A 57,671-nucleotide genomic window follows, 5' to 3' on the forward strand; every position below is an offset into this window, starting at 1 on the left:
GCTGTAATGTGCTGGCGCCTATCTGGAACGCAGTTGCATCGCGGCGAATATTGGTGTTCTGAAAAACCGGTGTGCCGGAAGGATATGCGCTCTGCGTGAAAATCTGTAAGGTATATGAAGTCAAGTCAACCGGGAATGCGGTCCATCGAAATGTCGGTTGTAACCCTGTCGTGCTACCGGTAGTCGGATCTATCAGAAGAAATTGCCCGCTGCTGCCTCCTATCATTCTTACCTGGCTTTGCGTACCCAGGCATCCGCCCCCCTGGCCGAATCCGCCTATGCCAAACGAGGCTACCAACATCAATAACATAAACCATACTAATTTATTATGCCTTACCATATATTCCTCCTCACTGTAATTATTATCGCTGACGCTAATTAAAGATTCTTTTTCTATCCCAAATAACCAATAAGTCAAGATAAATTATACTAAAAATTAATATTATCCTCCTGAGAGAGCACTCCCTTCTTTCCGGTTAATCATACCCCTATTTACGGGAAAAGTTGCATTTTATCAAGCACGAAATTATCCTTGACTTTCCATTAAATAATGCTATATTAATACCATGAAAGAGATGCCTCGCCAATATATAGAATCACGGATAAAATCACTGAGGCGAAAAGTGCGACTTTGGTTCCTGGTCGACGGACTGAGCCGCCTGATTATCTTTCTCTTGCTATATCTTGCCTTTACTTTCTGGGTTGATTACCTTATCCGCAACCTGCCCGCCCCGTTGCGGCTATGCTTCCTTGCCCTAACCGTTATTATAACCGTTTGGACATTGATAAATAAAACCATTATTCCTGTTATCCGGCTGAATAAAATGCCGAATGACGCCTTGATATTCCTGATAGAGAAACAATTCCCCGCCCTAAAGGAGCGCCTGATTAACCTCTGGCAGTTATCAGAAAAGACCATAGCGCCGCAATTGGCTCAAGAAGTAACGCCACTTTCCCGGTCATTTGATTTTACCAAAATCCTGTTCCCTCACCCGGCGCGCAAATTACTCTTAGGCGCCCTCGCATTATTACTGCTTTCTATTATAGCTGTCACTTTTTATCCGTCTGAATTAGGCATCTGGGGCAAACGTCTTCTGGGCGGCAACGTCAGCTGGCCCAAGCGCACACTTCTGGCCGTAAAGGTGGCGCCTGATTATACCATTGCCAAAGGCCAGAACCTCTCCGTTATTGCCTGGCCTGCCAAAGGGCCACGCCTGAGCGCTGCATATATAATGACTGAAACAGCCGGAATGCCCAATAGCAAATGGGAGCGCATGCTCCTGACCCAGGCCAAAGACCGAAAGGCGGAATTCGCTAGCGCGGTCACTGCGGTGTTCAGATACGACTTCTCAAAGGTGCAATCTCCATTTCGTTTTATGCTCAAAGGCGGCGACGACCAGACCGATTGGATTGAAATTAAGGTGCTCGACGCTCCCTCGTTGGAAAAAATCTCCGTCAGTTATGATTATCCTCATTATACCGGCATGGAAAACAAGACCGAAACCGGCGGCAATATCAAGGCGCCGGCCGGCACAAAAGCCACCATTAACGCCGTATCTAATACCCTATTGAAGTCCGCTTCATTATTGCTGGATTCCAACCCATTACCTCTGGCAGTGGACAACAATACTTCCATATCCACAACCATCACCGTAGCCAAAGACTCCAAATATTCGCTCAATTTTGTGGGAACCAACAGCCTCAAGAACCTTGATCCCATCGAATACTCCATAAAATCAATTCCGGACAGCCATCCGGCTATAAAAGTAGTCGAGCCGTCCAACGAGATTCAATATGTCACGCCGGACGCAGCCGTCCCCCTCAGGGCAATCGTCAACGATGATTACGGAATCTCCGACTCGCGTATTATCTATATCCGCAGCGATAGCGCATCAGCGCCTGAATCAGATAACTCCGGCGCCATTACAAATGCGTCCCAAACCTTTTACCGCTACGCCGGCCCTTTCTCAAATAAAATAGAATTATCCACCGCCTTGGACTTAAAACCCCTTAACCTCAGTGACGGCTTGTATCTAACCTTGAACTTTATCGCCACTGATAATTGCGAAGTCGCAACGGAGTCCCGATTATTTCGGGACGGATTGTCTTCACCGCAAACCACCACCTCTTCGGATTATTCCCTTATCATCATCAGCAAACCACAAATGGCCCAAAAAATAGAGGAAGCTATAATCCAGCTCAAGGACGACCTCAAGAAGACCGTCCAGATACAGGAAGCCGCCCGGCAGGCGCCGGACATCCAGCCGTCCCTGACCAACCAGCGCCGGGTCACCCAGGAACTCAATAACGCCTCGGCCATGCTGGCCAATATCCTCAAGGATATCAGTATAAACAAGCTCTTCTCGGCTGACACGACCGACAAGCTCGCTTCGGTCCAGGATACCCTTAGTAAACTGGCCAATGCCAAATCTCCGGCCGTCCAGCAATCGCTGGAAAAGGCATCGGCGACAAAAGACCCCGGGGACGACCAAATCGCCCGCGCCGAGGCCGAGCCAAAACAGGCGGAAATCGCCGACAACCTCAAAACCACACTCAACACACTGGAGCAATGGGAGGACTACCAGGAGGTGATCAATAACGTCCGCGACCTCCTGTCCGAAACCCGCAATCTCTCCGAACGGATAAAAAAGCCGCTCTCAGATGAACCGTCGTCCCGGGAGCTGGAAAAAGACCGACTTAATGAACAGGCCCAAAACCTCCGCAAGGAATCAGATAACCTCTCCAAAAAGATGGCCCGCGTGGCGGACAAGCTAAAGGACTCGCATCCCTATTACTCGGACAAACTCAAAACCGGACTGGAAAAACTTCAGGCCGATAATAACCTGAATAACAATCTCCTTTCACTGCTCTCCGATCTGGCCTCATCACTGGCCGGCCAGGCCATAAATGATGCGGGAAACATCCAAAACTCCTTCTCCGCCCTGCTTGATTTCCTGGAAGATCGGGTCAGCCCGGAAGAAATCCAGAAGAAACTGGCCGAGCTGAAGAAAATGATGGAGCAAGTCAGCGCATTAAAGAATGAAGAAGAGAAGCTCTTTAATGATACCGCCGGGGTATTGGACCCGACCGGCCGGATATCGGCCGTGGCCCAGGAACTAGATTCGCTCCTACTCGACCAGAAAGCACTGAAAGAGGTTACTGCCAAAGCCCTGGCCGAAACATCCGGCGAAAAACTGGACGACATACTCAAGAAACTGGCTGAGGAACAACAATCCTTAAAAGACCAGGCCAAAGCTATGGCTGACCGACTGACCCAGGCAAACTCACAACTCAAACCAGCCAACCCGGATGTCCAGGAAGCGGGTAAATCCCTGCAGGCATCATCGGATAAAATGTCCCAGGCCAACCAAGACATGGCCAAATCCGCCCAGCAGCCGACCGCCGAAAACAAGCAACAATCAACCGAAAAACAAAAAGACGCGCTCCAGGACCTGCGCCAAGCCAGGGAATCATTGAAGAAATTCCTTAACCGCCAGCTGGCTGAAGAGGAAAAACGTAAGCTGGAACGCCTGGCCAAGCGCCAGAAAGAGATAAAAGAGGCCACCGAAAAGGCCGCTAAAGAATCAGACAATGATTCCCGGGAAACACTCCAGGGCGCGGCCCAAAAGATGTCCCAGGCCCAGAATAACCTGTCCGGCTCCAAACCCCAGGACGCCCAGGAGGACGAACAGGCCGCCCTGGAAGAACTGGAACGGCTCTACGAAACGCTGGCCAATAAAATAGACGAACTGGAACAGCGCAAGAAACAGGACCAGCTCGAGAAACTGTCCACGATGCTTAAGAACATCCTTGACCCACAGGCCGATATTAATATCCGGACATCAGAAATACTTGATAAAGCCGAATTGAATCGCCAGGATGCCCTGGCCCTGAAGAAACTATCGACCGAGCAACTCCACCTGGCGGATAACGCCATGGAAATCAAGAAGAAACTTGATGCCGAAAAATCTACGGCCTACTCATATGAAACCAACAATATCCGCGACGAGATGCAAACCGTTGCCAAGTTGCTAGCCGGCCCGTCGCCTAAGGACGACTCAAACTATATCCGGGAAATCCAAGCCGACATCATTAAAAAAGGCCGGGAACTGCTGACTGGCCTTAAGACCGAAATGAACAACCGCAAACCACTCCAGGCCGAAGGACAGGGGATGGATGAGGAAGACAAACTGATTTCCGAACTGGCTGAATTGAAGATGACCAAAACCATACAGGAAGAGATCATCTCCCGGACCGAGGCGCTCAAAAAGGAACTGCTCAAAGACCCGGATAACCCGGACCCGGCCCTGAATGCCCTGTTACAGCGCCTGTCATCCGAACAGGGCCATCTGGCTGAAATGATTAAAGAGCTGACTAAACTAATCAAGGAGAAAAAAGCCCGGCACCAAAACCCGTAATACTCTCGCTGTGTCATTCCCGCGAAGGCGGGAATCTACTTAGATATTATGACAAAACTAATTTACTTTATATTTATTATCAGCGTCCTCTGCGCCTCAGCGATAAATCCGTTATACCCGGCCGATGACGAAAATATCGACGACCTCATAGACAACCTGGACAAAAAACTAAAGCCGGCGCCGGTGGAGGAAAAAACGGATATCATTGACACGCTTGCCAAGGTGGTCGACCTGATGGAATCAGCCGAGGACCGGCTTTCATCCGCCAGCAACTGGACGCCAAGCACCAAAACCGATACCGCGACGGCGGAGCCGCAGCGGAGTCCCGATAATCTCGGGGCCGAGAAAAGACAGCAGGAAGCGTTGGACGAACTCAACAAGCTCTTTGACCAGATCAAGAAACTCCAGTCCGAGGCCAGCCAGAACCTGAAAAAGGTCATTGACTCAGCCGTGATTATGGAACCCAAAGGCAGTAGTTCGGGCAAGAAACCCAAGCCTAAACCAAAGCCCAAGCCCCAGCCACAACCCAAGGACAAGTCCGACCAGGACCCGGCCCCGCGCGCCTATGATGCCAAGGCCGACCTGCCTGACCCCTATACCCCGCGCAAATCCGACGGCAAGAAATGGGGTAACCTACCCCCCAAACTGCGCGATGAAATCATCCAGTCCGCCCAGGAGGAATTCCTGCCCGAATACCAGGACCGGCTATCCCGCTATTACAAAATCCTGGCCGGCGAAGCCGATACGGAGTCCCGATAATTTCGGGGCGAAGAATAAATAAAATTCCACAGTAATTATCTTGACAAGGTGTTTTTTACGGGCTAATCTTATTCATAATAAAGGAGGAACGCCTAATGAAAAAGAATAATGACACCTCTAAAGAAAGGGAATCCATTCTCTCTTCAAAAGGCACCAGACGCGACTTCCTCAAGAAAGCCGGCAAGGTCACCTTGATATCACTCCTGCCGATTTTCACCTCGGTATTCACGCCGGGTTGCGGCCTGCTTTGCAAGGATTGCTGCACCTCCTGCACGGACAGTTGTACCGGTTGCACCGGCAGCTGCACCGGCTGCACCAGCAATTGCACCGGTTGCACCTACAGTTGCACGGGTTGCACATCCTGCACATCCTGCACTGGTTGCATCGGCTGCATCACCCTGAGATAATCAGGCCGGGCCGGACGCGGGAATATAATGAAACTTACAAAGTACCTGGTTAAGTTCGAGAGAAACAATTCGCTCCTGTTATTAAACAGCGCCACGGTCAGCCCCATCCTCATCGAAAAAGGCAAGAACTACATCCTCAATCTCCTCAAGGACGTCAACCGGATAAAAGACAAGGACATCCTGGACTTCCTGGCTTTCCACAGAATTATCGTGCCGGATGACGACCCGGAGGAGTACGGCATCAAGGCCGTCCATACCAGCTGTCCGCCCGAACGGCCGCATGGTCGGTCCGGCGTCACCCTCTACCTGCTCCTGTCCCAGGGCTGCAACCTGGGCTGCATCTATTGCTACAACGGCGAAGAAACCTACGGCACCTCCAAAAAACTTATGATGCCGGATGCGGTGGCCTTCAAGGGCATTGACCTGGTGGCCCAAACCGTGCCTAAGGACCAGGAATTCAGCGTGGTCTTCCTGGGCGGCGAACCGCTCCTCAACTGGTCACTAGCCAAAAAGGTCGTCCTGCACTGCGAGGACAAGGTCAGAAAGGCCAGGCCGGACCTGAAACTCCGCTACCACCTGACTAGCAACCTCTCAATGTTGCCTCCAGACCTGATTAAATGGGGCAAGAAATACCAGTTCACCTTCCTATGCGACATTGACGGCGACCGGAAAATCCACAACCTCACCCGGCCTTACAAAGACGGCCGCGGCTCGTATGACAAAATCACGGACAATATCCGAACGCTCACTAAAGGCGGCATCAAGGTCGGACTGCGCTCGACCGTCACAGTCCACAATATGAATGCCATCAAGCGCATCTCCCGACTCCACAAGAAAATCGGCGGCTCCAGCTCGGCCTTTGTGCCGGTCAATGCCATCACCTCGGATGAGGACATCCTGCCAAAGAAGTTACTGCCTAATCCAAACATCGTGGCTAAAGGGTTAAGGGACCTGGTCCGGAGCAACCTATGGGAAAAGGAAAATCTCTTTCCCTTCAACGAATATCTGGAACGCATCCGGCGCCGGGAACGCAACATGTGGTGCTGCGGCGCGCCCCTGGGCAATACCCCGGTCCTGGACGTCAACGGCGACATCTACGCCTGCCTCTACCTGGTCGGCATCAAGAAATACCGGCTGGGTAACATCTTCTCCAGGGAAAAATACCCGCGCCAGTCCGTGGTTAATATGATGATGGACGTCATCAATATCGACAACGCGCCTGAATGCCGGGCCTGCAAACTCCGGTATCTCTGCGGCGGCGGCTGCCCGGTCGGCCGGCTGATTGTCAAAGGCAACGCCAAGGCAGATAAGGACATCGTCAAATATACCAAAGACGTGGCCTGCAAGGCCAACCAGGCCATGATTGAAGAAGCCCTGTGGTATTACGCCAAGAAGATAAAAGAGAAACCGGCTAGGCTCAAAGCAGCTCCGAATAAAAGAACCCCTGCGCCTGTATCCTAAAACAATAGCTCCTGATTTCCTAGCCTCCTTATAAAAGTATTTCTTCCTGCCTTCGTGTCTTAGTGGCGAAATTATTTGACTTTCGCCCTACCCTTTCTATAATCCTAAGTTTCCGGTAATCGGTTTAATCGGCTGAATGCGCTTAATCCGCTTACGCAATTGACTTATGAAAAAATTAGCCCTGATTGCCTTAGGCGGTAACGCCCTCTTGAAACCCGGCCAAAAGGGCACCATCAGCGAACTGGAACACAACGCGGCCGAGACCTGCCGGTACCTGCTGCCCTTAATCAAGCACGACTGGCAGATAGTCCTGACCCACGGCAACGGACCCCAGGTCGGCTCCACCCTGATTCAGCACGAGGCGGCCAAGGACCTGGTTCCGGCCATGCCGCTCGATGTCTGCGTGTCCGAAACCCAGGGCTCGCTCGGTTACATCTTCCAGCAGGGCATACTGAACGAACTCCGCCGGAATAAAATCGAGCGCTACGTGGTCACCATGATTACCCAGGTGGTGGTAGACAGCAAGGACAAGGCCTTCAAGGAACCCACCAAACCCATCGGCCCGTTCTATACCAAGAACCAGGCCGAGGCGCTCAAAGCCGAAAAGAAATGGACCATGATTGAGGACAGTGGCCGGGGCTTCCGTCGGGTCGTGCCCTCGCCCACCCCGGTCAAGATTATCCAGCGCATCATGATAAAGGAACTGGCCCAGTCCGGCCATATCGTCATTGCCGTGGGCGGCGGCGGCATCCCCATCTACAAGAAAGCCGATAATGACTACGAAGGCATCGAGGCGGTGGTTGACAAGGACCTGGCCTCGAGCATCCTGGCCGCGGAAATCAAGGCCGGCATGTTCATTATTCTCACCACTGTCCCTAAGGTCTATATCAACTTCGGCAAAGCCAATCAGCAGGGCATTGTCCGGATGACCGTATCACAGGCAAAAAAGTATCTGGACGAGAACCAGTTCGGCACCGGCAGCATGAAACCCAAGGTGGAATCGGCCATCAATTATCTGGCCAAGATTGACGGCAAGGTCATCATCACCTCAGCCGAGAATTTAGCGGAAGCCATGGAAGGCCGCTCCGGCACGACCATTATATCTGATATAAAGAAGAAAGAGGATGAGGGTAACTTATTACTGGATTTTAATAAATAGAATTGCGTAAGCAGATTAAGCGGATATGACTGATTAAGCGGATGGAAAATCTGTTTACTTGCTGTTAGACTTTAGTCGTTACAGCAAGTTATCCCGATTTATCGGGGCCAATCCGCAAAATCAGCTTAATCCGTGTACAAATAATTATTATTAGAAAAGGAGTTTTTATGCCAAAGAAGTTATCCCTAAAAGGCCGGGACTTGTTAGCCATGAGCGACCTGTCCACCCCGGAAATCGAACTCATCCTCAAGACCGCCCGAACCATCAAGAAGAACCCCAAGAAATACTCATCCGCTCTGAAAGGCAAAAACCTGGGCATGATATTCCAAAAGCCCTCGACCCGAACCCGGGTCTCATTCGAGGTGGCCATGTATCAGTTGGGCGGCCAGGCCCTGAACCTGAGCGCCAACGAACTCCAGTTGAAGAGAGGCGAGACCGTAGCTGACACGGCCCGGGTCTTATCGCGCTTCCTGGACGCCATGACCGCCCGGGTCTATTCCCATAACGATGTCCTGGACCTGGCCAAATACGGCACCATCCCGGTCATCAACGCCCTGTCCGACTACGAACACCCCTGCCAGGCGCTGGCTGATGTCCTGACCATACTGGAACACCGCAGTGACCGCGACGGCGGACGCCGCAGTGGCCGCGGAAGCGAACATAAGACATCATTACAAGGCCTGAAAATCACCTACATCGGTGACGGCAACAATGTCGCCCATTCGCTGGTCCTGGCCGTGGTGCAATTAGGCGGCTATATCGAGGTAGCCACGCCCAAGGGTTACGAGATGCAGGATACGCTCATCAATCTGGCGCACCACGTCTCAGCCAAGACCGGCGGCAAACTGGTCATCTCCAAAAACGCCCAGGATACGGCGGACCAGGCTGATGTGATATATGCCGATGTCTGGACCAGCATGGGCCAGGAAGAGGAGCACAAAAAGCGCCTGGCCGATTTCCAGGGCTTCCAGATTAATTCCGAACTGCTGGCCCGGGCCAAAAAGGACTGCATCGTCATGCACTGCCTGCCGGCCCATCGGGGCGAGGAAATCACGGACGAGGTGGTGGACGGCAAGAACTCGGTGGTCTGGGACCAGGCCGAGAACCGGCTCCACGCCCAAAAAGCGCTGTTGTATCTGGTGCTGGGCAAATAACAGGATAGCCACAGAGACACAGAGAGCACGGAGAAAACAGGATTTATGGACTCTGTTACTAAATCTAAAATAATCATTGCAGGTATTGTTTGGGTTTTAGCCATAATCACCTGGTGGTATGCCATAAAGAAAATACCCTTTAGATTCCTGATACAGGATACAGCAATTGGCTTGGGTGTAATAATAGGCCTATTTGTTATGCTCGAGATTGTTTCACGCAAATACAAGTTAGGTGGCATAGAAATAATTAGTGAATGGCCGTCAATGTGGATCGGCTTTGTGTTATTTATATTAGCAGGCGGAGCTATTATAAGATATCGAAATTTCATTAGAACAAAAGAAACTATAAATACGGAAGAAAAGAAGTAATTCTTTGTGACCTTTGTGTCGGAGTTTACACTGAGCGCAGCGAATGTGTGGTGAATAATTATGTTGCTATTTGAACTAAGCTCGGCACTGCCGAGCGTGACCACGAGCACCTGCGGAGCGGAGTGAATCTAAGCGTTTATGTTATTATTTGAACCCCGTAAAGTCGGCCAATTAGAAGCCAAGCCCTGTCCCGATATATATCGGGACTGGTCGGGAGCACCCACTGGAGCGCACCGGGAGACACCGAAGCGAAGTAAAATAAACATTTATGTTACTCTTTGAACCCAGACGTGTTGGTAATCTTGAAACCAAGAACCGCCTGATGCGTTCGGCCACGGCCGAGCGGCTGGTGGACAAGTCAGGCGGCATAACAGACGGCCTAATCGCCTGCTACAAGCGCCTGGCTGAATCAGAGGTCGGCACCATCATCACCGGCTACACCTCGATTCATCCCCGGGGCCGGTCCGGCTGGCAGATGATGTCCATAGACCACGACGACTTTATCAAAGGCCTGCAACGGCTCACCAAGACCGTGCACGAATACGAGGCGCGCATCCTGGTCCAGCTCTGCCACAGCGGCCGCTATGCGCCTTCCATATTAATCAACGCCCGTCCGCTGGCCGTCTCGGTCAGCCCGGAGGATATGAAAGGCGACCTACCGCCATCGGAAGCCACGGACAAGGAAATCGAAGAGGTGATTAATGCCTTTGCCCAAAGCGCCTATCGGGCCCGGGAGGCCGGGTTTGACGGCGTCCAGATTCACGGAGCCCACGGTTATCTGGTCTCCCAGTTCCTGTCACCGGCTATGAACAAACGGACCGACCAATGGGGTGGAAATGTTGAAAATAGAGCCCGGTTCCTGAAAGAGGTCATCCAGCGCATCCGTCAAAAGGTCGGGACTGACTATCCAATCTGGCTAAAATTAAACTGTGAAGACTTCATTCCCAACGGCCTGACACTGGCTGACTCCATATCTACAATCCAAAATCTAAAATCCAACAATGCCCTACCCGATGCTATTGAAATCAGCGGCGGGTGCACCTTTCCCGAGGTCATCCGCAAGGATATCCTCTCGCCTGAAAAAGAGGCATACTTCTTACCTCAGGCCAAGCAATTCCGCAAGGAGTTTCCTAATCTACCGCTGATATTGGTCGGCGGCCTGCGCACCCGGGGCGTGATGGAAAAGGTATTGGGCGAGGAAAAGATGGATTTAGTATCAATGAGCCGACCGTTCATAAGGAATCCGGGATTCGCCCTGGAACTCAAAAAAGGCGGTAAACAATCCGATTGCATCTCCTGTAACCTGTGTCTGGGCGCCAAAAAAGAGCCGGTCCGATGCCGGGCCACGGACGAGGCCATTGCTAAGGTGTTGGGAAAATAGCATAGAGCAATTTCACTAAAACTATTAATACCTCTCGATGCATTGTATATAACCGAAAATCAAAAACGGACAAAAAATAGAATTTTGTGTAAAAACCCCGGCCTGAATGGACTAAGATTATATTACCTCAAAACTGATGTTATGTTAGTTCAAAGCTGATGTTATGTTAGTTCAAAACTAACATTATGTTAGTTCAAAGCTAATGTTATGTTAGTTCACAACTAATGTTATGTTAGCTCAAAGCTAATGTTATGTTAGTTCAAAGCTAATATTATGTTAGCTCAAAACTAATGTTATGTTAGTTCAAAACTGATATTATGTTATCTCAAAGCTAATGTTATGTTAGCTCAAAACTGATATTATGTTAGCTCAAAACTAACATAATATTATCCCAAAAGCCAGGCCGGGTATACCGGGGGGAGGGGGTGGGTATACCCGGGGTACCCCCCCCTCCCAGTTAATTTATGCTAAAAATAAGATAACTGCAGTAAAATCAATAGGTAATGTCAAAATTAATCATCTGCAATATGAAGCACTAATGGCACACCTGCCATTCAGCGCAGATTTATGGTCACAGCCCCGTCTTTATCGCCCCTCTGACGGGACTCCCTTTGGTCGCTGGAATGAATGATGATGTCCCTGGCCCGGCAGATGTCCAGGATACCCTCGTCAATCTCGTCCCCGTCCGTATTTATGACTATCTCTGACGGATTGGCCCGGGTTATCAGCTCCTCCAGGTAACTCCGTCCGGTCTTGTCCGGCTTGATGGCAAATCCGTGATGCGGTATCTGGAGTATGTCCGCGCTCAGGTCATTGTTGCTATCGAACAACGCCTTAAGCCCTTCAGCCTGGATGTCGCCGCACAAGAGTACGGTCTTGTTGCCATAGTGGATTTTAATCACCAGCGAGAGGTCGTTTTCGTTCTCTGAAATCTTTTCGCCGGGCGGACCCAGGACCTCGGCAATCACATCTAAATCAAGATTCACTACATCCCCCTGACTGATAGCCGATACCCTAATACCATAATGGCCGAATAACTGCATGGCCAGTTTACCCCAGTAAGTTCTACTAAAATGCGGACTGACCATGACCTCTTTGATTGGGAATTTTTCCAGGATGCTCTGGACTCCGTTGATATGGTCCAGATGCGCGTGAGACAGAATCAGGGTGTCTATCCTGGTGATGCCCTTGTTCCACAGGAAGGGTGATACCACCTGCTCGCCCACATCGCGCGAGCCAAAGGTGCCGCAGTCATAAAGGATGGTCTTGCCATTCGGCGTCCGGAGCACGAAACTGGCGCCCTGCCGGACATCCAGCATAGTCAGGGTCAGCCCATCCTGCTGGCGCGGCATCCCAACGCTAAATGCCCAGATAAGAAACCAACCGAGCATAATTATTAATGCGCCACCCCAAATAAGATTCCCCCTCACCCTTCCCTCTCCCCTAAGGGGAGAGGATAGGTGAGAGGTGCCTTTTCCTGAGGCTACTTCGTCTGACGCCGTTGACGCCATTCTCGTAATGACACTTTGAGAGAATAGTGAATACAACCGGCCCCTAACCAGCCACAACAAGAACAGTCCGTAAAACACCCAGACAAACGCCTGCGGGATATCCGGCAGATAGAAATAGGCAAAAGGAATCCGACTGAATAGGTCCACCACCCAGATCATGGCCCGGGTCAGGAACGCCACCAGCGGAACAAACCAGGAATATATACCCAGCCCAGCCAGCGGCATATTTATGAATCCGAACAGCATTATCAGGAATACCAGCGGTGACAGCACGATATTGGCCAGGATGGACACCGGCGTAATCAGATGGAAATACATCAGCACCAGCGGGAACACGCCCAGCGTGGCGGCACAAGAAACCGCCACGGCGTTAACCAAATATTTCTTAAGGATAATACCCAGCCGTTCCGGCAAGGTCAGCGGAATAAATGCCGGGATGTCTGTTCCGATGGTTTTATATCTCATCAGCGCCAGTATGGGCGTAGTGAAACTGACAATAGAAATGACCGAGAGGAATGAGAGTTGGAAGCCCCCGCTGAATACCTCATTGGGATTATAGGCCGTGATAATCAACCCGGCCAGGGCTATGGAATTCAAGGGATTGGACTTGCGGATGAATATCTCCGAGCCGAAGTAAACCGCTATCATCACCAAAGACCGGGTCACCGGCGTGGACAGCCCGGTTAAGACCGCATACAGTCCGGCGCTGATAATCAATAGAATGGCCCGGTTCCGTCCGGTCACGCCCAACCCGCCCAGGAGCAGGAACAGGAATCCGGCCACCATGGCCAGGTGCAGGCCGCTAACCGAGAGGATATGAATCGTGCCGGTGCGCATAAAATCAGTTTCGATGGTGTCCGGCACGGCCGGCCGTTCGCCCAGAATCAGGGCTTTTAAAAGCGACGCCTGCTCTTCATTAAAATATTCATCGGTCTTGTCAGCCAGGAAATTCCGGAACCGCTGTAACCCGCCCCAAAACCAATTGCCCTGCCCGGTTGCCAGGAGCGTGATATTGTTCGGGCTTTTTATGCGCAGGGTTTTATAGATGCCCTGGCGCTTGAGGAATTGTCCGTAATCAAATTCACCCGGATTGGTCGGGTTGCGCGGAGAGTAGATTTTACCCAACATTCGCAGACGATTACCATATTTGACCTGCGGCAACTGTTCTCTCTTATCCAAACCGTAGAAACTCACCCGGACCAGACCTGACACAATATCACTCTGCCCGGACCAGGATATAGCTTCGGACTGGATAGTGAAACTGCCGGACAGCTCGGACTTACCGCCTGACAGGAATTCGTTCTTGGGCTGGTAATAAAACGGCTCGTCCGTGACCACACCTTCCAGATAGATTGGTACATCATCGTGCGGGAAATTGGTAATATGGTTTGCCGGAATTTGATTAGCAACCAGCAGCCGGACCGCGCCGGTCAGAAAACACAATCCAATCAGCAGGATATCCGAAATAACTGAATGACGCAGGGATTTTATAATCAGCGTAATTATAAAGAACAGGGCGATGATTATAAATATAGGTATGACACACCCCTCGCCCCTCTTGATAGAGGGGAATATATAATCAAACACCACAATGCCGCTGATAAAAGCCAGGGCAATCGGGAACAAAGGACGGGGCGTATCGGTGTTCGTCATCTGATTTATTTTATCGGGCTTTACACTCTACTGGCTATTCGTTGTTTTTATTTGTCGTGTCACTGCGCTGAAGTGTTATTACCTTGAAAGAGAGGTTCAGATTGCGCACCCTCAATCCTATCGAGGAAATACCTTCGTCCTTGCATTTGCCCTGGTATACCAACATATTATTTACAAATAATTTATACTGGGCGTTTTCCCGGACATATTTAGCCGTATTGACCTTCGGATTGGCGTTTGCCAGTTTAATCTCCAGGGTTGTTAATCGGGTTGCATCTTCCGGGAATGTGTTAGTTATCAGGGCCAGCCTGGCATCAGACGGCGGACCGATGGTTTTGGCCAATTCAAACTCAAATTTCAGCACGTAGTTATCGGGCGGCTCATCCTTCCATACCAAAAGAGTGTCAAACCCCTGAACGGGCCGAACGACAATCTGCCCTTTTTCTACGGTCCAGTTTTTTTCTGATTCCGGACCGCCCGGGAATTTCCAATCCTTAAGGTTTTTGCCGTTAAACAGCGGCTGGGGCTGGTCATTTTCGGCTTCTTTCCTGGCTTCCGGGATCACGGCCGGTTGAGATTCATCGTCCGAATAGTCGCCCTGAAAAGTTATCGCGGTAATACAAACCTCCATATTTCGGATGATTATTCCGATAATGGGAATATCCTCCTGTTTAAATCCACACTCGGTTTTGTCCCCGTTCAAAATCGAGGCCACCTGGCCGTTCTTCACTATAATCTCCGCGGTATTCCGGCCGATGGCCATTCCCCGGCCGTAAAAAGCGAAAGTCCGCATATTGACATTATCATTCGGTTTTTTCGTATGCATCACCCCTAAGAGGGACTTGTCGATATCGCCCGTAAATTTTTTCAGCTCAAACTCTACTTTAACCGTAAAGTTTGCCGGGCGTTTCCCGTTCCAGACCATATAAGTATCGTACCCGGGGACCGGACAGGCCATAAGCTTACCGTTTTCCGCTGACCAGCATTTTTTATTGCTGTTGTTGCCAAGAAAATCCCAGTTGCTCAAATCCCTGCCGTTGAAAAGATTAATTTTCCGGCTCGACAACCTCTCTCTTTCAATCGCCAAAATGACATTCTTGTCAATCTTGCCTTTCAGTTCCAGGGCCGGTTTATGGTCCGGGTCAACCTGCAGCACCTTGTCAATCTGCCTGTAAGCAAAACGCTGCCACTTCTTATTAAGGCAGTCCCGGGCGATTTTTAATGCGCCGGTAACATAATCACTTTTCAGCCCGCTGACCTGTTTGCTGTAGGCGTCTATTTTGTCCAGATTGGCCAGAGCCTGGAGCAATAATTCGTTCTCCTCTTTGGAGCGGCCGGCTTTTTGCAGACATTTGATGCAGAACCGGTAATTATACTGGGCGTCCTTATTGTTTTTCAGCTTCTCGTAACAACCTCCCAGATTAAATAACGCCTGGGGAAATCGCCTTTTATAAGATAGCGCTTTATTGAGTTTTTCCGCCGCCTCATCGTATTTATCCTGCTTCATCAGCGCCAAACCAGATTGATAATAAACATCAGCCATTTCAGCATCCTTTTTGGTTTTATCGTCGTTATCATTGATAGACTGCCTGCTTAACTCTTCATTAATCCGATCCAGCTCTTTTGCGGCTTCGGAATCCCGGTCATTGATTTTCAGAACTGTGGAAAATATCTCTTCGGCCAACAGGTAATTCTCTTCTTCTGCAGATAAGGCCCCCAACTTCATCAGCTTGAAAATAAAATCAGCGTCCAGCTCGGAAACCTTCTTGTCTAAAGACAGATATTTTTCCGCCTTGGCCGCCAACTCCTTTTGCAGCCTGGTCAATTCCTCATCAGGGGAATCCTGCCTGTCAATAAGTTCACTGGCTTTCTTGAAATTCTCGCCGCTTAGCTCTTCTTCTTTAAGCATCTTAAAAATATCGCCCAGCAAGGCATGGGCTTGAACGAAATTTTCGTTATTGGAAATGGCTTTAACGGCAAAATCCCGGGCTTTTTCGTATTGTTTGTCTTTGAATGCGCCCAACCCGATACTGTAATACTCCTGGGCTAATTCCAGATTCTGCGAATCAGTCCCGCCGCTTTCATCGCCCTGCCCGCCTGCCGAATTACCGGATACAATTCCCGCGACGCTTGCCAAAAACAGGAAACACAGCAAGCCAAACAGAACTAATAAAATTAATTTAAGTTTTTTCGCCCTAATCATAAAATGTTTCTCGCCGCGCGTTTGTTAAGCATAGTAATAGTCTTCCTGTTTTACTCCGTATTTTATACCAATAAGTCATCAAATTTGTCAATTAAAATGGCAGTATGCCAACATCATTTTAATTTAATCAGCTTACTAAATTCCCCGTACATCCTGAGATAGTCATCGGCTGAGAGTTGTTGGGGTCTGAGGTCCGGACGGATGCCGGAGTCGGCCAATAAATGCCCTATCTGCCCGGGTGTGGCCTTGATTTCCAGATTGCCCAGAGCGTTTTCGATTGCCCTACCCACTATCTTCCGACGATACGAAAAAATGAGTTTCAGGAACCGCTTTAATGGCCCATAATCCTGTTTCATAAACTTGGCTGTTAATGTCTTTACCGGGATAATCTCAATGAGCGCCGATTGGACCTCAGGCCGGGGCCAGAATACATCAGGCGGCACTTTCTTGACCATCCGGACTTGGGACAAGTACTGGCTGAGGATGCTGACCGCGCTGTAGTTGTGCGCCCCGACAGCAGCCATCAGGCGCTGGGCTATCTCCAACTGGACCATTACCAGCATCCGGCTGATGTCCAATCCGCTTTCCAATAACAGCATGATAATCGGCACGGCGGTCTTGTAAGGCAGGTTGGACACCACCTTGAGACCCTTCGCTTTGCGAACGGCCTTTAATACCTCAGGGCTCAATCCCACTTCCTTGGGCGCAAGGATATTGGTCCGGATGAATTCGACATTATCCAGCGCGCCGTATAAGTCGCGGGCTATCTGCATCATATCCGCATCTATCTCCACGGCCCAGACCTGTTTGGCCTGTTCGGCCAGGAGATGGGTCAGGATGCCCGGGCCGGAGCCGATTTCCAGGACACTGTCATCCTTAGTCAGCTCCGCGGTCTTGATGATGAAGTTGAGGAAGTTGGTATCGAGCAAGAAGTTCTGGCCTAGGGTCTGGGAGGCGCGGAGATTCCTGGCCCGGAAGAGTTCTAATAATTCGGATTTATGCAATTCCATAAATGCAACCACAGATTACACAGATTTCACAGATAAATACATTTTCACCCTATTTATATTTAGGTATATATTGACACCAATAGATGTACAGATTGCCCCGGTTTTTCCGGGCATCATCGTCAGATTGCCCCTGTTTGTAATACGGTTTTTCGTTGGTCAGCCGGCTTAAACTCTCATCTATATACAGCAGCAAATAGCCCTCTGTCTCGTTCATTATACCGGCCACCACGTACATAAAAGCGTCAGTCCGTTGACGGTCGGCAAAAGACTCGGCTATCACCCAACGGACGTCATTGCCCGGATATTGGGCGTAAAGCCCGGCTAGCAGGCGCACACCCTGGGACTGGCATTTGTCTATCAGGGCGCGGCATAAATCCCTATCATCTTCGATGAACCGACCGCCCACCACTTTGTCCTTGGCCCGTTGCGCCAATTCATTGAACAATATATCCCGAACCTCGTCACCGGTGTATTTAGTCAGCTCCTCGGTGTCAAGACAGGGATATCTCATTAATCCATTGGAGTTTGAAACCATCTTTAAGAATGTAAATGGTTTTTGGCTCTTGTAATAATTTATAGAAATAGAAATAATCATACCCATGATTATCCCCACGCCCAGAAATATCCAATGCTTTTTCATCTGTGTCTATCTGTGTTTATCTGTGGTTAGCATTTGTATTTATTATTTCTTTGTGTCCTTTGTGTCTTTGTGGTGAAGTATTTCCACGACCTTCTTTATATCCTCAGCCAGGGGTGCTTCCAGGGTCATAGGCGCCTTGGTCCGGGGATGGAAGAATGTCAGCCGGGCCGCGTGCAAAGCCTGGCGGTTGAGGATAATTTTGTCATTACAGGTATCGGCAGAATGCGAGATTGCTTCGCCCCTGCGTGGCTCGCAATGACATTTTTGGGACGGTATAATATCAGAGAGATACAGTTCCTCGCGCAGGCCGTAGGTCTTATCACAGACCACCGGATGGCCGATAGATGCCAGATGGACCCGGATTTGATGGGTCCGGCCGGTCTTAGGCGCCACCTTGACTAATGAGAAGTCTTTGAATCTGTTTATCACCTCATAAAACGACACGGCCTCGCGGCCCTTGCCGCCCTTGGCTGAGATGGCCATCTTTTTGTAGTCGCTGGCGTGCCGGCCGATGGGCTTGTCTATGAGATTGGAATCGGACTTGACTGATTTTTCGACCAGAGCGATGTATTCCTTCTGGGTCTGGCGCCGTTCAAACTGCTTGGACAGGGCCAGGTGCGAGGTGACCGTCTTGGCGGCCAGAATCAGGCCGCTGGTTTCCTTGTCCAGCCGGTGAACGATGCCGGGCCGGTAGATAGCCATATCGCCGTCCCGGGACCTGATACCGGCCGGCACCTGCGGGATGGGCAGTGAACCGCAGTGATGCAGGAGCGCGTTGGCCAGGGTATGTTCCCAGTTGCCGCCGGCCGGATGGACCACCATGCCGGGCGGTTTGTTGATGGCGATAAAATCCTCGTCCTCGTAGAGGATATTTAACGGGATATCCTCGGCAATCATCTGGGGCTTGATGACCCCGGGCAAATTGACCTTAATCAGGTCGCCCTGGTGCAATTGGTAAGAGGGCTTGACCTGGCGCTGGCTGACCGTGACCAGCCCGTCCCGGATGAGCTTTTGGATGAGCGAACGGGAATAATCGGCAAAGCGCTTGGTCAGGTAGATGTCCAGCCGGTAGTCCTCGAGAGCGGATTTCTTGACCGCGACTTCTACCGATGTCAGGTGGTCATAGTCCAGGCGAACGGGTATCATGCTCAATACATTACCAGATAGGAACCACAGATTCCACAGATTTCACTGATTTTCCGGATAAATACAAATTAATACGGACACGGGATAACACGAATAAGAACGAATGGTAACCACAGATGAACGCGGATAACACAGATTAATACGAATACGTTTATAAGGAAACTAGGAAGACAGGATTTCACTTGACAGGACGGGGCAGGGTTTGGTTTAATGCCGGATTAAGGAGAGGATTTTATGCAACCCGCCACACGGAGATTCTGGAAATATTTCCTGACATACATAGTTGTGGCCACTATTATATTATTGATAGTAATTTATGCTCTTAAACAGTTTTTGCATATGGAAAAAATGCCGGGGGCGGCAGTAATAGGGCTTATGACTATTGCGGCAATTGTAGCAAAAATGTTGGATAGAAAGTTGCGCACCCCACCCCAGGACCCGGATATAAAATAGTCAGTCTGACACCTCTCTTTATTAATCTGTGCAATCTGTGGATAGTATTTACTGGTTTAGCAGCTTTAGGTAATACGGTTTGTCGTGTTCGAAGACATAGAGCGCGGCGACGACCCAGTTATCACGCCAGCCGGGTGCGTGGAGCTTGCACCATTCCATGGCAATCTTATTGCGGTCCGGGGTGGTCTTGGTCTTTTCGCCCTGGTACCAGATTTCCCGCTCAATCTCGGCCAGTTCGGTCTTGATTTCGGTGGCCGGATTGATGGACCGGGTCTTGATGATGAAAAGCTTGACGGCCAGTTCGTCGGTCGGGTTGGCCACACCGAAGGTCTTGAGCCCCTCGGACTTGAACTGCCTGATGGCGGCCTTGTTCTTGACGATGAACTTTTCCAGGTCCTTGGCCAGCTCGGCGTACCGGCCCAGGCAATATTCCTCCGACAGTTTCTTCAACTCGTCTGACATAAAGGTATATTGGCTAAACTTAGTTGTCTCTCCTGATGCAGAACTCAGCATATATAAACTTGTTGTCTAATACCCTTAGCTAACCCTCAATATATCATATCGGCAGAAAATGTCAATAATAATAACAAATAATCAGGAGGAGACAATGCGTAAGCGGATTTTACGGATAAATCTGATTAATCGGCTTAATCCGCTTACTTATTCTTGGCCAGTATCCCCGCTAAAGCGGGATAACTGGCAGTAACTTACTTAGTTCTAACTGCCAGTAACCAGCCGGCCAGCAGGCACAGGCCGGCCCCGATGATGGGCCAGCGGCCTAACTCCACCCGCCGGGTTTCTATCTGAGGAATCTGCTCGGGCGTTGGCAAGGCAGTGTCCAATATCGTCACACCGTTGTTATCCGATTCGGCCTCGTTGCATAACCCCTCACCCATGGTATAGTCCTGAGATACCGGGTGCAGATAATTTATTAGGTTGGTCCAGAATATCGGGAACGAGGGGGTGAGGGTCCAGTCGGTCGGATTAGCCGGCCCGCGCCACTCCAGAGGAAAGTTAAGGAAGACCAGATGGCTGTCCCCTTTGCGCCATTCGCCGATAAGCACGCTCTCGTCGCCGGACGCGCTGCTGGCCGTGATAATCGGCTTGATATATTCCTTTTCCTTGGGCAAGAGTTTCTGGGCATAGGGTATGTTATTAAAGACATTGAAGTCGCAGTATTTGAGGATGGGAGATGCGGTGTCTATGCCGGTGACCAACGGGCGGGCTAGCTTGCCTTGGTATTCCCAGAATCCTTCCAGTATTGCCTTTTCAGACGCGCTATTTATAACCACAGCCCTCTTCGGCAAAGAGAACGGCAGTATTTCATCATAGATGCATATATCATACAACGTATCTTCCCTGGTCTCGTTAATCACCGACGAATAATCTGCCTTTAATAAAGATGGATTTGCCGTGAGCGCCTTCTTTAATGCAGGATTATCCTTACCCACTATACTAACCTTGTATTTCTTAGGAGGCATCAAGGAGGCATAATTATCACATTTCATGTCATCGGGATTTCTTAAGGTAATCACTAAACCTAATTTATCAGATAAATATATGTTCTTAAATGACAATGATTTTTCCTCATCTGCTTCAAGGTCAACCTGCCGGCTATCCATCGTCTCGCCGCCCCATCCGTTCCATTCTACAGCAATTTTCTTGATTGAGCGGGATGAATAATTCTTCACGGTGGCAAAGATATCGTAATAATCCTCTTTGCCAGACGTGGGCGTGGCCGAGGCCCGGATAATAGCCCGGTTATCCGACGGTGTGCCGACCAAAATCAGACGGGGCTTATGGCTAAACCTATTTATGATTGAATCGGGCGGAAGTTTATCAGAGCATAAATATAATTCGCCCTTGATTCCCTGGGCCTGGGACACCAGGGATTCCAGGTCAGAAGAAATATTAATCAGTTCTAGGTAAGCAATCGTATTAAACGCTGCATAACGTTCAATGTTTATAAATGACTCTAAGGGAGGCGACTGATAAAAAGAGACCTTAGTCCCTTGGGGCGATTTATCAATAACATCTCTTATTTTCTTTCTCATCAATTCCCAACGGGTGGTATTTTCCCCGCTCTCATAATAGCCGCTGGACATACTGGCTGAGTTATCTATCAGGAATACCAGGTGGAGCGGTTCTGATTGGGTGGAGCGCCAGACGGGCTTGGCCAGGGCTAGGGACAGGCCGATGACGGCCAGAATCTGGAGCATCAGAATCAGATAGAGACGACTCTTTTGCCGGATCGGGGCGATGGTCAGCAAGCGCTCTATCCGCTTCCAGATAATCAAGCTGCTGACCTGCCGGCGCTCGGGCCGCTGACGCAGCCGGTGCAAAATCAGCACCGCAATAATGGCGGTCAGGGTCCAGAGACCCAATGGGTTTTCCAGTATCATGTTCATTTGAGCAACTCCCGTTTCCTGAGCATCCGGAAGATCACATCCTCTATGGGCACAATCGTGTCCAAGTAGAAGTATTTCATATCGTGCTTGAGGCAGAACTGATTCCAATCCTCGGAGAAACCCAGAAAGGTCTGACGGTAGATTTCTATGGTTTTTTCATCCAACCAGACGGTCTGTTCCTCGGCTGATTCGGAATCATGCAGACGGACCAGCCCATTTACACCGGGTAACTCATCAGCCCCGGCAGAGATATGCATGACATTAATGATAAAACCCTTCTTGCTTAATCGCTGAAGAATCTTGCGGCTGGATTCGGGTTCGGCCTCAAACAGGTCTGAAAGTATAATCACGAATCCCTTGTGGGTGACTGCCCTGTCCAGCCGGCCCAGGGCATCAGACAGGCTGGTCTGGCCTGACGCCTTTAATTCCTTTAGGTATGTGAGCATCTCAAAGAGTTGCTTGTCCGAATGCATCTGCTTTGAGGCGACAAAGTTGGATTGGTTAAATGCCCAGAGCCGTACCGGCTGGGATGCCACCAGTCCGACATAGCCCAGGGCCGCGGCCAACTGACAGCAGTAATCCAGCTTACTCATCTGCTTGGGTGCATCTGGGCCGGACATGGAGTTGGAGATATCCAGCATCAAATACAGCGGCAGGGTCTGCTCGCGGGAGAATTCCTTGACATAGAGCTTGCCCAGCCGGGCAAAGGCGTTCCAGTCCAGATAGCGGGTCTCGTCGCCAGGGGAATATTCGCGGTGCCCGGCGAATTCTATCCGTCCGCCCTTCTGCTTCATCATCCGCTCGCCGATGGTACCTGAGAAGAACGACTTGCGAATGACAAAGCGGAGTCTCTCCAACTTGCGGATGAACTCAGCGGAAAAGATGTCGGCTTTTGCGGATGGTTTCATATCTGGCTACCTGACTCCCCGTTTACCATATTCTCCCTTATTATGCCACTATTTTTTGACTTGGTTTATATTTGTGGTATGCTATTTAATAATTAACCGGCGATTATAATACAGGAGGGCTGAAAATATGTCAGGACATTCACATTGGGCGACCATCCGGCACAAGAAAGGCGCGGCCGACGCCAAGAAGGGTAAGGCATTTTCCAAGATGGCCCGGTTGATCATGGTAGCATCCCGGGAAGGCGGTTCCGACCCCAAGACCAACATCAAACTCATGTTAGCCATAGAAAAAGCCCGGGCGGTCAATATGCCCAACGAGAATGTGGAACGAGCCATCAAGAAAGGCGCGGGCGAGCTGGACGGCGTGATACTGGAAACCGTGCTCTACGAGGGCTACGGTCCGGGCGGCGCCGCGGTCATGGCCGAGGTGCTGACCGACAGCCGCAACCGGACGGCGCCGGAAATCCGGCGGATATTCGAACAGCACAGCGGCAAGCTGGGCGAATCCAATTCAGTCAACTGGTTCTTCGAACGCAAGGGCATCATTTCCATCCCGGCTGGCAAGATAAAGGAAGACGACCTGATTACCGCGGCGCTGGATGCCGGGGCCGAGGACGTGCGCAATGAAGGCGATGTATTTGAAGTGGTGACCGACCCCCGTGAGGTGGAGAAAATCAAGGCGGCCCTGAAACAAAAGGGTTTCACCTATACGACCGGCGAGGCCACCCTGGTACCCAAGAATTATGTCACCCTGAGCAAGACAGACGGCGATAAAATTATCAAATTAATGGATGCGCTTGAAGACCACGACGACGTCCAGAATATCTATTCCAATTTTGATATCGCTGAATAAAGTATGGGTATAGAACGACTGATACTGAAAGGCATCAAGGGCATTGCCCTGGGCGAGATGTTCCATATTAATTACGGCGAGATGGCCTCCATCGGGCGCGGGCAAGAGTGCACCATCTCCTACCGCAAGTTCAAGAAATACCCCAAGCGGGATGACAAGAACAAGGATCTGTTGTCCGTCTCGCGCAAGCATTTAAGAATCACCTTTTATAATTCGTATTCGATAGAGCTCAAAGACCTGAGCGCTAACGGCACCTATATCAACGGCAAGCCGATTATCAAGCGTATCTTTATCACGGATATCGCCACCAGCAAGACGCCCTATGAAATTAAACTCGGGCCGAACGAGACATTTCTCCTGACCGCCGAGCATATATAAATGAAACAGCGCCGCACCATTATTATCACGGCCGGCGACCCCAAGGGCATCGGGCCTGAGGTGGTTATCAAGGCGCTGACCTCCGCCCCGATTCAGAACCTCCGAGCGGAATTAAACTTCCTAATCGTCGGGCCAACTGAACCCATTGCCCAGACGGCCGGGTTGCTGGACGCCTCGGCCAAATCCGGCGCCTGGTTGAGCGGTGATTTTAATCCGACCCGGCTTAAGACGCCGGAGATTCCATCCGGTGAAAATAATAATATCTTTTTATACGAGCCAATGCCGGCCGGGGAATCACGGGGCGGACTGGATTATATCCTGACGGCCATTGAGATTATGAAATCAAACCCGGCTGCGGGACTGGTGACGGCGCCGGTCAGCAAAGAGGCCATAAACAAGACCGGATTTAATTTTACCGGGCATACGGAACTGCTGGCCCAGAAGACCCTGTCCCGCAAGGTGACCATGATGTTCACAGCGCCGCAGTTAAAGGTAACGTTGGTAACCACGCATATCGCCTATAAAAAGGTGCTGCTCTACCTGACTACGGATAAGATTTTCTCGACCATCGAACAGACCGATGACGGATTGCGGAAATATTTCAATGTCGCCCAGCCCAGGATAGCCGTCTGCGGCCTGAACCCGCACGCCGGCGAAGGCCAGGCCTTCGGCCGGGAGGAATCCAGGATTATAGAACCGGCCATTAAGCTGGGCCGCCAGCGTAAGATCAACTGCATCGGCCCGTTCCCGGCGGACAGTGTATTTTATAGAGCCGTCAAGGGTGAATTCGATGTGGTGGTGGCGCTTTATCACGACCAGGGCCTGATACCCATAAAGACCCTGGCATTCTCGAATGCGATCCAGGTGACACTGGGCTTGCCTTTTATCAGGACCTCGCCGGCGCACGGAGTGGCCTATGACCTCGCCGGCAAAGGCATTGCCAATCCGGCATCAATGATTGAAGCCGTCAAGCTGGCGGCATCAATGGTCAGTTCCAACGGGTCGCTGTTCGGTAATAATTAAGGTGGGGTTATCTTTTACGCGACAATGCTGTGTTCCAGAGCGTCTTTCAACAGCACAATACCCTTGAGCTTATTCTGGGCATCTACCACCGGCAATGCCGTGAAATTGTATTTGCGAATCAGCTCGACAATCTTGTGCTGTCGGGTGAGCGGTTTTATCTTGATTATCTTGGTGTTCATCAGGTCAGACAGTTTTTGCGGCGCGGCCGGGGTCACTGGCAAAACAACTGCCTGTTCAGCTGATACCGGCAATGGTGAGGTGGCCTGTGGAGTCGCTTCAATCAGCTTGGCATTTACTTTGCCGTGGGCCAGCAATAGCTTTCTTACGGGAATTACTCCCTGAAGATTCTGTTCCGCGTCCACCACGTAAATATGGTAGAAATACATATCGGCTGACGCGGCAATCAACTCGTTAAACCTGACCAAGGCCTCGGCTACGGTCAAATCCTTATTGAGAGCGATATACTGGGTGGTCATCAGCGCTCCGGCCGTCTGCTCTGGATGCAACAACAATCCCTTAATTTTATCCGCCTTTTCAGAAGGCAGTTGCCTGATTATTTCATCGGCCCTCCGGCGGCCCAGGTGATTGAGCAGGTCGGCCAGTTTATTGTCCGGCATCAGCGAGATAATCTTTGTCCGCCTGGTTTTATCCAGCGACTCAAACAGTTCCTTCTGAACCTTGGGATTAAGTGCCACGATGGCGTCCGAAGCGATATTGGCATCTAATAACTTGAACATGGCGATGCGCTCGTCGCGGTTGATATCATTGATAATATCAGCCATGTCAGCCGGGTTAATGTCGGTAAAGCACTGGTAGGACGGGGCCAGGGCCAGGGTGTCGGTCTTGCGCTCGCCGCTCTGGGGAAGCGGGCTGACATATTTCCAGGAAACAAACCGCTCATTGGGCTTGTAGGAAAACACCCATTCCATGACCGTATCCATCATCTGCAGCCAGCCCAGACGCCGGACGATTCCTCTGAAACCGATATCCACATGCACCACCCAAATATAATTCTTTTCCTTTAACAGATGGATATCGTTGACCCGGACCACCTTGCAACCGGCCGTATCCAGAATCTGCTTGTCCAGAAAGGTCTCCCGGACCAGCAATGAAGAACCGTTGGTTGGCTCGCCGAAATCCTCTATAGCCGCGTTGTCCTTAAGATATAGATACTGTATGGGTAATTCAAACGACTCAATGCCGGTGATGGGTATTTTCAGGCGCTGGCCGAATAATCCATGGGACACCACCAGCGCGGTTACTTCAGGATATATCTTAGCCGGACTGGTCAGGATTATTATATCCACCACCAGGCCCAGGGTTTCTCCGCTGCCTTTTTTTACCTTCTTGCCCAGGATATCGGAGAGGAAGAAAAAATATTTAGCTTCGGAAAGCATATGGATTGCCTAATAACGAACGGTTAATATCTTTTTCTGAGTTTCGATAAGCTCTAAAATACCCTTTTTGGCCAGTGCCATCATTTCAATAAGATTGGCCTGGGAAAACGGCTTTTGCTCGGCCGTACCCTGGATTTCAATGATTTCCTCCTTATCGGTCATAACCACATTCATATCCACTTCGGCATTGGAATCTTCGGCGTAGGAAAGATCAAGCATAAGTTCGCTCCGCCCCGGTGGGTGCTCGCGGTCACTGCGGTGTTTGCTGTTAACCTTCCCAACGCTTACCGCGGCCAGGTAATTGCGAATCGGGTTCTTAATCAGCAACTGCTCCTTCATCATCTTCTTAACAGTAATCGAAAGCGCGATGAAAGAACCGGTAATAGCCGCAGTGCGGGTTCCGCCGTCCGCCTGAAGGACATCGCAGTCAATCCAGATGGTCTTTTCGCCCAGCAGCTCCATATCCACCACGGTCCTCAAGGCCCGGCCAATCAGGCGCTGGATTTCAAAGGTCCGGCCGTCCGGCCGTCCGGTTCTGGCCTCGCGCGGCTTGCGCTGGCTGGTCGAGCCGGGTAACATCCCGTATTCGGCCGTGACCCAACCCTTGCCTTTGTTCAGAAGAAAATCAGGGACTTTAAGGTCCCAGTTGGCCGTGCATAAAACCTTGGTATTACCCAATTCTATCAGGGCTGAACCCGGAACCGATGACACAAAACCCGTGGTAATTTTCACTGGCCGCAGTTCGTCAGCTTTTCGGTTATCAAGACGCATCAGATTCCTATTTCTGTATCAGTTCGTTATAGGCGCCGTCCAGGTGCTTGCGGGTTTTCGTTGATTTCTCGTCCTTACCGGTATATTTCTCGGCCGCATTCTTTATCGGCTCCAGGGCCGACTTATCGCCGATATCCTTCAGGGTCCGGGCGGTAACAACCTGGACATCCGGGTCAGATGAACTCTCCAGTAGTTCGATTAGGCGCGGGACAACTTTCTTACCCATTCGCCCTAAGATTGTGCTCCCCTGAAATCTAAGCATCGGGTTTTCGGACTGGACCAGACAATCATTGATAAGTGGTTCCACTGCAGAATCACCCAACTTAAGCAGGCAATTCTGGGCGGATTCGCACGCGGTCGCGTGTTGGTCTTTGAGCATTTCTATCAGGTCAGGGATGGCCTTTGACTTAATCAGCACGGTAAGTCCTTCGGCCGCTCTGGCGCGAACGTCTGCATCCTTATCCTTCAGCGCTTTTTTTAGGGGGCTTTCAGCGGATTTATCACCTATCTCTCCTAATGCCAGGCAACAATAGGCGCGAACCATATTATCCGAATCATTTTCCAGGTGGCGCAGAAGCTGGTCCACGGCCTTATCGCCCTTCTTTACCAACATGCGCATATAAGAGTCCCGGGTGGGAGGTTTCTGGTCCTTGCCCATGGTATTGATATAACGCTCAATCTTTTGCGACTCGCTCTCGCCGCAACCGCATAACATCCCGACGGTACCGGCAATGCCTAATACCAACCCGGCTAGTACATTATTTTTCTTTGTCATATATTCCTCCTATCTTTGAGCCGTCAGAGGTTGTTTAGGATGCGGCTCTTGATTTTATCGTGGTTATTTATTGCCAGACACTATATTCTTTATATGATAATTGTCAATACTTAAAGGAGATAAAATATGCCTAAAAAAATATCCGCTTGCATAACGCCATCAGACAGTTTCCTATCCAAGCAAACGCTGCTGATTCTTTCCCCGCACGCGGACGATGAGGCCTACGGCTGCGCCGGCACCATCGCCAAAATCAAGTCCCTGGGCGGCAAGGTCTATATTATGGTATTCTCCATCGCCGACCTGTGGCAATACACCAGGAAATACACTTTGGTTAAAAAAGAAACTCGTTATAGCGAATTCGCCCGGACCGCTGAATTTCTCAAGGTGGACGGCTATGACATCATTTTCAAGGAAAGCGATAAACACCTCCGGCTGGACGCCATTCCGCGCCGGGATTTGGTATCCATTATTGAACGTGACAGCAAGGTGGCGTTGGATAAAATCAAACCGACCATGGTGGCCCTGCCGGCGGTTTCATACAATCAGGACCATAGCGCGATTTTCCAGGCCGGCTTCACGGCCTGCCGGCCCAGAGGCGTGGAAGACGCCCTTAATTTCCCCCGCATGGTGTTGGCTTATGATAACCCGACACTTTTCTGGAATGTGGAATACGAGAAATTCCATCCTAATTTCTACGTGGACATCTCAAAATACTGGACCACCAAAATCAAGGCGATGTCGTTCCACAAATCACAGTTAAAACCCCGCCTGCACCACGGCAGTCTGGAAAGCTTGGAGCATCTGGTCAAACTGCGCGGCAAGGAGATTTCAGTCGAAGCCGCCGAGGCGTTTATGTGCTACAGGTTCGTCTGCTAAACGCAAAGCAGCTACGAACACTGCAGTGACCGCGAAGCGAATCCCACGAGGGATAATTATTATGATTAAACACTCTTGCCCAACTATTGGTCAGACGGAAGCAAGGTCGCTAAATGCCGTCCTGAAAACCAGGCATCTGGCCCAAGGCCCGATGGTTCACGGGTTTGAGGATGCGCTAGTCAGGTATCTCAAAAACAAGAATCTAAAAGCGGTGGCGGTCAACTCCGGTTCCAGCGCTCTGCATCTGGCTTTACTCTCATTAGGCATATCCGCCAAAGACGAAGTAATCATTCCCAGTTACATATGTTCGGCCGTATTAAATACGATCAATTATACCGGTGCCAAACCGGTGCTGGCGGATATTAATGAAAACAATTTCGACCTCAGTATTGACTCGGTCAAAAGAAAGATAACCAGGCGCACTAAAGCGATTATCGTAGCGCACCAATTCGGATTCCCGGCTGAGATAGATAAATTCCTCTCCTTAGGCGTACCGATCATCGAGGACTGCGCCCAGAGCATCGGGGCTGCCTGTCATAATAAACAAATGGGCACGTTCGGCCAGTTATCCGTCTTCTCGTTCTACGCCACCAAGATGCTCTGCACTGGCTACGGCGGCATGGTCGTATCCGGAAATAAAAAACTCATAAATAAAGTGCGCGACCTGATTGACTATGATAACCGGAACGATTATATTCCCAGATACAACTACCAGATGTCTGACCTGTCAGCCTCGCTTGGGCTGGCCCAGCTGGGACAACTGAACCGGTTTATCAGCCGGCGCCGTAAAATCGCCTCGCGCTACACCCGGGACCTATCATTGCTTCACCTCTCATCTCTAATTTTACCGGCCGGGCAATCTGATACGGCCCCGGTTTTCTTCCGCTATGTCATCAGGCATCCGAGGGCGGATAAAATTATCATGGCCCTTCACTACGCCGGCATCGAGGCCAAAAAACCGGTCTACCGGCCGCTGCACCAGTATTTCGGGTTCAGTCCCAAGGATTTCCCGAACGCCGAACAGGCCCATCGCAGCGCCATCTCGCTTCCCATCTATCCTTCCTTGACAGACCATCAGGTAAATTATATTATAGATAATCTCGTTAAAATATTGAAAAGGTTATAGGAATTTGTATATTGGCATCCTCAATCGGCTGATGAAACCGGTTTAATTACTTTAGTCAGGAGAAATCGCTAATGAAATACGCTGTTATCAGAATGGGTTCGAAACAATTCCAAATGGAAGAAGGCAAAACCGTCCTGGTTGACCTGCAAAAGACCGAACCGGGCAAGGAGATAACCTTCCCCGAGGTGGTTCTTTACGTGGACGGCGACAACATCAAAGTCGGTTCGCCCCTGGTCAAGGGCGCCAAGGTGGTCGGTCAGGCCGGCGAGATGGTCAAGGACAAAAAGGTATTCACCGGCAAACACCGCAGGCGCGAGGGCTACAAACGCACCTACGGACACCGCACTAAATATACACCCGTAAAGGTTACCCAGATCGTGGCCGGATAGTTCGGCGTCGTGTGTCTTGCGTGATGCGTTGGGAATCTAACGTAAGACGCAGAACGCTTAAGGTAAACTCATGACGCATAACGCAAGACGCTTAACGCAACTTGTCATTGTTTTAATATTTGTTTCACTCATCCCCTATCTTGCCTTTTCCAAGACAGCCGCAAAACAAAGTGAAACCCGGAAGGAGTCCGGGGCTAAAAGCAAGCCGCAGCCTTCGCCGACCCCGCCGCCGGTTGTGGTGTCTGCCAATCCATTCCACCACGTGGCCGGTTCCATCCATCTCCAGACGCCAGTCAGCGGCGGGAAACGTGATTTTAATGAATACATCAAATTAGCCCGGCAGAATGACATCGGCATCCTGGCCGTGACCGACCACGACACCCAGAAATACCAATACGGGCTCTGGCCTCTGCGCGGACTGATTAAGAAAACCGTGGACGAGCCGTCTGTCTTCAAATACGGCATTGATAACTATTTCAAGCTCATCCAGTCCGCCTCAACCACAACCAGTGACATCATCCTGATTGACGGAGTGGAATCAATGCCGTTCTATTACTGGAGCGGCAGTTATTTCCGGGACACGCTGGCCCTCAATGACCGGGGCCGGCATATGCTGGTCATCGGGATGAACGACGTCAACGCCTATAAGGAACTGCCGCTGATCGGCAATGGCAAATCGCGTTTCAACCAGTATGATGGTCCCCAGGGCTATGCGCCCTACCAGGACCTGATTGACTATGTCAATTCCAAGGGTGGCCTGACCTTCTGGGCGCACCCGGAAGCCAAGGAATCCAAGTCCATCAACAAGATTATCGTCAACACCCTGGCCTATCCGGAATGCGTCAAGGCCACCACTGACTACACCGGTTTCGGGGTATTCTGGGAGGGCTACCAGAAAATCGGACTGCCCAACGGCGCCTGGGACGAGGTGTTAAAGGAATATGCGGACGGCCGGCGCGCCAAACCGGCCTGGGCCATCGGGGAAACTGACGACTACGGCGACAAGGACATCTCGCGCCTGCTGACCGTCTTTATGCTCAAGGAAAAATCGTATAAGTCAGCCATTGACGCCTTGAAGACCGGCCAGACCTACACGGTCCTGAAAGCCGCGGACCTGCCGCCCCTGATGCTGGATGATTTCTGCATCTACAACACGGCCCAGCCCAATATCGCCTATTCCGGAGATGAACTGGTTGTTTCCTCAACCCCGACCATCAGGATAAAAGTGTCGTTCAAGAATGGTAGCGTCCGGACTGAAAAATCACCGAAGATTAAGGCCACCCTGAAGGTTATCAGGCAGGGGCAGGTGATTAAGGAAATCAACCAGGCGCTTCCGCTAACCCTGAATTTTAAGGATGAATATAAGCCCAAATCGGGCGAACGCATCTATTACCGGCTGGAGGCCATAGACGAAAAGAACGGCCGGCTCATCTCCAATCCGATATTTGTAAAGTTTCAGTAACCTATTCACCGCAAAGTAAATTACTTCTTCTCCAGTATCACCACGGCCATGGCATAATCCCTGGTATGGGTGAGCGAAAGATGGGTGTGTTTTGCGCCTAATTGTTTGGCAATCTTCTGCGCCTTACCGGACAGCCGAAGAGTAACGGTTTTGGGATGCCGGATGCCGGATGCCGGATGCCGGATAATTTCAATTTCAGTCCATTTCGGGCTTTGCCTGGTCCCCCAACCCGTGCCGATGGCTTTCAAGAACGCCTCTTTGGCGGCAAAACGGGCGGCAAAGGATTCGGCTTGATTCTTTTTGCTCCGGCAGTATTTTATTTCCTGCGCCGTAAAGATACGCCCAAGATTCGGCTTGTTTAATAACGCCTTGACGCGCCGGACTTCAATCAGATCTATGCCTATGCCGATAATCATAAATATTGTCACGAAGATACAGAGTTACACACCCCTAAACCCACACACCAATGTATTGGTGTGCAGGGTAAATCCCCTCTTATTAGAGGGGACTTTCTTTGTGACCTTTGCGCTCTTTGTGGTTAAAAGGTGTTATTTCAGGCCCAGCAGTTCCACCTCAAATACCAGGGTGGCATTGGGCGGAATGACATTTCCGGCGCCCCGGGCGCCATAACCCAAATCAGACGGTATAATAAGCTTACGCTTGCCCCCGATCTTCATGCCGGCTACGCCTTCATCCCAGCCCCGGATGACCCGGCCCATCCCAAGCGGGAATTCAAACGGCTGGCCCCGGTCCTTGGAGGAATCGAACTTTGTCCCGTTGGTCAGCCAGCCGGTATAATGCACCGAGACGTTCATTCCGGACTTGGCCTCGGCCCCGGCGCCGACTACCTGGTCAACATATTTCAGGCCGCTGGCAGTGGTGATTTCCCCTCCGGCTGGTGCTTGTGGTTGCGTTGGATTCATGGTAGATCGCTCCTCTCTTTTTTTCTCTAATTCTTTTTTAGTATTTTCTAATTCTGTTTTGGTTTGCACTAAATCAGTCTTGACCTTTTCCTGTTCGGTCTTAACCTGAACTAATTCCGACCTGGTCTTTTCCAGCTCCGTTTTAATCTGCACCAACTCCGTTTTGACCTTTTCCTGTTCTGTTTTAATCTGCACCAGTTCCGCCTTTCCCGCGCACCCGGATATAAATAATACCGTCCCGGCTACAAAAGTCATGAAAAATTTTAATCTCTTCATACTTCTTCCTCCTCTGATAAAATTCTATTAAGTTTGACAGTGAAAGTCAAAATAATTATATAAATGTTTTACACACCCCGGTTCCGCATTAACGGGACCTGCCCCTCTTGATAGAGGGGAATATGGTAGCGTGCAAGGAGATTGAATATGAACTTCAGTGAATATCATTCGCATAAGTGGTCCAAGAACTTATCCGAGGTGAAACGCCAGGCAAAGGAAATCAACGAGACCAATGATATCGCCAAAGCAAAGGAGAAACTGACGCTTCTCTATAACGGCGATTTCAGCCGCCCCGATAAAATATTCCCGGGCCTGAAGGTCATGGCCGTGTTCTGGAAGGCCGAAGAGGAAATGATGCGCTGCCGGTTCGAAGCCAAGGAAAGAGCGGCGCAGGGCCTCCATTTAACCGATACTGATGAATTCAGGAACAACCTCAAAAATGTCTGGCTCAAGTACACCGATGACATTACGGAACTGGTTAAAAAGAACTCCTTGCTGGATGACAAGCAGGCTGGGCCTATCATCAAAAAGTATCCGCCCCAAATGGGCGCCAACTGGAGCGATGTCCTCAAAGACCTGATGAGCCAGACCGAAGAGGCCGCGAAGAAAGGTGAAATGCCCGACACCCTGACCGATAACTGGCTGGCCTTCTGCCTGGACGGCATCCTGGCCTATAATTTCGGACTGGCCCGCCAGGCCGTGCTCTCGGCCATGATAATAAATAAATTCTCGGAGGAGAAACTAAAGCAAATCGTAGAGGCATCAAGGGACGAATACGGCTGGCTGGTCAGCAAAAAATTCTTCGTCGAGGTCTTTCCGGCCGCCGGCATCACCGATATGACGGACCTGCAGACCATCGGCCGGTACGGCATGTTCTCGGACCAGGACCTGACCACCTCGGAAACCCTGCCGCCTCCGGACAAACGCGCCAGCGAACCTAAAGTTAAACGCACCGAATTCTTCAACTGCCAGGAATTCAGCATGTTTGAGACCACCTTCAAAATACTCGGAGTCAAGGTAAAATTTATCGGCATTGCCATGTGCCCGTATTGCGAGGAACACGGCAAGAAGAACGTCCAGGTCTTTGTCCCGCCCAGCATGCGGCCTGAGGTCAGGATGACCACCTCGCTGGGCATGGGCAACAAATCCTGCGTCTTCGAGACCAAACTCTATCCGGCCGACGACATGGAGCGATTCATGCAGGCCCAGGAAAAGGTGTTCGGAGGACAATTCTAAAAATTAGAAAGGTAATTGTATGAGATTGAAAGACAAGGTTGCTATCATCACCGGAGCCGGTTCGGGCATTGGCCAGGCCAGCGCCATCAGCTTCGCCCGGGAAGGCGCCAGGGTCACCGTGGCTGATTACAACATCAAAGGAGCCGAGGAAACCGCCAAAAAAATAAATACGGAAATCGGTAAAAAGGTGGCCATGGCCTTCAAGGTCGACGTGTCCAAGGAAGACCAGGTCGATAATATGGTCAAGCAGACGGTCCAGGAATTCGGCACGGTTGATATCCTGGTCAATAACGCCGGCATCAACGAATTCATCCCGTTCCCGCTGGTCCAGCCCGATGACGTCAAGAAGATAATGGACGTGAATTTCATGGGCGCATTCCTGTGCGTCAAGGCCGTCCTGCCGCTCATGACCGAAAAGATGTACGGCAAGATTGTCAACGTCACTTCAGTCATGTCGGTCATCGCCGGCAAGGGCCAGGCCGCTTATAACGCCTCCAAGGGCGCCTTGAAGATGCTCACCCAGGCCATGGCCGTTGACCTGGGCTGTTACAACATCAATATCAACGCGGTCGGGCCGGGCATGACCCGGACCACCCTGACCAAACAGCTGTTCTCCAACCCGGACCGGGTCAAGTGGTTTGAGGAAAAGATACCCCTGGGCCGGCTGGGCGACCCGGAGGATATTGCCGCGGCTATATTGTTCCTGGCCTCGGATGAAGCCAAATATATTACCGGCGAGACCATCTTCGTGGACGGCGGAATGATCGCCACGCGATAACGGAATCAATCGGTAATTTATTGACCCGAATAGAAATAATTGGTAAACAATTTCAATAATCAACAACCGTAACCCCAAAAGAATGGAGTATCATTATGGAAAGTAATTGGGCCACGTTTAGCGTTATCGGCGTCATCGTATTATTAATCGTCCTGTTCATCGTGGCCATCATATTCCTGCGATTCGGGTTCCTCTGGCTGCAGGCATTACTTTCCGGAGCGTCCGTAGCCATACTGGATTTGGTCGGGATGTGGTTCCGTAAGGTTGATGCCCACGTTATCGTTATCAACCGCATCAACGCGGTCAAAGCCGGATTGAATATCCCGACCTCAATGCTTGAGGCGCATTACCTGGCCGGCGGAAATGTCACCAAGGTGGTCCGCTCTGTGATTGCGGCCAACAAGGCCGGCATCCACCTGACCACTGAACGGGCCATGGCCATTGACCTGGCCGGCCGCGATGTCCTTGATGCGGTCCACACCAGCGTGCTGCCTAAGGTGATTGACTGTCCGGCCCAAAGAGATGGCCGGGCCACCATAGACGCCGTGGCCAAGGACGGCATCCAGTTACGGGCCCGGGCCCGGGTAACCGTCCGAACCAATCTGGACCGGCTGGTGGGCGGCGCCACTGAAGAAACCATTATCGCCCGGGTCGGCGAAGGCATTGTCAGCACCATCGGTTCGGCCGAAAGCTATAAAGTCGTACTGGAAAGCCCTGATTCCATCTCCAAGACAGTCTTGGGAAAGGGATTGGATGCCGGCAGCGCCTTTGAAATCCTGTCCATTGATATCGCCGATGTGGATGTGGGCGACAACGTCGGCGCCAAATTGCAGGCCGACCAGGCCGCGGCTGACCTGAAAGTAGCCCAGGCCAAGGCCGAAACCAGGCGCGCCATGGCCGTGGCTCTGGAACAGGAAATGAAGGCCAAGACCCAGGAAATGAGGGCCAAGGTCGTGGAGGCAGAAGCCGAAGTGCCCAAAGGTATTTCCCAGGCATTCCGCGAAGGCAAACTCGGCGTGATGGATTACTATAACCTGCGCAATGTCCAGGCCGATACGGATATGAGGCAATCCATTGCCCAGCCGCCGACGCCCGGCAAACCGCCCAAGGAAATCCATTAGAAATGGTCTCTTAAAATCACCCTGCGTCCCCCTTTATCAAAGGGGGATTAAGGGGGATTTAATCACGCAAAAATACTTCTAAAACACTTGTAACAAAAAGCCACAATGAAGGTTCCCATTGCGCGCCTGATTATTGCTTTCAGCTTGGCTTTCTTTTTCCCTGCTACCCAAGCATTTCCATTTTCCCAGTCTGATATTGATAATCTTATCCGCAAATATGAACTGGAAAAATCCAATATCGCCATCAAGGTCGTGACCCTACCGACCAATAAAACCGTCTATGAAAGAAACGCCGATGTCCAGATGGTCATCGCCTCAAATACCAAACTGTTTTCCACAGCCGCGGCATTATGCCAGCTCGGGCCGGACTTCAAATTCACCACCTCCATTTCCTATGACGGCACCATCATAAGCAATACCCTTCAGGGCCATCTGGTAGTCTTCAGCAACGGCGACCCGAATATCTCCGGCCGGTTCTATAATAACAACCCGACCGCAATCTTTGAGAGCTGGGCTGACAAACTCAGCCAATCAGGCATCAAGGAGGTCAAAGGCAACCTGGTCATCGACCAAAGCGCCTTTGACCGGGAATGCATTCCGCCGGCCTGGCCCCAGGACCAGCTGTCATACTGGTATTGCGCGCCGGTCTCGGCGGTCTCGTTCAACGATAATTGCGTGGATATCACGGTTTGGTCAAGCCCCAAGACCGGCCGGATGCGCTATGCCATCTCGCCGGCCACCAAATACGTTACCGTCTCATTCAAGACCAAACTGGACAAGAAGCTGTCCGCCAACCAACTGAAATTCTCGCGCGTGGCGGGAACCAACCGCATCAATATCAGCGGCCGGGCGTCCCCCAAGGAACTACCCATCAAGGAATCCATCACCGTGGATAACCCGGGCCTGTTCTTCGGAACAGTGCTCCGGGAAACCCTGGCCAAGAAAGGCATTTCTGTCTCCGGTGAAATCCTGGTAACCGACGAACCGTACAAGCCCAGCCTCTGCGCGCGCAGTCGCAACGGAGTCCCGATTATTTCGGGGCAGGAGCTGGGCAAGCCATCCGGGAAACTCATCAAAATAACTGCCACGTCAACCGACCTGGTCCAAACCATGAACGTGGTCAACAAGCGCAGCCAGAACTTCTATGCCGAGCAGATACTAAAATCAATGGCTCATTACTATCAAGGCAAAGGAATCCTGGCTGAAGGACTGAAGATAATCCGCGAGTTCCTGTCCAAAGAGGTCGGGCTGGACCGGAACGGATTCACCATATCAGATGCCAGCGGCTTGGCCCGTGAAAACCGTTTTAGCGTCAACCAGATAATCACCCTGTTAAAATATATGCACGGCCATAAGCATTTCACCACCTTCAGGGATTCGCTAAATTACGAGCGCTGGAACTTTTCCGATATGGAATCGGTCTGGACCAAGACCGGCTATATCAAGGATGCCCTGGCGCTGTCCGGCTATATCCGCCGCGGGAACGACGATTATTACGCCTTTTCCGTCATCATCAATGACTTTGGTGATTCCGGAGACGAGCAGAACAATCGCGGCCTGGCCAACGCCGAGAACTTTCGAACGGACTTCGTCCGGCTGCTCAAAAAATAATAATACAAAACTATTGACCTTGTTAGACGTATTTGATATACGCTATGGCATAAAACCAATCGGAACAAACCGGGATAATGGCCCCGAATGCTTTCGGGACCATAAGGAGGCTTTTATGAAAGCATACCGCTATTTAATCCTGTTAGCCATCGCGTTTCTGGGGCTGTCTATCAATCCAGTTAACTATACAACCGGCGAAGACAATGTCACTATTGACAGCATCCAATTGGGGACCCTGGTCATAAACGAGGATATTTCCAAGGAGGACATGCAGGACCACGTGGTCGGCGTTAAATACATGGGCAAGTGGTGACCGCAATGCGTGACCAGCGTGCCCCACTCAGTTGAGTGGTATAAAAAGTACGCGCCCCAGGGGTTAATCCTGATTGGGTTCCACAGTTCCAAGCAAGAGACCCCGGAAGAGGTGGTGGCTTATTGCAAGGCCAACAAGATACCCTATCCGGTTTACGAAAAAGGAAATATTGCCGGACACCCGGTCCAGGGCTATCCGCACTTTGTGCTCTTTGACCATACCGGTAAGATGATTTATCAGGGGCACCCGATGGAGGCCGATGCCAAACTGGCCGCGGCCATGAAGGCCGCGCCGGACTGGCTGGTCGGCGAAGGCCCGTATAAGAAACTAAAAGCTATTGCGGAAAAGGCGAAATCCCACAAGGATTTGGGCCAGGCCCTCAAAACCCTCAAGGAAAAGCACCTGAACTCCGCTGATGCGGATGAAAAGGCCGAGGCGGAAAAATTAGCGGAACGGCTGACCCGTTACGGCAACAAACTGCTGGCGAAGGCCGAGGCCAAGAAAGGCACCGAGCCGCTGAATTCTTATAACCTCTACCAGGAAGTATCCAAGGTATTCAAGGGCGATGAAATCGGCGATAATGCCGACAAAGCCCTTAAGGACCTGAAGGACGACAAGGCCTTTCAGGATAACCTCAAGGCGGACAAGGAACTGGCCGACATGATGCCGGATATCGAGAAACTAAAGGCCTGCAACAAGTGCGGGACGTTCAACAAGGAATGCGATGCCTGCAAGAAAAAGAACGCCTCGCTGGAAATGCTTCTGCCCAAAGCCAAGGGCATCGTAAAAAAGTATCCGGACTCGCCGGCCGCGGCCCGGGTCAAGGAACTTCTTCCCGTGGAATAGGATTCTGTCCCTGTCATTCCGTGCTTGACACGGAATCCAGAGGAATAGGAATAACATCTTAACTCGTAGAAATTCCATGTTTAAGAAATACCTGATTATACTTCCCGTTCTTTTGCTAATCGGCCTGGCCGGTTCGCCGCCCATTAAAGGCCAGGAAGATGTCACCGTCCAGAATATAAATTTCGGCGAATTGATGCTGGGCAGCGAGGTCGCCAAGGAGGACCTGCAGGACTGCGTGGTCGGTGTTGATTTCGACGGCATGACCTGCGCCACCTGCCCCTGCGGCGGGGCCATCAACACGTTTATCGAATGGCACCAGAAATACAGCCCCCAGGGATTTATCTTGCTCTCCTTTTATGTCAAAGACGAAGCCAAGGAGAAATTCGCCGCCTTTTGCAAGTCAAAGAAAGTGCCTTTTCCGGTCTATGCCGGTGGAAGCATTTCCGGAATGGAAATCACTGACTTTCCAACCTTTGTGATCTTCGACCATAACGGCAAGGTGATTTACAACGGACATCCCAAGGAGTCCGGCGGCAAATTTACCGCGGCAATGAAATCCATGCCGGACCCGCTGCTCGGGGCCGACCCTTACAAGAAATTATCCGCCCTGGCGGACAAGGTAAAAAAACGGAAGGAACTAGGTCAGATACTGGCCGCGTTGAAGGCCAAGCACCTGAATTCCGAGGATGCGGACGAGAAAGCCGAGGCGGAAAGATTAACGGAACGGCTGACCCGCTACGGGAATAAACTGCTCCGCCAGGCCGGGGCCAAAAAGGCCAAGGAACCTCTGGAGTGCCTCAACCGCTACCAGCAGGCAGCCACGCTCTATAAAGGCGATGCCATCGGCGATACGGCCGAAAAGGACATCAAGGAACTTAAAGATGATAAGGTGTTTCAGGACAATCTCAAGGCGGACAAGGAACTGGCTGATATTATCATTGAGATGAAGAAACTGAAGCCCTGCAACTCCTGCGCCTCGTTCAGCAAGGACTGCCCGGCCTGCTATAAACGGAACGCCTCGATGGAGGTGCTGATACCAAAGGCCAAAGGGCTGGTGAAGAAGTATCCGGACTCGCCGGCCGCGGTCAAGGTTAAGGAATTGCTTCCGGTGGAATAAGCTGTTTTTATGCCATTCCGCTCCTGCTGGCCCGCCTCTGGCGGAACACGGAATCCGTTTACCTGGGCGCCATATTCGGCGGGGTCCGAACTGCGCCTGAGGAGGAATACATGCCGAAAATAAACATTGGGTTGCTAGTGGCGATTTGCATGGCCCTATCTTTTATCGCGGTCTGCGGGAAATCAACCTGTCTGCAGAGCGAAAGCGAACTTCTGGAAGCTACTATTGAAAACATCAAATTCGGCGAGCTCTTGATGGGTGACGCGCTCACCCAGGAAGACCTGCAAGGCCGCGTGGTGGGCGTGAAATTCTGGGGCAAATGGCTCGGGGTCTATCCCGCCACCACCATGCCCCGCACGGTCGAGTGGGACAAAAAGTACGGCCCGAATGGATTAGTCCTGATCGGGTTTCATGGCAGCAAGGATCCAGAGACCGCGAAAGAGGTGACCGCTTATTGCCGGTCCATCGGCCTGACCTATCCGATATACGAAGGCGGCTGCGTTTCCGGCGTCCAGATCCAGATCTATCCCCATTTTGTGCTCTTTGACCATACCGGCCAGATGATTTACAGCGGCCATCCGATGCAAGCCGAGGGCAAACTGGCCGCCGCCATGAAGGCCGCGCCGGACTGGCTGACCGGCCCGGAACCTTATAAAAAACTCAAAGCCCTGGCAGATAAAATAAAGGAACGCAAGGAACTCGGCAAAACCCTCGCTGCCCTAAAAACCAAACACCTGAATTCCGCCGATGCGGAGGAAAAGGCCGAGGCGGAAAAACTGATCGGAAAACTGAGCCGCTATGGCAATCAGCTTTTGCAAAAAGCCGCGGCCAAGAAGGACACCGAACCGCTGAACTCCCATAATCTTTACCAGGAAGCCGCCAGGTTATTCAAGGGCGATGACATCGGGGACAAGGCTGACAGCATCCTGACCGAACTTAAAGACGACAAGACCTTCCAGGATAATCTCAAGGCGGAAAAGGAACTGGCCGACATGATTCCGGAAATAGATAAACTCAAAGCCTGTAACAAATGCGGAACATTCAACCAGAAATGCGCGGACTGTAAGAAAAAGAATCAGTCCCTGGAAACACTCGTTCAGAAGGCCCGGGGCCTGGTGAAAAAATATCCGGACTCGCCGGCCGCGGTAAAGGTCAAGGAACTTCTGCCAATCGAATAATATTGACATTCACAAATTACTGTCTATTGTATACTGTTTGCTGTTTACTCGCACTGCGAATGTAATGAGTTAGTGCGAGTTATCCCGGACATAGGGACTACTTATTTATGCGAATTGCCTATTTTGATTGTTCCTCAGGCGCCAGCGGGGATATGATTCTGTCCGGACTGCTGGACGCCGGATTCCCGTTCAGTAAACTCAAGGCATCGCTCCAGCCGCTGATTAAGCCGTTTAAGGTCAAGCTGTCGCTCCGGCGGGTGGAACGTTGCGGCCTGTCCGGCCTGAAGATTGATATCACGGGCGCAGATGCGCACCTGTCTCTCAATGAAATATCAGGCGCCATCAGGAAATCCCGATTACCCAAGCAAGTCAAGACCGATTCGCTAAAGATTCTCAACCGGATAGCCGACGCGGAAACAAAGGTTCATCAACATTTAGACCCAGTTAGAGATTTTGACCCAAAGGGGCAAAATATCGTTACTGGGTCTTATCCCGGCAGTATTTGCCGGGGCCATAAGTCAAAGCACATCCGGCTCCATGAGTTAGGTTCGGTTGACACACTGATAGACATCGTCGGTTCGTCTTTAGGCATTTATCATTTAGGGATTGAACGCATCTATGTCTCTCCCCTTCCGCTTAATGAAGGCAAGGTCAGATGCGCACACGGACTGTATCCCTTGCCAGCGCCCGGTACTATGGAACTGCTCAAGAACTTTGAGTTATTCCGAAGCCCGATAAAGAAGGAACTGGTCACGCCCACCGGTGCGGCTATATTAACCACTCTGGGTCGGCCATCCAATGAAATTCCGCAATTTAATATCTCCAAAATCGGCTACGGCGCCGGAACCCTCGACCTGTTGGACCAGCCCAATATCCTTAGGGTATTTATCGGCACAGTCCCCACTTTGGCAAAGGGGGGTGCGGGGGGATTTGAAAAAGACACCATCTGCGTCCTGGAAACCAATATTGACAATGCCACCGGCGAGGTCATCGGATATACCGTGGAAAAACTATTTGCTGCCGGGGCGCTGGATGTATTCACCCTGCCGATTCAGATGAAGAAATCCCGGCCCGGGGTGTTATTACAGGCACTCTGTCCGATAGACCTTATCTCCAAGATGGAAGGAATTATCTTTACTGAACTACCGACCCTGGGCATCAGGAAATACCTGTGCCATCGGGCCAAACTCAAAAGAGAGATACGCTCTGTCAAGACCAAGTACGGCGTTATCCGAGTCAAGGTAAGTTATCTGGGTTCCGAGGCCCAACACCTCTCGCCGGAATACGAGGATTGCCGCAAAGCCGCCCGGAAGCATAATGTGCCATTAAGGCAGGTTACTCGCAGTTTGAAGAATGATTTACTGCGAGTTATCCCGCTTTAGCGGGGTCATCACCGCAGCGCTGGGAAAAAGATAGTCATTCACCGCAAAGACGCAAAGATAAGTCCCCTCTAACAAGAGGGGTAGGGGGTGTGTATTTTCCTCTGTGCTCTGGGTTTACCCCATGGACACCTGGATATCCAAGCAAAGAGAAAACTGCTCCTGTGTACGATCCACTTGTTTTTCCAGGACAAAATTTATGTGTGAATCGCCGTCTTCCTTAAATGGCGCTATCTTTTTCAGCCGACGGTATTTTTCAACTGTTTCATTAAGCGCCTGGTTGGAAATTTTTATTATATCAACTAACTCTTCAGACATCCTTTGAAAGACCTCATTCCAGGCAACGCCATACGTCCCGGTGTTTTTATTCATCATCTTGGAGACGATTTCCAATGCCCTTAGGAATCGTAATATTTGTGAGCCATATTTAATAATCTGAGCATTGAGCGCCCGCTTGAACCGGCCAATCATTTGGGGAGTGGTAATCCTGACGCTGTTGCCGGCCAGGAGTTTATCGGTCTCCTTGAGGAATCGTTTTTGGATTTTCGGATAACCGGCCAGCGCCATCGCGGCTAACGAAACCACGCTCTTCTGCGGATACTCTGCCACTGTCAGGGGAAAGAGGAACCGGCCGGCCTGGCTCAGGTATGAAGAGGTTTTCCGGTCTATGGCTTCCTTGTATCTTTTGGCCTTAATGCCGTTAACCGTTTCATAAATCCCATCCAATTTGGAGAAATATTTCCCTGCGGAGCGGAATAATTTTTGCCGGTATTTTTTCATCATTAACCCGGCATTGGGACCGTATTTGTATTCGAACATCGGGCCAAGATAGGAAAGAGCGGATTGCAATAGGGGTTTGGCAATCTTTTCCTTAAAAGCTCCCTTCGTGCCTACAGATGCCTTTCTGTCCTGATTGATGTGCGCAGCGGCCCGAATACAGCCGCGACGCCATTTTGTGCTCAATTTCTGGTAGCCTTCCAGACCTACATAAATAGTAGAATGGAGCGATAATACGACCTCTTTTTTCATATATCTTTTTATATTGTATATAATTATAATAAAAATGCAAGGGATATGGGGGGCTGAGGGGGTATACTACCCCTTAGGTAGTCATAGTCACGGGCTTAGGTAGTATGGGTGTCGGGCTTAGGAAGCCATAGTCACGAGCATAGGAAGTAAGGGTGCCAGGCTTCGGTAGTCATAGTCAAGGGCTTCGGTAGTATGGGTGACGGGCTTAGGAAGCCATAGTCAGGGGCTTCGGTAGTATGGGTGTCGGGCTTAGGGAGTCATAGTCACGGGCTTCAGTAGTATGGGTGACGGGCTTAGGGAGTCATAGTCACGGGCTTAGGGAGTACGGGTGCCGGGCTTAGGGAGTAGTAGTTAAGGGCTTAGGGAGTGGTATCTAAGACCATAGGTAAGGGTAAGCAAGGGCTTAGGTAGTGGCATTAGTCCCCTTCGTAAGGGGGCAAGGGCTTAAAAACTGGCTTTCTACGGGTGGTGTGTCATCAAAACTAAAAACAAATTAGCCCGGTAGACAGCCCTGTGCAAAGCACTGGTGAGCGCCATAAGGGCGCCATGGCGCTTCGGCGCCATCGGTCAGTATCCAGCGGCGGCTGAACTCTACTGAGACCGGGAACAACGAACCTGCAGCGAAGCGCACCGGGAGGCATGCTGATGACGGGTTTTTCGCCCGTGACCGGCCACTTGCCTTTGAATGATTTGTCTCGTGGGACAGACCACATATTTTCTCTCCCTCTATTTATAATGGTTTCGTGACACGGTTTTCTAAAAATAGCCCTTTATGCTAAACAATGATGCTGACTCTATGGTATGCCCCGTATATAGTAAATGTCGCCTGGACTGTCAATGATAATCTGCGACTTATCCTCCTACTGCCCCGCCGTCTTGAATATTGCCATGACCGGGAAATGGTCTGAGCCGCCTCCCTTAATAACCTCCGCGCTGAAACAGTAAAGCCCGGCTGAATAGAAAATGCGGTCAAAACGCTTGCTTATTGTGGCGATGCTTACTTTCCACTTCTAGGTCTTGGATTCACGGTCAAATTCATAGAGCGCATCGGTAAATCCCTGTTCCGCAACCCATTGACTGGCTTTGTCATCCTCATCTTCATTGAAATCGCCCAGTATTAATGACGGAGTTTCCTTCTTGAGCAACGGGAAAAGGGTCTGCACCTCATTAAGGCGGACTTTTTTAGTGGTAACATACGCGCTGGGCGTAAAACTGCCTCTGTCATTAAGCTGTGGATGCAGGTGGACGCTCAAAATCTGAATCAGCCCGATATCCGTCTCTAATTCACAAATCCAGCCCGGGAACCAGGCGTCTTCCGGCAGGACATATTCACGCTCCTGGAACGGCTTTTTGGCCAGGATGGCCTGGCCGCCGGCGCCGCCGGAATGGCGAAAACTCATGTGCGGATAGATAGAAGATAATTCTCTCCGTAACAGGGTTTCCCAATTAGATGTGGTCTCTTGCAAGCAGACAATGTCAGCGCCGGCATCGCGCACCACCGCCAAGGTCTTGTACGCCCCTGACATGCCCCAGTTGACATTCCAGGTTAATACCTTGACATGCGGGCCGGTCGGCATCTCGGGTTTTCTAAGCGTGCACTGGAAATATGATACTGTAATGAGCAGTAGAAAAGCCGCCAGGGTTGATATCAAAATGATGTAGCGGAGTTTTTTGCGCATAACCATTAAACACGAATCATACTAATACAACGAATCTCACGAATGGAATAAAATAACACGCCCCTTTATCCCGCACATAAGTTATGTGCGGGACAAGCCCCTCTTTTTAGAGGGGATTAATGCATCTGAGAACACCGCAGTGACCGCGATAGCGAAATCTGTGTCATCTGTTTACACTGAGCGCAGCGAATGTGTGGTTTACATATCCCCTGTTTTCCACCATTTCTTCATATCCTCGTCTTCCTTAATTATATCTCGTAAATCGTCCAGGGAATAAAACACATCCATGACAATCTTCAAACTTATGCCGGTGGCCTGGGCCGTGCCCATTATCCCCTCATCACAGGAGCCGCTCAGCCGATAGGCAATGACCAAATTCCGGGCCTGCTCAAGGGTCAGCTTAAACCGCTTGGCCAGGACTTTGATGATTTCTTTTTCGGTGTCTTTGCTCATAATACTAATCAAACCACAGATTTCATTCCGCTCCAGTAGGTGCTCATGCTCACGCTTAGCTTAGTTCACAGATTCCGCAGATTTTCCATACGGGACAACCCCCTAACCCCCTTTAATAAGGGGGACTAATTAATCAGTGTCATCCCGCTAGGTCCCGCTTCGGCGGGATGTCGCTACGTCTGCGGTTGTTACTTCACGCCGCTGAGTTTTCTGGCCGCCTTGACGGTATTGACCATGAGCATGGCAATAGTCATTGGGCCGACTCCGCCCGGGACCGGGGTAATGGCCTTGGCCTTGTCCTTGATTGCCTCAAAGTCCACGTCGCCGCACAGGCCTTCAGGCAGGCGGTTGACCCCGACATCTATGACCACCACGCCGTCCTTGACCATATCCGCCGTGACGAACTTGGGCTTGCCAATAGCCGCCACCAGTATGTCCGCCCGGCGGCAGACCTCGCCGATGTCCTTGGTATTGGAATGGCAGATGGTGACCGTGGCGTTTTCAGCCATCAGCAACAGCGCGGCCGGCTTGCCGACGATATTACTGCGTCCGACAATGACTGCCTCGGCGCCGTTCATATTAATATTACTCCGCTTAAGCAACTGGATAATGCCGTGCGGGGTGCAGGGCAGATACATCCCCTCTTGCTCAATCTCCTTCATATTCTTCTTGGACAGGAGTTTGCCCATATTGAGCAGATGGAATCCATCCACATCCTTATCAGGCGAGATGGCCAGCAGGACCTTATCGGCATTGATATGCTTTGGTAACGGCAGTTGGCAGAGGATGCCGTGGACGTTCTTGTCTTTATTAAGCCGGTCAATCAGGTTGAGCAATTCCGGTTCCTGGACATTAACCGGCAGTTTGTTATGCAAGGAAGTGATGCCCAATCTCTCGCAGGTCTTGACCTTCTGGCCGACATAGACCTTGGACGCCTCATCCTCGCCCACCAGGATGGTGGCCAGGCAGGGCTTGACGCCCTTGGCCAGCAGTTGGGTAACCTCGTCCTTTAGTTCGGCCTGGATTTTCTTGGATGTCTCGGTGCCGGATATGATCTGTGCTGCCATAATTACCTCACAATCTTTTTTAACACGAATGTCACGAATACGGCGAATTACACGAATTTAATTATTCGTGCCATTTGTTCCCATTCGTGTGATTCGTGTTCAGTTAATTGTTTCCATTTTAGGTTCCGGAGCCGTTTCTGCCTTCTTCTTTATCGCTTCTATATCAAAACCCATGATATATCTCGGGATATTAGGATAAATCGTATGCCGGCCGAAGACATCGGTCTCGTTCAGGGCGTCCTGACGGCTCCAGTTCTGGAAACAGATGCGATAGACCGCAATCATTGTCCCGGTCCGGTCCGCGCCGTGCGCGCAATGGACAAAAACCGGCTGATGAGCCGGATTAGTAACCACCTTCAGGAATGCCGCCACGTTCTCTTCCTTGATATCGCCGGAATCAGAAGGGATGAAGCAATACTGCAGGCCCAGGCCTTTCATCATCTCTATATCCGAATGATTGGCCCGCAGGTTGATGATGGTCTTAATGCCCAACTTCTTGAGTTCGGCAAAACCCTCTTTATCCGGCTGGGCGCCACGATAGAGTGTCTCTGATACCTTGGCGAAATTAGACAGGCCTTTGATGTCATCACGCGGTTGGACCGCCGAAGCCGGCAGCGTGCCCTGAACGGTTTCATGGCAATTGCAGGCGCTCAGGATGGATAAGCCGACAATAATTGCAACTGATAATAATCTGAAACGACCGTTTGTAAACATGTCTCTAATCTAACTTTGGAATATCCGCAAGGCAAGTAAATCCGATTCTATTTTCTTGGAGTATAGGAACCTTTGCCACAAAGGCACGAAGACACCAAGACAACCCCCTCGCCCCCTTTAATAAGGGGGAATTAGTGTCTCTCAAATTAGTCCCCCTTAACAAAGGGGGAATAAAAGGGGGTTGTGTCCTTTGTGCCTTGGTGCCTTAGTGGCACGAATTTTCTTGATAATAAACCATATTTTCGTATGCTATCTTCAATCATAAAGCCGGAGTGGCGGAATGGCAGACGCTGGGGACTTAAAATCCCCTGACCGCAAGGTCGTGAGGGTTCAACTCCCTCCTTCGGCATTTAAAACCTCTTATCGTGTATCTTGCATCCCGTATCGCGCAACGTAGTTCCTACATTTCCCGCTTAATGGCCTTAGCCAGCGGACCGAGGTCTTTCATCAATGAATTGAATTCCGGCAGGTTGATGTTCTGGAATCCGTCGCTCAACGCCTGCTCCGGATTGTTATGCACTTCTATAATCAACCCATCTGCTCCGGCGGCCACAGACGCCATGGCTGTGGCCGGAACCAGGCTACGCACGCCGGTGCCGTGGCTGGGGTCAACAATCACCGGCAGGTGCGAGAGTTGTTTTAGCAACGGCACGGCCGAGATATCCAGGGTATTGCGGGTATATTTCTCAAAGGTCCGGATGCCCCGCTCGCATAACATGACATTGGGATTACCCTGGGACAGGATGTATTCAGCAGCCATTACCAGCTCTTCTAAGGTGGACATCATTCCCCGTTTCAGGAGCACCGGTTTTCGGGTCCGGCCAACCTCCTCCAGCAAGGCGTAGTTCTGCATATTCCGCGCGCCAATCTGGAGGATATCAGCATAGCGGCTGACCAGAGCGACATTGGCTGAAGTAACCACCTCAGTTACCACCGGCAGACCGGTGGTCTTACTGACCTCAGCCAGAATCTTCAGGCCTTCCTGCTTAAGCCCCTGGAAACTGTAGGGCGAGGTGCGGGGCTTGAAGGCGCCGCCCCGGAGGATATCAGCGCCGGACTTCTTAACCGCCCGGGCAATCAGGAGCATCTGGTCATAGCTCTCTACCGCGCAGGGACCGGCCATCATGACTATCTTCCTGGCGCCGACTGTTATCTCGCCTACCTTGATATGGGTATCAGACGGCTTGTATTCGCGGCTGGCCAGTTTGAACGGCTTATCGGTCTGGATTATCTCGGCCACGCCTTTAATCCGGTTCAGGCGCAAATTCAGGATTGACTGTTCATCGCCGATAATGCCGATCTGGGTCCGGCCATCGGACTTGGACAGGTGCGGCAGATAACCGGCCTTTTCTATCCGGTTAATCAGGACCGATATCTGCTTGACGTTTATCTGGGGCTTTAGTTTTATAACTATCATAATCTTATTATACTAAATTCTCTCTCAACTTAGCAAAGAATTTCTGCGCCTCTTCATAATCCCGCGCCTTAATGATATGTTTGAGTAATTCCAGGCGGGAATTTATCTTCTCCAGCTGCGTTAACGAGTATGTATTGAACAATACCTCAGCCAGCAGGAAATCATCTTCAGATAGAAGTCCGCGGGCGATACTGCGATGCCGCGCAAAGGTTGTGCCGGGAACAGTTGACCGGTTCAGACAAGCGGCAAAAACTATCGACGCTGTAAACGGCAGTGTCAGTGAATAAGCCATCAACTTATCGTGTTCCTCAAATGAATAATCAGATATATTCAACCCGTGTTTCTTAAAGAATGTCCTGAAGAAATCAGCGGCGGTTTTATCGGACTCGCTTATGATAATCGCATTTTCATCCTTGAGCGAGTCCATTTTAGCGAAAGTCGGCCCGAACATCGGATGCACCGATGCAAATCTGAATCCGCTTTTCTGGTAATACCGCGGCAGTTCACCCTTGATTGAAGCCACATCTGAAATAATGCAGTCACGCGGCAGGTATTTGACAATGGACTCAAAGGCACTGATGATATTTTGGATGTTGACGGCATTAATGAGCATTTCCGGCCTGAAGGCCCCGATATCCATCGGCCCAGAAAGAACCTTCAACTGAGTGATGCCTCTTGTTTTGGCAGAGTCAATATCATAAATCGCTACTTCATTATCAGCAACAATGCCTTTTGCCAACCAGGAACCCATCTTACCGAAACCGATTACCGCTATTTTCATAACTTCGCCTCGCTGTAGCAACCGAGAAACTTAAACATCACGGCCTTTTGGTTAACCTGTTCCAACGCCCCGATTACTTTTGTGTCACGGTCTGAACCCTGGAAATCAAGAAAGAATGCGTATTTACCCGGGTCAGTGCGTATCGGTCTTGATTCTATACGCGTCAGGTTTATACCAGCATCAGAGAATACCTTTAAGACAGCAAAGAGTGTTCCGGCTTCGTGTTTGGTGGAAAAGACGATGGAACATTTATTGCCCGGCTCTTTGTTTGATTCCTTTGCCAGAATAAGAAAACGTGTGAAATTGGATTTATCGTCTTCTATCTCCTCTTTGATTATCTCCAGATTATAAAGTTCGGCGCAAGATGCAGAGGCGATGGCCGCGGCCGCCTTGGCTTTTGTATCAGAAATCATCTTGGCCGCACCGGCTGTATCATAAAACGGTATCGGCTCCAAGTTATTCCTGGCAATGAATCCCCGGCACTGGGCCAGCGCCTGCGGATGCGAGTAAACCGCCTTTATTTCACGGTAATCCGTCTCGGGTAACGCCAGAAGTGAATGGTGTATCGGGAACCTTACCTCGCCAAATATCTTGAGTTCAGTACCGACCAGCAAGTCGTTCACCTCGGTCACTGCACCTTCCAGCGAATTCTCTACCGGCACAACCCCGAAGTCAATCTGGCCGGAGCCGACCTCATCAAAAACATCAACGAACTGGCGGCAGGGAAGCGGTATGCCGGTATTATCAAACTTGAGTGCGGCGTCCTCACCATAGGCGCCATGCTCTCCCTGAAACCCGATGGATTTAAGGCCCTCCTGTTGAATCTTCTTGCTTTCACTGATTATCTCGTTGAATAGTTTTTCCGAGAAAGATGGCCTGACTAATCCCTGGGAATGTTTCTGGACATTACCCATTACAATTTGCTCGCGTTTCTGGTCAGTGATACCATCCTTCAGCCGTCTGAGGCGCATTACATATTCCATCCGCTCATTCAACAGTTTAATTATCCGAAAATCAATCAGGTCTATCTTCCGGCGCACATCATCTAAATCAAGTTTTACATCTGCCATATATTTTACTCCATAAACTTCTTGAGTTTTGTTATTTTCTGCATTATATCCGCAAACTGCCCGGGTGTAAGCGACTGGTCCTTATCGCTAAGCGCCTCGGCCGGGTTTCGGTGCACTTCAATCATAACACCATCCGCGCCGCAGGCAACCGCCGCCAAACTCATCGGGCCAATCAAACTTAACCGTCCGGTTCCATGCGACGGGTCAACGATTACCGGCAGATGCGTCAGTTCCTTGAGGGCCGGCACCGCGCTCAGGTCAAGGGTATTGCGGGTGTAGGTCTCAAAGGTCCTGATACCCCGCTCGCAGAGTATGACATTGGGATTACCGGCATTTAGAATATACTCGGCGCAATTCAATAATTCCTCGATGGTTGAATCCATCCCCCTTTTAAGAACTACCGGTTTATTTATCTTGCCAACCTCCTTAAGCAGCGAGAAGTTCTGGATATTGCGCGCCCCTATTTGGAGAACATCGGCATATTCGGACACCCAGGAAACATCTCTGGTATCAAGCACCTCGGTCACCACGGGCATTCCAATATCCTCGCCTATCTTTTTAAGGATTTTCAGCCCTTTAAGCCCAAGCCCCTGAAAGGCATAAGGTGATGTCCGCGGCTTGAAGGCCCCGCCCCGAAGCATATCTGCTCCGGCTTGTTTCACGGCTAATGCGGTTTCCCGCATCTGCTCCTCGCTCTCAATACTACAGGGACCGGCAATAACCGCAAAACCATCGCCAACCCTGACATTCCCAACCCTGATAATACTCCGTGGATTGCCTTCTAGTTTAGCCAGTTTGATATTTTTCATAATTGTTGTCTCACCTTCTTCAGAAACCTGCGCACGGTAGACGGATTAGTCATTTTTACCAGGGCGCTGCCGATAATCACGCCATCGCACAGGCGGGCCATTGCCCGGGCCTGGGCCGGCGTGGAAATCCCGAATCCGATGCACACCGGTTTATCCGTAACCTGCCTAATCCGTTTTACCACAGACGGCAGGTAAGACGGAATTCCCCGGCGCTCACCGGTAACGCCGGCGACCGAGACCAGATAAATAAATCCGCTGGTGCGCGCCGCAATCAGCCTGATTCGGGTCATCGGCGTGGTCGGGGCGACAATGTAATTAATCGCTATCCAATTCAGCGCAGCTGTTTTCTCTATCAGCCCGCCCTCTTCAGGTATCATATCAGGGATAATCAGACCGCTTACCCCACTCTTCCGGCATTCTCGCATGAATCTAACCACCCCATAGCTCAACACCGGGTTGATATAGGTCATGATTACCAACGGCGTTTTGGTCTTATCTCTCAGTTGCTTGATGGACTTAAACATTCGTTCCACGGTGAATCCGTGCGTTAGGGCGTAGTGTGACGAATGCTGGATAACCGGCCCATCGGCCAGCGGGTCTGAGAACGGCAGTCCGATTTCAATTATATCCGCCCCGGCATCTGCTGCCGCAATGACCGACTGCTTAAATACCTTGGCGGACGGATAAAGCGCGGTGAAATAAGGTATCAGCGCCTTTCGCCCCTGTTTCCGCAACTTATTAAAGATTGTTTCTAATTCATAACTCATAATTCATTGTATGGAGTTTTAAATCCAGTCCCCTCACCTATCCTCTCCCCACAGGGGAGAGGGAAGGGTGAGGGGGTAATTAATAATTCATAATTATTCCAAGGTCTTTATCGCCCCGGCCTGACAGACAAACCACGATTACCTTATTCGGTGAAACCTTCTGGCACATCTTTTTGGTATAGGCAATGGCATGGGACGATTCCAGGGCCGGGATAATCCCTTCACAGCGGCTAAGTTCCTTAAACGCATTTACGGCTTCATCATCGGTCACGGCTACGTATTTTACCCGCTTGGTATCCTTGAGATAACTGTGCTCCGGACCCACGCCTGGATAATCCAGCCCGGCCGAGACCGAGTGGGTGGACTGGACCTGGCCGTCCTTGTCCTGCAACAGGTAACTGTAGGAACCGTGCAGAACGCCGGGCGAGCCCTTTGACAATGTGGCCGAATGTTCATCGGTATTGAGTCCCCGGCCGGCTGCCTCCACGCCAATCATCCGGACATTCCTATTTTTCAGGAACGGATAGAATAATCCGATGGCATTTGACCCGCCGCCCACGCAGGCCACCAGGTAATCAGGCATCCTGTTAATCGCCCGGCGTATCTGGACCCTGGCTTCAGTGCCGATAACAGACTGGAAGTCGCGCACCATTGTAGGATAAGGATGCGGGCCAACCACCGAACCAATCAGGTAATGGGTATTTTTGATATTGGTTATCCAGTCGCGGAGCGCCTCGTTAATCGCATCCTTAAGCGTCCTGGTGCCGCTGTCAACCGCCCGAACCTCAGCGCCGAGCAGTTTCATCCGAGCCACATTAGGCGACTGGCGTTTGATATCCGTCGCGCCCATATAGACCGTGCAGTCAAGCCCAAGCAATGCCGCAACCGTAGCCGTGGCCACGCCGTGTTGGCCGGCGCCGGTCTCGGCAATAATCCGGCCCTTGCCCATCCGCTGGGCCAGCAACGCCTGGCCCAGGCAGTTATTTATCTTATGGGCGCCGGTATGCGCCAGATCCTCACGTTTGAGATATATCCGCGCCCCATAAATCCGGCTCAGATTGGCCGCATAATAGAGCGGCGTGGGCCGGCCGGCATAGGTCTTCAGGTAACGATTGAGCACTAACCGGAATTTCTTATCCTTCTTGGCCTTATCGTAAGCCGCGGTTAATTCATCCAGTGCCGGGATAATGGTCTCAGGCACAAACCGGCCTCCGTAAGGACCGAATTTATTTCTATTCATAATAATTTAACGACATCTATAAATGCCGCTACCTTTTTCTTATCTTTCTTACCCGGCTTTTTCTCAACCCCGGAAGAGACATCAACGCCATATGGTTTGATACTCTTGATTACGCCGGCCACATTGTCCGGGGTCAGCCCGCCGGCCAGAATCATATTGCCCAGTTTCGCCGCACCCCGAGCAATCTTCAAGTCCACCAGTTTACCGGTTCCGCCCTGGCCTGAATCAAGCATAAATATCCCGGCGCCGTAACTCCTGATTGACCTAATGACACCCGGGGTTTTATCCCTGAATACCTTCAGGACATACGGATAAAGACGCCGGCAATATTCCCGGTCTTCCCGGCCGTGCAACTGGACCAGGTTAAAACCGCAGTATTTCATGGCCGAACGAACCTTTTCTATCGGCGCATCAACGAATACGCCAACCTTTATCACGGATGCCGGCAGTTTCCGGATAATCCGTTGGGCTTCATCCGGCGTTACCTGTCTCGGGCTCCTGGCCAGAATAAATCCCAGGACATCGGCCCCGCAATCAATGGCATCAGCCGCATCACGGTAATTGGTGATGCCGCAGATCTTAACTTTTACCATAAATTAATTGTCGTAACCGTTTTCCGGGCGATGGTGACTTGAGTAGTGTTCCGCCGATGAGGAACCCATCCGCGCCCAGACGAAATAACTGCTTTATCTGTTGCCGCGTTTTTATCCCGCTTTCAACTATCCTAGTCATCGGCATTGGCACCATCCATAAAAGCCGAACGGCGGTATCCATATCCATTTTGAGCGTCCTGAGGTCACGGTTATTGATGCCGATGATTACCCCATCCTTGGGAAGGAACCGGCTGGTTACCGCCATCATCTCCGCCTCATCATGCACCTCTATAAGCGCTTCCATTCCCAGCGCTGTAACTATCTTATGAAACCTTACCAATAGATTATCATCCAAAATAGAGGCAATCAGCAAGACCGCGTCAGCTCCATAGACGCGGGACTGGTAAATCTGGTATTCGTCAATAATAAAATCCTTTCTCAAGACCGGCATTTTAGCACGCCTTTTAACCATCCGCATATCATCCGGTGAGCCGCCGAAGTATTTCGCATCGGTCAGGACCGAGATGCCTGAGGCACCGTTCTTTTTATACTCCTGAGCCAGTTTTACGATATCAGCCGCATTAGGAAAACTCTTGATACTGGGCGAACGTCGCTTTATCTCGGCAATAATGCCGCTGCCTTTCAGGAGCGACTCGCTCAACTTCCGCGGCGCCGGCAGTTTTTTTATCATCTTCTTAAGAACCGCCAGCGGTTCGGCCCGTTTGTCGCGCCTGATAACCGCCCTTTTGTATTTAATGACATCATTCAGGAAATTATTGCTCATAACTTATTTGACGTACTAATAAACTCTTCTAATTTCTTACGGGCTTTACCCGAATCAATGGTTTCTCCGGCCAGGGCTACGCCCTCGGCAATGGATTTGGACCTGCCGCCGATATACAGCGCCGCTCCGGCATTAAGCAGCACCGCGTCCCGGGCCACGGATTTATCGCCATTCAGGACAGAATGCACCAGCCGGACGCTCTCATCAGCATCCTTGACCGAAAGTCCGTTTATAGCGCCGGCTGTAATGCCCATGGCCTGGGGATTTATCTCCATTCGGCTGACGGAACCATTTAACAAAAGCATTCCATTAGTCGGGCCGGCCGGTGAGATTTCATCCAGCCCGTCCTGGCTATGAACCACTAACGCGGTTTCTGCGGATAGTTCATTCAGGGTTGACGCCACCAATTGGCACCTGGCCGAATCATAAACGCCGATTAACTGCCGGCGTACCTGGGCCGGGTTGCAGAGCGGTCCTAATATATTAAAGACCGTCGGGATACCAAGCGCCTTTCTGACCGGCGCCACGTTCTTCATGGCCGGATGGAAGTTGGGCGCAAAGAGGAAGGTGTAACCGATTTCACTCAGGCACTTTTCAGCCGCTTCAGGTGTGAGATTAATCTTAACACCAAGTTTCTCCAGGATATCGGCGCTGCCACATGAGCTGGAAACACTCCGATTGCCGTGCTTGGCCACGGACAGACCAGCGGCCGAGACAACAAAAGAAGCCGTGGTGGAGATATTAAAGGTATTCTTGCGGTCGCCGCCGGTCCCGCATAGGTCAATGCTGATTCCGGCTGGATTGATAGCCACCATCCGGTCGCGCATGGCTTGGACAAAACCGGCCAGCTCGTCCACGGTCTCGCCCTTGGCCTTCAGGGCGGTCAAGAATCCGGCAATCTGTGCCGGGTCAACCCGACCAGAGATAACCAAAAGCATGGCCTGATGCGCCTGGTCCCTGGATAAATCCTGGCCGTTTACAATGGCAAAAATATATTCTTTAATCATACCTTCATCTCCAGAAAGTTTCTCAGTAATTGCTTTCCCTCGGCGGTCAGGTATGATTCCGGATGAAACTGAACGCCCTCGACCAATGCGTCTTTCATCCTGATACCCATTATCTCGCCATCCGAAGTATAAGCGCTGACTTCAAAGCGTTTGGGAAGCGTCTTTTCATCCACAACCAACGAATGATAGCGCATAGCCACAAAGGGATTACTCAATCCCTGGTAGATGGTCTTGCTGTCGTGATATACCTTTGAGGTTTTACCGTGCACCGGCGCCTTGGCCCTGATGACCTTGCCGCCGAAGATATGGGACATGCACTGATGCCCCAGGCAGACGCCGAGCACCGGAATGCGTCCGGCAAAATACTTTATCATCTGGTTGGAAATTCCGGCATCCTCCGGACGTTTGGGCCCGGGTGAAATAATCAGATGCGAGGGCCTTAACTTCCTGGCCAGACCAAGGGTTATCTTATCGTTGCGGAAAACTCTAATTCCCCCGCCTTTCATCTTTCTTCTCCCATTTTTCATCTCTTCCAGTATCTCCCCAAAGGCCTGGACCAAATTATAGGTGAACGAATCGTAATTATCTATAAGCAATAACATATTAAAATCCTTTCTCAGCCATCGCAATAGCGCTTTTCAGGGCGGCCATCTTGTTCAGGGTTTCCTGATACTCCTGCGCCGGGTCGGAATCATAGACGATACCCGCGCCGGCTTGGATAAAATATTGGTTTCCCTTGAATATAATCGTCCGGATGGTCAGGCACATATCCATATTGCCGTTACTGCCGAAATAGCCCATGGCCCCGGCATAAGGGCCGCGCCGGACGCCTTCCAGTTCGCGGATGATTTCCATGGCCCGTATCTTGGGCGCGCCGGTGACTGTCCCGGCCGGAAATGCCGCTTTGAATAGATCAAACATATTCCGGTCTTGCTTAAGCCGGCCGCTCAGGGTGGAAACCAGGTGCATCACGTGCGAGTAGCGCTCTATCTTTTTATGCTCCTGCACAACGATACTGCCGAATTTACAGACCCGGCCCAGGTCATTACGTCCCAAATCCACCAGCATAGAATGCTCGGCATTCTCCTTCGGGCTGGCTAACAATCCCTCTTCCAGTTTGGCATCATCGGCCTCGCTCTTGCCGCGCGGCCTGGTGCCGGCAATCGGGCAGAGGGTAACATCGCCGTCTTCAAGCTTGACCAGCATCTCCGGCGACGAGCCGGCCAGGCAGAAATCGTCTGCCTCAAAGAAGAACATGTAGGGCGACGGATTAAGTATCCGCATGGCCCGATAGACATTAAACGGCTGGGCCGAGGTTGCGCCGCTTAAGGCATGCGCCAGAACCACCTGGAAGATATCGCCGGCCTTTATGTACTCCTTCGCCTGCTGAACC

General features: G+C 50.9%; 54 protein-coding genes and 1 tRNA gene (2 of these 55 cut by a window edge). 25 read left to right on the top strand and 30 right to left on the bottom strand.

Features of this window, described 5'->3' with window-relative positions:
• Positions 1-340, bottom strand: partial view of a DUF2793 domain-containing protein gene (locus HZA49_01930; protein ID MBI5778200.1) — the start only. It extends 6,929 nt beyond the left edge of the window; the window shows 340 of its 7,269 coding nt (coding positions 1-340); it begins with the start codon at positions 338-340; its stop codon lies off the left edge, out of view.
• Between the two features lie 226 nt (positions 341-566).
• Between HZA49_01930 and HZA49_01935 the strand changes: the two genes are divergently transcribed.
• The 8 genes from HZA49_01935 (at position 567) to HZA49_01970 (ending at position 11,108) form a co-directional block, all read left to right on the top strand.
• Positions 567-4,418 carry a hypothetical protein gene (locus HZA49_01935; protein MBI5778201.1) on the top strand — a complete coding sequence of 1,284 codons (3,852 nt, stop codon included), beginning with the start codon at positions 567-569 and terminating at the stop codon, positions 4,416-4,418.
• 48 nt (positions 4,419-4,466) lie between these two features.
• On the top strand, positions 4,467-5,177 hold the full coding sequence (locus HZA49_01940) for a hypothetical protein (protein ID MBI5778202.1): 711 nt from the start codon (positions 4,467-4,469) through the stop codon (positions 5,175-5,177).
• A gap of 95 nt (positions 5,178-5,272) precedes the next feature.
• Complete coding sequence (locus HZA49_01945; protein ID MBI5778203.1) at positions 5,273-5,584, top strand: hypothetical protein; 312 nt, start codon at positions 5,273-5,275, stop codon at positions 5,582-5,584.
• 27 nt (positions 5,585-5,611) lie between these two features.
• Positions 5,612-7,045, top strand: a complete 1,434-nt coding sequence (locus tag HZA49_01950) for an SPASM domain-containing protein (protein ID MBI5778204.1) — start codon at positions 5,612-5,614, stop codon at positions 7,043-7,045.
• A 166-nt stretch (positions 7,046-7,211) separates the two neighbouring features.
• Positions 7,212-8,204: a carbamate kinase gene (arcC, locus tag HZA49_01955; protein ID MBI5778205.1), complete on the top strand. Its 993-nt coding sequence runs from the start codon at positions 7,212-7,214 to the stop codon at positions 8,202-8,204.
• Positions 8,205-8,371: 167 nt separating this feature from the next.
• Positions 8,372-9,358 (top strand): ornithine carbamoyltransferase, encoded by a 987-nt coding sequence (argF, locus tag HZA49_01960; protein ID MBI5778206.1) that lies wholly within the window; start codon positions 8,372-8,374, stop codon positions 9,356-9,358.
• 45 nt (positions 9,359-9,403) lie between these two features.
• Positions 9,404-9,727 carry a hypothetical protein gene (locus HZA49_01965; GenBank protein ID MBI5778207.1) on the top strand — a complete coding sequence of 108 codons (324 nt, stop codon included), beginning with the start codon at positions 9,404-9,406 and terminating at the stop codon, positions 9,725-9,727.
• A 268-nt stretch (positions 9,728-9,995) separates the two neighbouring features.
• The gene (locus HZA49_01970; GenBank protein ID MBI5778208.1) at positions 9,996-11,108 is read left to right on the top strand and encodes an NADH:flavin oxidoreductase; all 1,113 of its coding nucleotides are present in this window, start codon (positions 9,996-9,998) and stop codon (positions 11,106-11,108) included.
• A 554-nt stretch (positions 11,109-11,662) separates the two neighbouring features.
• On the opposite strand, the gene HZA49_01975 is transcribed toward HZA49_01970, so the two are convergent.
• The 8 genes from HZA49_01975 to HZA49_02010 form a co-directional block, all read right to left on the bottom strand.
• Positions 11,663-14,272, bottom strand: coding sequence for a DNA internalization-related competence protein ComEC/Rec2 (locus HZA49_01975; protein ID MBI5778209.1), 2,610 nt, complete (start codon positions 14,270-14,272; stop codon positions 11,663-11,665).
• A gap of 34 nt (positions 14,273-14,306) precedes the next feature.
• Positions 14,307-16,475: a DUF1080 domain-containing protein gene (locus tag HZA49_01980; GenBank protein MBI5778210.1), complete on the bottom strand. Its 2,169-nt coding sequence runs from the start codon at positions 16,473-16,475 to the stop codon at positions 14,307-14,309.
• 113 nt (positions 16,476-16,588) lie between these two features.
• The gene (rsmA, locus tag HZA49_01985; protein MBI5778211.1) at positions 16,589-17,485 is read right to left on the bottom strand and encodes a ribosomal RNA small subunit methyltransferase A; all 897 of its coding nucleotides are present in this window, start codon (positions 17,483-17,485) and stop codon (positions 16,589-16,591) included.
• A gap of 49 nt (positions 17,486-17,534) precedes the next feature.
• A complete protein-coding gene (locus HZA49_01990) occupies positions 17,535-18,125 on the bottom strand; it encodes a hypothetical protein (protein ID MBI5778212.1) in 591 nt (196 codons plus the stop codon).
• A 42-nt stretch (positions 18,126-18,167) separates the two neighbouring features.
• Entirely contained in the window at positions 18,168-19,271 is a 1,104-nt protein-coding gene (locus tag HZA49_01995; protein MBI5778213.1) for an RluA family pseudouridine synthase, read from the bottom strand.
• Positions 19,272-19,772: 501 nt separating this feature from the next.
• A complete protein-coding gene (locus HZA49_02000; GenBank protein ID MBI5778214.1) occupies positions 19,773-20,186 on the bottom strand; it encodes a hypothetical protein in 414 nt (137 codons plus the stop codon).
• A gap of 245 nt (positions 20,187-20,431) precedes the next feature.
• Complete coding sequence (locus HZA49_02005) at positions 20,432-22,132, bottom strand: BatA domain-containing protein (protein ID MBI5778215.1); 1,701 nt, start codon at positions 22,130-22,132, stop codon at positions 20,432-20,434.
• A complete protein-coding gene (locus tag HZA49_02010; GenBank protein MBI5778216.1) occupies positions 22,129-23,040 on the bottom strand; it encodes a DUF58 domain-containing protein in 912 nt (303 codons plus the stop codon). Before HZA49_02010 ends, HZA49_02005 begins: the two co-directional genes overlap by 4 nt.
• 127 nt (positions 23,041-23,167) lie before the next feature.
• Here HZA49_02010 and HZA49_02015 point away from each other — a divergent pair, with 127 nt between their 5' ends.
• Genes HZA49_02015 through pdxA form a run of 3 tightly spaced genes read left to right on the top strand, consistent with a single transcriptional unit; the run spans position 23,168 to position 25,294 of the window.
• Entirely contained in the window at positions 23,168-23,893 is a 726-nt protein-coding gene (locus HZA49_02015; GenBank protein MBI5778217.1) for a YebC/PmpR family DNA-binding transcriptional regulator, read from the top strand.
• A 3-nt stretch (positions 23,894-23,896) separates the two neighbouring features.
• Positions 23,897-24,271 carry an FHA domain-containing protein gene (locus HZA49_02020; protein MBI5778218.1) on the top strand — a complete coding sequence of 125 codons (375 nt, stop codon included), beginning with the start codon at positions 23,897-23,899 and terminating at the stop codon, positions 24,269-24,271.
• Positions 24,272-25,294, top strand: coding sequence for a 4-hydroxythreonine-4-phosphate dehydrogenase PdxA (gene pdxA / locus HZA49_02025; protein ID MBI5778219.1), 1,023 nt, complete (start codon positions 24,272-24,274; stop codon positions 25,292-25,294). It begins immediately after the preceding gene.
• Between the two features lie 14 nt (positions 25,295-25,308).
• Here pdxA and HZA49_02030 read toward each other — a convergent pair whose 3' ends face one another.
• The 3 genes from HZA49_02030 to HZA49_02040 are packed head-to-tail and all read right to left on the bottom strand — an operon-like array spanning position 25,309 to position 28,237.
• Complete coding sequence (locus tag HZA49_02030) at positions 25,309-26,691, bottom strand: magnesium transporter (protein ID MBI5778220.1); 1,383 nt, start codon at positions 26,689-26,691, stop codon at positions 25,309-25,311.
• 9 nt (positions 26,692-26,700) lie between these two features.
• Positions 26,701-27,462, bottom strand: a complete 762-nt coding sequence (gene rph, locus HZA49_02035) for a ribonuclease PH (GenBank protein ID MBI5778221.1) — start codon at positions 27,460-27,462, stop codon at positions 26,701-26,703.
• A gap of 7 nt (positions 27,463-27,469) precedes the next feature.
• Complete coding sequence (locus HZA49_02040; protein ID MBI5778222.1) at positions 27,470-28,237, bottom strand: HEAT repeat domain-containing protein; 768 nt, start codon at positions 28,235-28,237, stop codon at positions 27,470-27,472.
• Between the two features lie 126 nt (positions 28,238-28,363).
• Between HZA49_02040 and HZA49_02045 the strand changes: the two genes are divergently transcribed.
• From HZA49_02045 to HZA49_02060, 4 genes are all read left to right on the top strand, one after another.
• Positions 28,364-29,113 (top strand): PIG-L family deacetylase, encoded by a 750-nt coding sequence (locus HZA49_02045; GenBank protein MBI5778223.1) that lies wholly within the window; start codon positions 28,364-28,366, stop codon positions 29,111-29,113.
• A 61-nt stretch (positions 29,114-29,174) separates the two neighbouring features.
• Entirely contained in the window at positions 29,175-30,239 is a 1,065-nt protein-coding gene (locus HZA49_02050) for a DegT/DnrJ/EryC1/StrS family aminotransferase (GenBank protein ID MBI5778224.1), read from the top strand.
• 71 nt (positions 30,240-30,310) lie between these two features.
• The gene (gene rplU / locus HZA49_02055) at positions 30,311-30,628 is read left to right on the top strand and encodes a 50S ribosomal protein L21 (protein MBI5778225.1); all 318 of its coding nucleotides are present in this window, start codon (positions 30,311-30,313) and stop codon (positions 30,626-30,628) included.
• A gap of 70 nt (positions 30,629-30,698) precedes the next feature.
• On the top strand, positions 30,699-32,090 hold the full coding sequence (locus tag HZA49_02060; protein MBI5778226.1) for a hypothetical protein: 1,392 nt from the start codon (positions 30,699-30,701) through the stop codon (positions 32,088-32,090).
• 20 nt (positions 32,091-32,110) lie between these two features.
• On the opposite strand, the gene acpS is transcribed toward HZA49_02060, so the two are convergent.
• Both acpS and HZA49_02070 read right to left on the bottom strand, forming a co-directional pair.
• Positions 32,111-32,506 carry a holo-ACP synthase gene (acpS, locus tag HZA49_02065; GenBank protein MBI5778227.1) on the bottom strand — a complete coding sequence of 132 codons (396 nt, stop codon included), beginning with the start codon at positions 32,504-32,506 and terminating at the stop codon, positions 32,111-32,113.
• 132 nt (positions 32,507-32,638) lie between these two features.
• The gene (locus HZA49_02070; GenBank protein MBI5778228.1) at positions 32,639-33,013 is read right to left on the bottom strand and encodes an FKBP-type peptidyl-prolyl cis-trans isomerase; all 375 of its coding nucleotides are present in this window, start codon (positions 33,011-33,013) and stop codon (positions 32,639-32,641) included.
• Between the two features lie 423 nt (positions 33,014-33,436).
• Here HZA49_02070 and HZA49_02075 point away from each other — a divergent pair, with 423 nt between their 5' ends.
• The 9 genes from HZA49_02075 (at position 33,437) to HZA49_02115 (ending at position 42,871) form a co-directional block, all read left to right on the top strand.
• The gene (locus tag HZA49_02075; protein MBI5778229.1) at positions 33,437-34,525 is read left to right on the top strand and encodes a hypothetical protein; all 1,089 of its coding nucleotides are present in this window, start codon (positions 33,437-33,439) and stop codon (positions 34,523-34,525) included.
• Positions 34,526-34,544: 19 nt separating this feature from the next.
• Positions 34,545-35,303 carry an SDR family oxidoreductase gene (locus tag HZA49_02080; protein ID MBI5778230.1) on the top strand — a complete coding sequence of 253 codons (759 nt, stop codon included), beginning with the start codon at positions 34,545-34,547 and terminating at the stop codon, positions 35,301-35,303.
• Between the two features lie 95 nt (positions 35,304-35,398).
• On the top strand, positions 35,399-36,424 hold the full coding sequence (gene floA / locus HZA49_02085; GenBank protein MBI5778231.1) for a flotillin-like protein FloA: 1,026 nt from the start codon (positions 35,399-35,401) through the stop codon (positions 36,422-36,424).
• Between the two features lie 105 nt (positions 36,425-36,529).
• A complete protein-coding gene (gene dacB, locus HZA49_02090) occupies positions 36,530-38,035 on the top strand; it encodes a D-alanyl-D-alanine carboxypeptidase/D-alanyl-D-alanine-endopeptidase (GenBank protein ID MBI5778232.1) in 1,506 nt (501 codons plus the stop codon).
• Between the two features lie 115 nt (positions 38,036-38,150).
• Positions 38,151-38,348, top strand: coding sequence for a hypothetical protein (locus HZA49_02095; protein MBI5778233.1), 198 nt, complete (start codon positions 38,151-38,153; stop codon positions 38,346-38,348).
• 18 nt (positions 38,349-38,366) lie between these two features.
• Positions 38,367-39,194, top strand: coding sequence for a hypothetical protein (locus HZA49_02100; protein MBI5778234.1), 828 nt, complete (start codon positions 38,367-38,369; stop codon positions 39,192-39,194).
• Between the two features lie 76 nt (positions 39,195-39,270).
• Complete coding sequence (locus HZA49_02105; protein MBI5778235.1) at positions 39,271-40,311, top strand: hypothetical protein; 1,041 nt, start codon at positions 39,271-39,273, stop codon at positions 40,309-40,311.
• A 110-nt stretch (positions 40,312-40,421) separates the two neighbouring features.
• Positions 40,422-41,489 carry a hypothetical protein gene (locus HZA49_02110; GenBank protein MBI5778236.1) on the top strand — a complete coding sequence of 356 codons (1,068 nt, stop codon included), beginning with the start codon at positions 40,422-40,424 and terminating at the stop codon, positions 41,487-41,489.
• Between the two features lie 107 nt (positions 41,490-41,596).
• The gene (locus HZA49_02115; GenBank protein ID MBI5778237.1) at positions 41,597-42,871 is read left to right on the top strand and encodes a LarC family nickel insertion protein; all 1,275 of its coding nucleotides are present in this window, start codon (positions 41,597-41,599) and stop codon (positions 42,869-42,871) included.
• Positions 42,872-42,985: 114 nt separating this feature from the next.
• Here the strand turns inward: HZA49_02115 and HZA49_02120 are convergent, their stop codons facing one another.
• The 5 genes from HZA49_02120 to HZA49_02140 all read right to left on the bottom strand — a co-directional run bounded on the left by HZA49_02120 (position 42,986) and on the right by HZA49_02140 (position 47,810).
• On the bottom strand, positions 42,986-43,897 hold the full coding sequence (locus HZA49_02120; protein ID MBI5778238.1) for a hypothetical protein: 912 nt from the start codon (positions 43,895-43,897) through the stop codon (positions 42,986-42,988).
• 1,010 nt (positions 43,898-44,907) lie between these two features.
• Complete coding sequence (locus HZA49_02125; protein MBI5778239.1) at positions 44,908-45,576, bottom strand: endonuclease/exonuclease/phosphatase family protein; 669 nt, start codon at positions 45,574-45,576, stop codon at positions 44,908-44,910.
• A 198-nt stretch (positions 45,577-45,774) separates the two neighbouring features.
• On the bottom strand, positions 45,775-46,029 hold the full coding sequence (locus tag HZA49_02130; protein MBI5778240.1) for a hypothetical protein: 255 nt from the start codon (positions 46,027-46,029) through the stop codon (positions 45,775-45,777).
• 188 nt (positions 46,030-46,217) lie between these two features.
• Positions 46,218-47,096 (bottom strand): bifunctional 5,10-methylene-tetrahydrofolate dehydrogenase/5,10-methylene-tetrahydrofolate cyclohydrolase, encoded by an 879-nt coding sequence (locus tag HZA49_02135; protein ID MBI5778241.1) that lies wholly within the window; start codon positions 47,094-47,096, stop codon positions 46,218-46,220.
• Between the two features lie 99 nt (positions 47,097-47,195).
• Complete coding sequence (locus HZA49_02140) at positions 47,196-47,810, bottom strand: dual specificity protein phosphatase family protein (GenBank protein ID MBI5778242.1); 615 nt, start codon at positions 47,808-47,810, stop codon at positions 47,196-47,198.
• A gap of 266 nt (positions 47,811-48,076) precedes the next feature.
• Here HZA49_02140 and HZA49_02145 point away from each other — a divergent pair.
• Positions 48,077-48,159 (top strand) — tRNA-Leu (locus HZA49_02145).
• A gap of 51 nt (positions 48,160-48,210) precedes the next feature.
• Here the strand turns inward: HZA49_02145 and aroF (HZA49_02150) are convergent.
• From aroF (HZA49_02150) to HZA49_02200, 11 genes are all read right to left on the bottom strand, one after another.
• Positions 48,211-49,224, bottom strand: a complete 1,014-nt coding sequence (gene aroF / locus HZA49_02150; GenBank protein MBI5778243.1) for a 3-deoxy-7-phosphoheptulonate synthase — start codon at positions 49,222-49,224, stop codon at positions 48,211-48,213.
• Positions 49,225-49,234: 10 nt separating this feature from the next.
• Positions 49,235-50,008, bottom strand: coding sequence for a prephenate dehydrogenase (locus HZA49_02155; GenBank protein MBI5778244.1), 774 nt, complete (start codon positions 50,006-50,008; stop codon positions 49,235-49,237).
• Positions 50,005-51,078, bottom strand: coding sequence for a prephenate dehydratase (pheA, locus tag HZA49_02160; GenBank protein ID MBI5778245.1), 1,074 nt, complete (start codon positions 51,076-51,078; stop codon positions 50,005-50,007). The genes HZA49_02155 and pheA overlap by 4 nt, the downstream gene beginning before the upstream one ends.
• Positions 51,079-51,083: 5 nt before the next feature.
• Positions 51,084-51,887 (bottom strand): 3-deoxy-7-phosphoheptulonate synthase, encoded by an 804-nt coding sequence (aroF, locus tag HZA49_02165; protein ID MBI5778246.1) that lies wholly within the window; start codon positions 51,885-51,887, stop codon positions 51,084-51,086.
• A complete protein-coding gene (locus tag HZA49_02170; protein MBI5778247.1) occupies positions 51,884-52,654 on the bottom strand; it encodes a tryptophan synthase subunit alpha in 771 nt (256 codons plus the stop codon). Before HZA49_02170 ends, aroF (HZA49_02165) begins: the two co-directional genes overlap by 4 nt.
• 79 nt (positions 52,655-52,733) lie before the next feature.
• Positions 52,734-53,894 (bottom strand): tryptophan synthase subunit beta, encoded by a 1,161-nt coding sequence (gene trpB, locus HZA49_02175; protein MBI5778248.1) that lies wholly within the window; start codon positions 53,892-53,894, stop codon positions 52,734-52,736.
• Entirely contained in the window at positions 53,891-54,487 is a 597-nt protein-coding gene (locus tag HZA49_02180) for a phosphoribosylanthranilate isomerase (GenBank protein ID MBI5778249.1), read from the bottom strand. The genes trpB and HZA49_02180 overlap by 4 nt, the downstream gene beginning before the upstream one ends.
• Positions 54,474-55,271 (bottom strand): indole-3-glycerol phosphate synthase TrpC, encoded by a 798-nt coding sequence (gene trpC / locus HZA49_02185; protein ID MBI5778250.1) that lies wholly within the window; start codon positions 55,269-55,271, stop codon positions 54,474-54,476. Before trpC ends, HZA49_02180 begins: the two co-directional genes overlap by 14 nt.
• Entirely contained in the window at positions 55,268-56,278 is a 1,011-nt protein-coding gene (trpD, locus tag HZA49_02190; GenBank protein ID MBI5778251.1) for an anthranilate phosphoribosyltransferase, read from the bottom strand. The genes trpC and trpD overlap by 4 nt, the downstream gene beginning before the upstream one ends.
• Positions 56,275-56,880 carry an aminodeoxychorismate/anthranilate synthase component II gene (locus HZA49_02195; GenBank protein ID MBI5778252.1) on the bottom strand — a complete coding sequence of 202 codons (606 nt, stop codon included), beginning with the start codon at positions 56,878-56,880 and terminating at the stop codon, positions 56,275-56,277. The genes trpD and HZA49_02195 overlap by 4 nt, the downstream gene beginning before the upstream one ends.
• Before the next feature lies 1 nt (position 56,881).
• On the bottom strand, positions 56,882-57,671 hold the 3' portion of the coding sequence (locus tag HZA49_02200; protein MBI5778253.1) for an anthranilate synthase component I family protein. Its footprint extends 533 nt past the window's final position; only the last 790 of its 1,323 coding nucleotides appear in the window; the start codon falls outside the window, past its right edge; the stop codon is at positions 56,882-56,884.

This window comes from Planctomycetota bacterium (assembly GCA_016235865.1).
GTDB lineage: Bacteria > Planctomycetota > MHYJ01 > JACQXL01 > JACQXL01 > JACRIK01.

Coding starts and splice junctions, on each gene's coding strand:
- HZA49_01935 (MBI5778201.1), top strand. CDS start 567: ATGAAAGAGATGCCTCGCCAATATATAGAATCACGGATAAAATCACTG.
- HZA49_01940 (MBI5778202.1), top strand. CDS start 4,467: ATGACAAAACTAATTTACTTTATATTTATTATCAGCGTCCTCTGCGCC.
- HZA49_01945 (MBI5778203.1), top strand. CDS start 5,273: ATGAAAAAGAATAATGACACCTCTAAAGAAAGGGAATCCATTCTCTCT.
- HZA49_01950 (MBI5778204.1), top strand. CDS start 5,612: ATGAAACTTACAAAGTACCTGGTTAAGTTCGAGAGAAACAATTCGCTC.
- arcC (MBI5778205.1), top strand. CDS start 7,212: ATGAAAAAATTAGCCCTGATTGCCTTAGGCGGTAACGCCCTCTTGAAA.
- argF (MBI5778206.1), top strand. CDS start 8,372: ATGCCAAAGAAGTTATCCCTAAAAGGCCGGGACTTGTTAGCCATGAGC.
- HZA49_01965 (MBI5778207.1), top strand. CDS start 9,404: ATGGACTCTGTTACTAAATCTAAAATAATCATTGCAGGTATTGTTTGG.
- HZA49_01970 (MBI5778208.1), top strand. CDS start 9,996: ATGTTACTCTTTGAACCCAGACGTGTTGGTAATCTTGAAACCAAGAAC.
- HZA49_01975 (MBI5778209.1), bottom strand. CDS start 14,272: ATGACGAACACCGATACGCCCCGTCCTTTGTTCCCGATTGCCCTGGCT.
- HZA49_01980 (MBI5778210.1), bottom strand. CDS start 16,475: ATGATTAGGGCGAAAAAACTTAAATTAATTTTATTAGTTCTGTTTGGC.
- rsmA (MBI5778211.1), bottom strand. CDS start 17,485: ATGGAATTGCATAAATCCGAATTATTAGAACTCTTCCGGGCCAGGAAT.
- HZA49_01990 (MBI5778212.1), bottom strand. CDS start 18,125: ATGAAAAAGCATTGGATATTTCTGGGCGTGGGGATAATCATGGGTATG.
- HZA49_01995 (MBI5778213.1), bottom strand. CDS start 19,271: ATGATACCCGTTCGCCTGGACTATGACCACCTGACATCGGTAGAAGTC.
- HZA49_02000 (MBI5778214.1), bottom strand. CDS start 20,186: ATGTCAGACGAGTTGAAGAAACTGTCGGAGGAATATTGCCTGGGCCGG.
- HZA49_02005 (MBI5778215.1), bottom strand. CDS start 22,132: ATGAACATGATACTGGAAAACCCATTGGGTCTCTGGACCCTGACCGCC.
- HZA49_02010 (MBI5778216.1), bottom strand. CDS start 23,040: ATGAAACCATCCGCAAAAGCCGACATCTTTTCCGCTGAGTTCATCCGC.
- HZA49_02015 (MBI5778217.1), top strand. CDS start 23,168: ATGTCAGGACATTCACATTGGGCGACCATCCGGCACAAGAAAGGCGCG.
- HZA49_02020 (MBI5778218.1), top strand. CDS start 23,897: ATGGGTATAGAACGACTGATACTGAAAGGCATCAAGGGCATTGCCCTG.
- pdxA (MBI5778219.1), top strand. CDS start 24,272: ATGAAACAGCGCCGCACCATTATTATCACGGCCGGCGACCCCAAGGGC.
- HZA49_02030 (MBI5778220.1), bottom strand. CDS start 26,691: ATGCTTTCCGAAGCTAAATATTTTTTCTTCCTCTCCGATATCCTGGGC.
- rph (MBI5778221.1), bottom strand. CDS start 27,462: ATGCGTCTTGATAACCGAAAAGCTGACGAACTGCGGCCAGTGAAAATT.
- HZA49_02040 (MBI5778222.1), bottom strand. CDS start 28,237: ATGACAAAGAAAAATAATGTACTAGCCGGGTTGGTATTAGGCATTGCC.
- HZA49_02045 (MBI5778223.1), top strand. CDS start 28,364: ATGCCTAAAAAAATATCCGCTTGCATAACGCCATCAGACAGTTTCCTA.
- HZA49_02050 (MBI5778224.1), top strand. CDS start 29,175: ATGATTAAACACTCTTGCCCAACTATTGGTCAGACGGAAGCAAGGTCG.
- rplU (MBI5778225.1), top strand. CDS start 30,311: ATGAAATACGCTGTTATCAGAATGGGTTCGAAACAATTCCAAATGGAA.
- HZA49_02060 (MBI5778226.1), top strand. CDS start 30,699: ATGACGCATAACGCAAGACGCTTAACGCAACTTGTCATTGTTTTAATA.
- acpS (MBI5778227.1), bottom strand. CDS start 32,506: ATGATTATCGGCATAGGCATAGATCTGATTGAAGTCCGGCGCGTCAAG.
- HZA49_02070 (MBI5778228.1), bottom strand. CDS start 33,013: ATGAATCCAACGCAACCACAAGCACCAGCCGGAGGGGAAATCACCACT.
- HZA49_02075 (MBI5778229.1), top strand. CDS start 33,437: ATGAACTTCAGTGAATATCATTCGCATAAGTGGTCCAAGAACTTATCC.
- HZA49_02080 (MBI5778230.1), top strand. CDS start 34,545: ATGAGATTGAAAGACAAGGTTGCTATCATCACCGGAGCCGGTTCGGGC.
- floA (MBI5778231.1), top strand. CDS start 35,399: ATGGAAAGTAATTGGGCCACGTTTAGCGTTATCGGCGTCATCGTATTA.
- dacB (MBI5778232.1), top strand. CDS start 36,530: ATGAAGGTTCCCATTGCGCGCCTGATTATTGCTTTCAGCTTGGCTTTC.
- HZA49_02095 (MBI5778233.1), top strand. CDS start 38,151: ATGAAAGCATACCGCTATTTAATCCTGTTAGCCATCGCGTTTCTGGGG.
- HZA49_02105 (MBI5778235.1), top strand. CDS start 39,271: ATGTTTAAGAAATACCTGATTATACTTCCCGTTCTTTTGCTAATCGGC.
- HZA49_02110 (MBI5778236.1), top strand. CDS start 40,422: ATGCCGAAAATAAACATTGGGTTGCTAGTGGCGATTTGCATGGCCCTA.
- HZA49_02115 (MBI5778237.1), top strand. CDS start 41,597: ATGCGAATTGCCTATTTTGATTGTTCCTCAGGCGCCAGCGGGGATATG.
- HZA49_02120 (MBI5778238.1), bottom strand. CDS start 43,897: ATGAAAAAAGAGGTCGTATTATCGCTCCATTCTACTATTTATGTAGGT.
- HZA49_02125 (MBI5778239.1), bottom strand. CDS start 45,576: ATGCGCAAAAAACTCCGCTACATCATTTTGATATCAACCCTGGCGGCT.
- HZA49_02130 (MBI5778240.1), bottom strand. CDS start 46,029: ATGAGCAAAGACACCGAAAAAGAAATCATCAAAGTCCTGGCCAAGCGG.
- HZA49_02135 (MBI5778241.1), bottom strand. CDS start 47,096: ATGGCAGCACAGATCATATCCGGCACCGAGACATCCAAGAAAATCCAG.
- HZA49_02140 (MBI5778242.1), bottom strand. CDS start 47,810: ATGTTTACAAACGGTCGTTTCAGATTATTATCAGTTGCAATTATTGTC.
- HZA49_02155 (MBI5778244.1), bottom strand. CDS start 50,008: ATGAAAATAGCGGTAATCGGTTTCGGTAAGATGGGTTCCTGGTTGGCA.
- pheA (MBI5778245.1), bottom strand. CDS start 51,078: ATGGCAGATGTAAAACTTGATTTAGATGATGTGCGCCGGAAGATAGAC.
- aroF (MBI5778246.1), bottom strand. CDS start 51,887: ATGAAAAATATCAAACTGGCTAAACTAGAAGGCAATCCACGGAGTATT.
- HZA49_02170 (MBI5778247.1), bottom strand. CDS start 52,654: ATGAGTTATGAATTAGAAACAATCTTTAATAAGTTGCGGAAACAGGGG.
- trpB (MBI5778248.1), bottom strand. CDS start 53,894: ATGAATAGAAATAAATTCGGTCCTTACGGAGGCCGGTTTGTGCCTGAG.
- HZA49_02180 (MBI5778249.1), bottom strand. CDS start 54,487: ATGGTAAAAGTTAAGATCTGCGGCATCACCAATTACCGTGATGCGGCT.
- trpC (MBI5778250.1), bottom strand. CDS start 55,271: ATGAGCAATAATTTCCTGAATGATGTCATTAAATACAAAAGGGCGGTT.
- trpD (MBI5778251.1), bottom strand. CDS start 56,278: ATGATTAAAGAATATATTTTTGCCATTGTAAACGGCCAGGATTTATCC.
- HZA49_02195 (MBI5778252.1), bottom strand. CDS start 56,880: ATGTTATTGCTTATAGATAATTACGATTCGTTCACCTATAATTTGGTC.